The organism is Paenibacillus sp. (assembly GCF_031177825.1).
In the GTDB taxonomy this organism is placed as follows: domain Bacteria; phylum Bacillota; class Bacilli; order Paenibacillales; family YIM-B00363; genus Paenibacillus_AE.
In genome coordinates this window covers 1-57,671 of sequence record NZ_JAPSKE010000032.1, presented here as the reverse complement: position 1 = coordinate 57,671, position 57,671 = coordinate 1, and the positions used below count along the sequence as shown (strand labels likewise).

The following is a 57,671-nucleotide window of genomic DNA, read 5'->3' as shown; positions in this document are numbered from 1 at the left end:
GCGCGCGTCCCGCGGCGTAGATCGCTTCTCCGTCTTCGTACGCGAACCGGCCGCACAGACGCTTGATCGATTGTAAGGTGAACGGCTGGGCGGTCATGGAAGTCCCTCTCGGTTTCGTAAATAGATACTCCCATTATCAAGCATCCCGAACGATCGACGCAAGCTTCGGTTATGCCTCGCTTCTTCGTTTCAGCAGCGCGTCCGCGACCTGCCGGAAGATGTCCTGCAGTTCCTCGTGCACCGCGCGAACCGCGTCGGCCGTGGACGCGCCGAGACGGCTCTCGTCGACGGAAGCGCGAAGCCCGTTCACGAAATCGAACGAAGCCGCGTACAGCTTCTCCGCCGGCAGTCGGGACGGCTCCTCCTTCCCTTCTTCGAAGCGGCAGCTAGACAACCGAACGAGGCCGGCTTGGAACGTTCCGGTGCTTGGGGCGACGGCGAGCAGAAACAACAGGTCCGCGTCCGGCAGCGGGACGTACACCGGACGCCTCTCGGTTACGACGAGGTTGTAGCCGAGCCGTAATGTTTCTAGCGGTTTGGTCGAGCGGGGTCATGGGCGGAGTCTCCTTTTCGTCTCTAGCAATCTATTAAGGTTCATACTCCATCCCTATGCGAGAAAAAGAAAAACGATGCCCCTCGGGACATCGTTCCGTATGCCGCTTACCCCGCGGCCGTCTGCGCCGACGCCGCTTGTCCGCGGGGCGCCTCCTGCGTCTGCAGCGTCCCGTCGCGGGCGAGCGCCCGAAGGAACGCGTCCGCCACCGCCGAATCGAACTGCGTGCCGCTGTGGCGCCGAAGCTCCTCGGCCGCGGTCTCTACGGCAAGCTTCTGCCGGTACGAGCGGTTCGTCGTCATCGCGTCGAATGCGTCCGCCGCCGCCAAGATGCGCGCGCCGAGCGGGATGGCGTCCCCGCGCAAGCCGTGCGGATACCCCTTGCCGTCGATGCGTTCGTGATGGTGCCGCACCATATCGGCGATGCCGAGCTCCTGCAGCCGGGCGATATTTTTAATGATGTTGTAGCCGGCCTCCGGATGCAGCTTCATAATCTCGTATTCTTCCTCGGTCAATCGCGATTCCTTGCTTAAGATATGCTCCGGCGTGCCGATCTTGCCGATGTCGTGAATGAGTCCCGCCAAGTAGACGGCTTCCGTCTGCGCCGCGGGCAGCTTCAGCTCCTCGGCGATGCGCTTGGCGTAGCCCGCGACGTTGCGCGAATGGAACGCCGTATACGGGTCGCGCGTATCGATGCTCTTCGCGAACGACAGCATCGTGTCCATGAACAGCTCCTCGTACTGCCGCTTCTGGCTGTAGTGCCGGAAGGACGTCGAGGCCATCCGCCTCGCCAAGCACGAAATCGCGAGGAAGGCGGCCGCGGATACGGCGCCGCCGGCTTCCCCTTCCGCGACGAACGCGATCAACGCGCACGACAGCGCGTTGGCGGCGACGAACGCCGCGACGGGGATGCGGATCAAGCCGAGGTAGATCGCCGGGATGGCGAACAACGTCAGCAGCGCGGGATCGCGCCAGATCAAGTTCACGGCGGCGGAAGCCGCCGAGACGAGCGCGAAGGCGGTCCAAAACCAAATCGCGCGAGGAAGATTGACAGGGCAATACGCCTGACCTTGCATGCAACGCTGAATCGATTCTCGTTCCTCCAGCTCCACTCCGAACACCAGCCTCTCTTTCTATTTCATTCCATTATAAGAGAATCTAACGACCCGCGCCATCAGACCTATATCGAAAAGGAAAGGTCCAAGCCGCTCCGCCGAAACGGAACGCCTTGGACCTCGTACGAACTACCTCTTATGCCGCTTCCCCTATCGCTCGATTGACGGCCGCTCGATGCTTCCATACGAATGCGCAAGCTTCTTCCGCCGTCAGCTTCGTCTCCCCGTCGTCGCAATACGTCTCGCCCTTGCCGTGAATCGTCCAGGCGCCGTCCGGATACCGCATAAGCGTCCAGCTCCCGCCCCGCTCCCGGTCCGCGAAGACGAAATACCGCTTGCCCCCCGTATCGTCCCAAGCCGCCCACTCCTCGAACGCGTTCATAAACGATCCCGCGTCTCTCTTGCTTCGAATTTGCGCCATTCGCAGATCCTCCCCGATTTCGGTTTCCCATCCGCTTCCATTGTACCGAATCGGGGCCGAGCTGTCGTTAACGTCGTAAATCGTCGTCTTCCTTCGAGATCGTCCGCGCCGCCGTCAAGCATTCGCGAAGCGTCTTCGGGCGTCTCGTCGTAATGGCGTCGACGCCCATCGCGGCGAACCGACGCATCTCCTCCGGCTCGTTCACCGTGTACACCCAAACCGACAGTCCCGCCGCCTGCGCCGAGCGAACGACCGTCTCCGAGCACGTCGCCTTGTTCAGGTTGATCCCTCGATACCCGAGCCGGACCGCCGTCTCGCAGACCGCCTCGGCGTACGCTTGTTCTTCCCCGGCGGGAGGCGCGGCCGTCGGCGCGTTCCACAGCGCCGGCACGTCAGGGTGCCGCTCGGGCATGCCCGCGGAGCAGCCCGTGACGAACGCCAGCTCTTCCGCCCCGTACATGCGCACGAGCGCCAACGCCGGGTCGATCGCTTCCAGGCTCTTCAGATCGAGGTTCAGCCGGATCCGATGCATGGCCGCATGGCGCAGCACGTCGTCGAGCCTCGCCAGCTCATGCTCCCCGTGTCGCGGCGCGACGCGCGCGCGAAGCCCAGGCTCGTTCAGCTCCGCGAACCCATGCGACTTCAGCTCCGGCTTGTCGTCGTGCAGCAGCAGAAGCGTGCCGTCGCGCGCCGTCAGCACGTCGACTTCGACGATGTCGGCGCCGGAAGCGACGCCTTCCAAATAAGACGCCCACGTGTTGTCCGGCGCATCCCCGCAGCCGGTGTGCGCCCCGATCCACGTCCGATTCATGCCGTCTCGCTCCTTTGCCCTTGCGATTCCCGTTCGGAGCCGAGCGGCGCCTGCCCTTGCGCGTTCCCGCAATCCCGCTCCTGTTCTCGCCTCCGCTCCGTCCATTCGTGATCCTTCTTCTCGATAAAGCCCCCGACTCGGACGAGCACGAAGGCGGCGGCGACGGTAAAGCAGACGATGCCGTAGAAGCCCGCGCCGATGCCGATCCCGACGCCGCCCGCGAACAGGATCATGGCCGCCGACGTCAGCCCCTTCACCTCGAAGCCCGTCTTCATGATCAACCCGGCTCCTAGGAAGCCGAGTCCCGTGACGATCTGCGCCGCGAGCCGCATCGGATCCATCATCGTCCGATCGTGCATATGCCCGTAATAGGACACGCTCTGGATCGAAACGATCGTGATCAACGCCGACGCCACCGTCACGAACATATACGTCTTCACCCCGGCCGGTTTATGCTTATGCGTCCGGTCGAAGCCGATCAACAGTCCCAGCAGTCCGCTGACGAGGATTCGGATGTAGATCTCGTAATCGCCGAACCACGCCCCCGTCGTCATGACCGCATCATCCTTGCGTTATCGCTCATCCCGATTCCTCCCTTGATCCGGAACGGCCGCGCAGGAACTCCGTTCGACGATCCCGCAATCCACGATGCATCGCTCGTCGACGTCCCCGTCGACGATGCCCAGCATGCGCAGCAGCGTCGTCACCGCTCGCGCGCCGAGGTCAGCCGGCCGAAGATCCATGCTCGTCAGCGCAGGCGTCGACCGCGTCAGCATCGAATCGTCGCCGCAGATGACGAAGACGGAGACGTCGTTCGGGACGTCGAGGCCAAGCTCCTTCAGCGCGTGCAGGCAGCCGAACGCCGTCCGGTCGTCGTCCGCGATGAAGGCGGTCGCCCGTCCGTCCGAAGCTTCGATCACCCGCTTGGTTTCCTCGTAGCCGTAGTTGGAATACCGTTCGTCGGACAGCTCCGGCTTGTGGAACATCATCCACGGCTCGATCCGGACGCCTCGGCCCGCCATCGCTTCGAGGAAGCTCTCTCGGCGGTCGGCCGCCACCGTCGTCGAGACGCCCGCGTTCAGGAAAGAGATCCCGCGGTGGCCGAGCGCGAACAAATAATCGCATATGTCGCGCACGATCTTTCGATTGTCGTTGTCGACCGTCGGCGTTGGCGTCGGAGCGTCCGCCGCCTGAACCCGGCCGATCGTCACGAACGGAATGCCCTCCCGCTGCATCAGCTCGATGCGATCGTCCGATTCCCGCGGGTCCATGACGACCGCGCCGTCGATCGGATAGCTGGCTAGGAACGGCGTCGCGATGTCCTGCGCCGGAATCATGTCCAGCAGCACGCGATAGCCGTACCGAGCCGCCTCGAGCACGACGCTGTTAATGAATTGCGTATGGAAAGCGCTGAAGAAGAACCGGCCGTGCGGGATCGTCAGCCCGATCGCCATCGTCCGCTTCGTCACTAAGCTCCGAGCGATTTGATTGGGTACGTAGTTCAGCTCTCGGGACGCGCGCAGCACGCGTTCCGTCACTTCCTTGCTGGTCGGGCGCTTCTGGCTGAACACGTTCGATACCGTCCCCTTGGACACCCGCGCCAGCTTCGCCACTTCATCGATTTTGCTCACGGCGCCGCTCTTCCTCTCAAGACGCCGTGCTCGCGGAACTCGCTTCGGAAGCCGTCAGCGCCGCGTTCAACCGTTCGACCAGCTCCACGAATTCCATCGGGTCGGACACCGTATACATCGGCGTCTCCGACGCGTCCGCAGGCACTTTCGGATACCTCGGCGTCCAATCCAGGTGTACGCTGATCATGCCCATCGCGTTCGCGCCTTTCACGTCCCGGCTTAAGTTATTGCCGAGCATCACGATGCGGCCTACGTCCCGCTCGCTTAAATCCATTGCCCCGATCGCCGCCTTGAACATGCGCGGGCTCGGCTTCGACGCCTTGATCGGCTCCGAATAAATCATCGTCTCGAAGCAGTCGTACACGCCGTTCATCGTAAGCAGGTTCACGAACGACTGCGCCCGCCCGTCCGCGACGAGGGCGAGCCGATAGCCCCGTTCCGCCAGCGTCTTCACCATGACGTCCGCGCCGGGAATGACCTTCCCTTCGATGACGATGTCGTGCTCGTCGCGAACCTCGGTGCCTTCGTCGATGATCGTGTCGCCGCAATCCAGAAACACGATCAATCGCTTTTCATCCTTCGTTCCGGATCCGTTCATGCGTTAACCCCCCGTAATGTAAGCTGTTCCGCGTAATGGCAAGCCGCGTGATGACCTTCTCCGATCTCTTGCAGCCGCGGCGCCTCCAGCGCGCAGCGTTCCGTCTTATAAGGACATCTCGGATGGAAGTGACAGCCGCTCGGCGGATTCGCCGGATTCGGCACCTCGCCTTCCAGAATGATGCGCTCCTTCTTCCGCTCCGGATCCGGCTGCGGCACGGCGGACATGAGCGCCTCCGAATACGGATGACGCGGCCGCGCGAACAACGACGCGACCGGAGCGAGCTCTACGATTTTCCCGAGATGCATGACGGCCACGCGGTCCGAGATGTTCTGCACGACCGACAGATCGTGAGAAATAAACACGTACGTGATGCCGAACTGCTCCTGGAGATCCTTCAACAAATTGATGATCTGCGCCTGAATCGAGACGTCGAGCGCGGACACCGCCTCGTCGCAGACGACGAGCCGCGGCCGCGAGACGAGCGCGCGGGCGATGGCGATCCGCTGCCGCTGACCGCCCGAGAACGCATGCGGGTACCGGCGCAAATAATTGACGTTCAGCCCCGTCTTCGCGGCGATGTCCGTCACTTTCTCTTCGACCTCCGCGCGGCTAAGCTTCCGCGAGGCGACGAGCGGCTCGGAGATAATGTCGAACACGCTCATCCGCGGACTGAGCGAAGAATACGGATCTTGGAAAATCATCTGGATGTCCTTGCGATATTTCTTCGCGTCCTTCCCCTTCAGTTTCAAGTAGTCGACGCGCTCGCCGCCTTCCGCGACGTAAAGCGCTTCGCCTTCGCTCGCTTCGATGCCGCGCACGATGCAGCGGCCGAGCGTCGTCTTGCCGCAGCCCGATTCCCCGACGACGCTTAACGTCTCCCCCTCGTGCAGCTCGAACGAAATCTCGTCCAGCACCCGGACGTACGACGGTTTCCGAAACAGCCCTCGGGCCTTGGACTCTACCCGGTAGTCCTTGCTGAGCCGTTTCACTTCCAAGATCGGTTGGACCATGGGCGTATCACACCTCGCTTTACTCCGAATATAGGAAGCATCTGACCGTATGCCGCTCCCCGACGTGCGTCTGCGGAACGGCGCGCGCGTTGCAAACGCCTTCGATTCGATCCTTGCACCGGTCGTAGAAGCCGCACATCGGCGGCATGTCGATCGGCAGCGGTACGGAGCCTTCGATCGAATCGAGCCGCTTCTTGGTTCCCCCGAGGCGCGGCATCGACTTCAGCAGCCCCTTCGTGTACGGATGCTTCGGGTTCGCGAACAGCTCCTTCACCGGCGCTTGCTCGACGATCTTCCCGAGGTACATGACCGCCACCTCGTCGCACATCTCCGCGATAATGCCGAGGTCGTGCGTCACCAATAAGATCGCCATGCCGAATTCGGCCTGCAGCGACTTCATCAGATCGAGCACCTGCGCCTGGATCGTCACGTCGAGCGCCGTCGTCGGCTCGTCGGCGATGAGCAGCTCCGGATTGCAGGATAAGGCCATCGAGATCATCGCCCGCTGCCGCATCCCTCCGGAAAATTCGTGCGGAAATTGATCGAACCGCTTCGCCTCGTCGGAGATGCCGACCTTGCTCAGCATCTCGAGGGCGATGCGCTTCGCGATCTTCTTGTCCTTCGTCCGATGCTGCCGGATCGCCTCGACGATCTGATTGCCGATCGTGTACATCGGCGAGAACGCCGTCATGGGCTCCTGGAAGATCATCGAAATTTGTCGTCCGCGGATCGAGCGGATGCGGCGGCCGGTCGGATCGAGCGAGACGATGTCCACGCCGTCGCCTTCCTTGTCGCCGGAACTTTCGCCCGGGGAGCGGAACCGGATGCTTCCCGTCGTCTCGCACTCCTTCGGGTTCAGCCCGAGAATCGCCCGGCTCGTCAGGCTCTTGCCGCAGCCGGATTCCCCGACGAGCCCGAGCGTCTGTCCCTTCTTAATGTCGAAGTCGACGCCGTCCACCGCGTGCATGACCCCGTTATCCATCTCGATGCGGATGCGCAGATCCCTCACCGACAGCAGCGGCGCGGCCGGAGCCGCCGATTCGCGAGTTGTCGTCATGCTCTCCCTCATTTCTTATAAGGATCGGCGGCGTCCCGCATGCCGTCGCCCAAGAAGTTAAACGTCAGCACCGTCGCGACGACGACGCCGAGCGGAATCAGCTTCCAAGGATACAACGCGACGTTCTCGATCTTCTGCGCCTCTTGGAGCAGTACGCCCCAGCTCGTCGCGGGCGACCGAATGCCGAGACCGAGGAAGCTCATCGCCGTCTCCCCGAGGATCATGCCGGGAATCGCCAGCGTCGTCGCGACGACGAGATAGCTGATGAAGCCTGGAACGAGGTGACGCACGATGATCTTCGTATCGCTGACGCCGGCGATCTTCGCCGACAAGACGTAATCCTCGTTCTTCAGCGAGATGAACTTCCCGCGTACGACCCGCGCGAGATCGGTCCATCCGATGAACGCGAGGATGATGACGATGTACAGGTACATCGTGACGACCGGAATGCGCGGCGGAATCGCGGCGGACAGCGCCATCCAGAGCGGCAGCGTCGGGAACGAGCGAATGACCTCGATGACGCGCTGGATGAACGAGTCGAGTCGCCCGCCGAAGTAACCGGAGACGCCTCCGATGAACAGCCCGAGCACGAAGCTGATGCCGACGCCGACGATCGGAATGCTGAGCGAAATTTGGCTGCCGAGCACGACGCGGGAGAACAGATCGCGCCCCATCCCGTCGGTGCCGAGCAGGAACAGCCGTCCCGGCTCCTCTACGCCGAACAGATGAATCGTCGTCGGGAACAAGCCTAGGAACTTGTATTCCTCTCCTCGCGCGAACAGCTTGATCGGGTAGCGCACTTCCTCGTTCGAAACGAACTTCTTGCGCATCGTCTCGGGATCGCGCTCCGACTTCAGCTCGTAGACGAACGGCTGCAGATGAAACTTTCCCTCCGCGTCGACGAAACGAGGCATCATCGGCGGCGCGTTCACGTACTTGCTGTCGTAGCTTTCCAGCCCGTACGGGGCGATAAATCTTGCGAATACGGCGACCGCATACAGCAAGCCGAGCACGATCAGGCTGATGCGGGCCAGCTTATGCTTCTTGAAACGCAGGTACATCAGCCGCCATTGCGAGCTGTAGTTGGCGTCCTTCGTCTTCGCGGGAGCCGCGGCTTCGGCGCGTCGTTTCCCAAAAACCGGTATCATACTCATCGCTACATTCCCCTGAATTCGGTTCGAATTTTTGGATCCAGCCACGCGAGAAGGATGTCGGAGATGAGCGTCCCGACGACGGTCAGGAGCGCCATGAACAACAGCCACGAGCCGGCCAAGTACATGTCTTGCCCGAGCAGCGCCTGGTACATGACCGGACCTTGGATCGGCAGGTTCAGCACGATCGCCGTAATCGTGGAACCGGTGAAGATCGACGTGAGCGACCAACCGAACGTGCTGACGATCGGATTGAGCGCCGCGCGCGTCGGATACTTGAACAAAATTTTCGTCTCGGACAGTCCTTTCGCCCGCGCCGTGACGACGTTGGGCTTATTCAATTCGTCCAGCATCTGCCCCCGCATGACGCGGATGAGGTCCGCGGTGCTCGCAAGGCCGATGACGATGACCGGGATCACCAAGTGCTTCGCCAGATCGACCATCTTGTCGTACGACCACGGGGCGTTCGCGTATTCGCTCGAGAACAAGCCGAGCAGCGGATCGCCGAACCAAGTGTACGACAGGTACATCAAGATGATCGCCATGAGGAAGTTCGGCGTCGCCATGCCGAGGAAGCTCAGTCCGGAGAAGAAATAATCTCCCGCCGAATACTGCTTGACGGCGCAATAAATACCGACCGGAATCGCGACGAGGTACTGGAACGCCATCGTAACGAGGGACACGACGAGCGTGAGACCCATATATTGACTGATGACGGCGGTGACCGGCTTGTTGTAATTGAAGGAAAATCCGAAGTCGCCGTGCAGCAAGATATTTTTTATCCACAGGAAGTACTGCTCGTAGAGCGGGCGATCGAGACCGAGCGTCGCGCGCATCTTATCCATGTCCTCCTGCGACATGACGTCGCCGGCGACGGACATCTTCGCCGCGTAGTTGGACACGTAATCGCCGGGCGGAAGCTGGATGATATAGAACACGATAATGGATATCAAGAAGACGACGGGAATGACCAGCACGATTCTTCTCAGCATGTATTGAAGCATCTCGCACACGTTCCTCTCCGTAACGGTTCGCGGGGCTCCCCGGGAAGGAAGCCGGCGAAGCTCGTCGCTTCGCCGCGTCCTCCCGCGCCCGACGCGGGGTTAAGGCTGAATGAAAAACTGAGCCGGGTGCGCGTGACCGAGGGAGCGGAATTCGTCCGCCCAGATCATATCGGTCGGTACGTTGCGGATCTTGTTAGATGCGACGACGAGGTTCGGCGTCGGTCCCGCGTATCCGATGACCCATTGATTTTTCTGGTGAATCTTGACGATGTCGGCCGCGAGCTTGTTAATCTCGTCCGTCGTCTTCGCCGCTTTGATTTGATCCCACAGCTTCATGATTTCGGCCACGTCGCCTTCCGGCGCCATCCCTTCCTTGCCGCCGGACTCCGCGTAACGGCCGTATTCGATCGACCACGGCGTCAGCACGCGAAGCGGCACGAGCGTATCCGGACGGAACGCGACGTTCGCGACCGAAATATTTTCCGTATGCAGCGGCACTTGGTTCGAGTACTTCATCTCCTGATGGGTCGCCTGGTCCACGATCTTGATGTCGGTCTTCAGGCCCATCTCCTCGTAATATTTCTTCAGCAGCTCCAGGAACGGCGCCGTATCCGTCGTCGAATCGATGACCGTCAGCGTCAGATCCGAGCCGTCCGGATGCGTCCGGAAGCCGTCGGCGCCCTTCTTCAGACCGAGCTCGTCGAGCAACTGATTCGCGCGGTCCGGCTCGTACGCCGCCCATTGGTCTCTCCAGCCGTCCTGATAGCCGACGAGTCCTTCCGGCACGGACGCCTGGATCGGCTCCGCGATGCCGTTCGTGTAAATTTCCGTAATTTCGACGCGGTTGACGCCGACCGAAAGCGCCTCCCGGAATTTCGCGTCTTGGAACAGCTTGCGCAGCTTCGGATCCGCGACCGTCTGGTTCACCTGAACGCCGGCGCTCGACCATGCGGCCGTCGACCACGGGATGACGCGGTAGCCGGCTTTCTGCTCGTTTTCCTTCAACACCGTAAAGTCCGCCGCCCCGAACCAAGTCAGATTATAATCGCCGGCGAGCGTGCCGAGAATTTTGTGGCTAGGATCTTGGATTTTCGTCGCCACGATGCGGTCGATGTACGGCAGCTGCTTGCCTTCTTCGTCGACCTTCCAGTAATACGGGTTGCGTTCCATGATGAACTGGTCGCTGTCCGGGTCGTTCTTCGCCACCCACGCGCGCAGCGTCGGAATTTCCGGGTTGATCCAGTAGTAGTACCCTGTGGCGACGAGGAACGATTGCACGTCTTCGAAGCCCCACTCCTTCGCGATCGCGAGCGCCTTCTCTTCGCCGACGAACTCCGGCAGAATCGTACGGTGGAAGTGCTCCGGCGCGAAAAACCACTTGTTGTCGATCGCGACGCGCTCGAGGAACTGCACGCTCGGATACTTGTGCGTCACCTTGAACGTGTAATCGTCGATCTTCGTCACTTCGGCGAGCGCCTTATCGCCCGTCGCCGGGTCGACGGAGTAATACGCGTCGTAGACTTTCTTGCCGAACGTCTCTTTCTTCAACATGTGCTCCCAGTAGAAAATGACGTCGTCGGCCGTGAACGGCTCCCCGTCCGACCATTTCATGCCTTCGCGGAGGTAAATCGTGAACTCCGTGGAGTTTTCGTTGACGTCGTAGCCTTTCGCCACGTTCGGCTCCACCTTGCTGCCGTCCTTGCTAAAGCGGAACAGCGATTCCTCCGTCGGCTGTCCGACGGTCCAGCGGTCGCCGGGACCGTTCCACGGCATCTTCCATTCGCCGCCGTACTGCCCGATTTCCTCGACGACCGGCTCCACCATGATGTCGGACTCGGCGGGCAGCCGCTCCGCCAGCGGCGGCAGCGATCCGCTCGCTACGAGCTCGGACAGCATCGGCGCTTCCTGAACGACGACGGTTTCGGCGGGCGCTTTCGTCGGCTCGGCCGTATCGTCTTTCTCGTCCGTCGTCTCGGACGGTTCCGGAGCGTCGCTCGGCGCCGCCTCGTCTTTCGTGCACGCCGCGAACAGAACGGCGAACAACAACATTATCATTGCGACCAGCAGCCTTGATTTGTTCAAGAGTACCCCTCCTATAGAATATCAACATGTCTTCCACTGCTATGTTTGCCAAGCCGACAAACCCGAACCGACCGTTCACCCCCAATACTTGTAACCGCTTGCAATTCGAGATCCCATGATGTTCAAAAAAGGTATGAAGTAGCGTTTAAACCGGTTTAAAACGACTACAATATTGCGGGTAAAGCGCTTAACCTGACAGTTGATAGCGCTTTACCCTTCATATCAGCATCATACATAGGAATCGGTAGGAGTTCAATAGGTGAGGAGTAAAAATTATGTAAATCTACATTCGCACTTAACGCGGCGTTAATATCGAACCGTTCTCGACTCCCCCGCGCCGAAACGAGTCAGTCGGCATACTCTTGCGCCGAGGTCCGCGGTCACGATGTCAAAGGCGGTTTCGGTGACCGAGCCTTCCTCCCGCTTCGGCGATTCGGGGAACTCCTGCAGCGTCCACGCATTCACGGCGGAAATATTCGGGATGCCGTCCCGCACGACGACCTGGTCGTGATGCACGTGGCCGAACCAACAACCGATCACGTCTCTTGCGCCTTGCGCCGCGAAGTCCGCATCGATTCGATAAGCGAATTCGCCTTCGCCTCCTTCCCCCCGGAACCGGCCGCCGTCGCGGAACGCCTTCACGATGTCCCATAGCGCCTCTCCGTTGCGCACCGGGTGGTCGACGCCGAACACGCCGTCCTGCAAAATCGCGACATGAGACATAATGATTACGCTCCAATCCGGACGGCCGCGCAGGTCGAACGCGCGCTGCGCGAGCCACTCCATCTGGCCCTGGGAAAACACGTAATGCCACTGCCCCAAATACGCGAGCTCCCCGCTCTCCTTCAGCCGGTACGGGTGGTCCATGCAGTCGAGCACGACGACGCGGACGCGCTTCGACGGGAAATCCGCGTAGAAGTAAAGCGAGTCCGGTCGAGCGTCGTCATATCGGGCGACCGCCTCCGAGGCGGCTCCCCAGATCGCCTTCGACTGCTGCGGAAACACGACATGTTCGGCCGCTCCGGTCTTCCGCTCGTGATCGTAAATCGAGTTGTCGTCGTGATTGCCTTTCGCCGTCAACACCGGAACGCCCGTGCGCGCGAGCGCCTCGGCCATCTCCCGCTGCGCCGCGACGACGTCCTCCTTCGGCCCGTTCGCGCTCGCGTCGCCGCCGTGCAGGACGAAGTCGAGGCGAAGCCTCGCCGCCAGCTCGCGAAGCGCCGCGGCGGCGCGCAGCTGGTTCCCGGACGCGCGATGGTGCAGATCCGTAATGAACGCGAACGACAGCGCCCCTTCCGTCCGGCTCGCTTCGACGGCTTCGGCGACGGCTTGAATTTCGCTTGCATACGACGACTCGGCGGGTATGGCTTCCCCCATTTTCAACACGCTCCTTTCATGCTCCTTCCCAGCTCTATGCGATTACATGCCCCACCCGCCGATCAAGACGATGCCCGAGAAGATCATGCAGGCCGAGACGATCCGCGCCGCTTCCTTCGGCTCGCGCAGCAGATAGATGCCGAACAGCGTACCGAAGACGGTGCCGATCTCGCGAAGCGGCGCCACGTACGTCAGCGGCGACAAGCTCATCGCGAATAGAAACAATAAATACGAGCCCGGCGACAGAATCGATCCGATCGCGAGCGTTACGCCGTGCTCCTTCATGACCGTCTTCCACCGAATGCGCCGGAACGGGACGAACGGGACGAGCCCGGCCATGAACCCGATGTTGGAGGCGGCGAGCAGCGCCAGCGGCGAGAACTGGCCGAGGTTCACCTTATCGACGAGGACGTACCCCATCGTACATAACCCCACCGCGAGCGTATACGCGATAACCTTCGGAGCGATCGGGGAGCGGCGGCGCGCGAACGCCAGGCCGCTCATCGCGAGAAAGCCGGATGCGATCAGCGTCAAGCCGGCCCACCCCCATGCCGTCAGCCGTTCGTTCAGCAGCAGCACGCTCATCAGCGGCAGGAGCATCGTCCCGATGCCGCGCATCATCGGGTACACCTGCGAGATGTCCCCGTGCGTCAACGATTTCGAGAGGAAGAACGCATAGAAGCCCTGCACGACCGTCGACAGCAGCAGCAGCCAATAGCTTTGCGGCGGCACCCCGGGCCTCGTCAGCTCCTCGAGGAGCCGAGGCAGCAGCAGCGCCGTCGTCGGTACGAAGATGCACAATAGAAATAAAGCCTTGTCGTCGCTCCGCTTGGCTAACAAGTTCCACAGAGCATGCGCGATGCCGGATGCCAGCACCAGCAGAACAGGTAAGATGATCCAATCCCCCCTCCAAATCCACAATAAAACACACATAAATACATATTTTTGCACTCGAATACAAATTACCACCGGATATACTTGTCTGTCAATCGGAAATCCTTCCAAGACTCGGAGGAAGGCGCGCTCGGGAAGCCCGCTTCGGCAACGGCGCGCCCGAGCGACCGCCGGAGACCGGCAAGCGCACCGGTGGTTGGGCTCAAGGTGCCCAACGGTTGAGCTCACGGTGCCCAACGGTTGTGCACTTCGTCGATGGACATTGGGACGGTCGAGCGTTTTGGGGAGGCGTTCCTCATTTTTTGGGGTGGCATGCCCTAATCATTGCGGAGGAACGCCTCGATTTATTGCTGCCTAGGGAGACAACCCCCGTGTTATTTGCGGAGGGGCGCCACGATTTACTGCTGTAGCAACAAAAAAACCTCCCGGCAACGGGAGGTTCGCGCGGCGTGCCGCGGTTTACATGTAAATCTCTACTCCTGCGGAGCGGTACTTGTCCGCCGTCTCCGGCGGCAGCTTCGAGTCGGTGACGACGCCGTCGATCTCGCCCAAGCCGCATACCGACGTTAGCGACACGGCATCGAACTTGCTGCTATCGGCCAGTACGACAACCTTCTTGGAGCGCGCCATCATCCGTTTCTTCAACTGAATTTCCCCGACGCCGTAATCGGTGACGCCGTCGGTCAAGGAAATGCCGCTGGCGCTCATGAAGAACGCGTCCGCGTGGAATTGCTCCACGAACGCCTCCGCGAAGCCGCCGACGACGCACATCTCCTCGTTCCTGACGACGCCCCCGATGAACAAAATCGTAAAGCCGGGTTTATCCATGACGAGCGAAGCGATCGGGAACGAATTCGTTATGAGCGTCAGCCGCTCGAAGCGCTGCTTCAGCGCCTTCGCGAATTCGGTGTTCGTCGTGCTGACGTCGAGGAACAGCGACTGCCCTTCCGCGACGAGCTCCGCCGCCTTCGCGGCGAGCTCCTGCTTCTCCGGGACGCGCTTTCGCTCCCGCACCGTGAAGGGCAGCTCCTGCCGATACTCGGCAGCCGGCAGCGTCGCCCCGCCGTGGACGCGGGCGAGGGCGCCTTCCTTTTCCAAAAATTCCAAATCTCTGCGGATCGTCTCGAAGGAGACGTCGAATCTTCGGATCAATTCCGTCGTCTTCACGGACTGCAGTTCGTGCAAGACGCGTAATATTTCGGCATGTCTTTCGTGCGCAAGCATCGGAACACCTCTACCTCGGCGAATCTGTTGTGTCAAAGTGTACCACATGCGCATGCGCAATCACAAAAATACACACATCCCCTGCACGCGCGATCCGCCCCTGCGTTACTCGACTCCTCGCGAGCCCGGCGCCGTCGCCAAATAGGTGCCGCCGATTTCGTTCGCGATGTCGCGCCACCGCTGCGGATGACTTGTATCCGTAATGCGCGGAATGCAACCCAGCCTCAAGTACGTCTTAATCGCCGGCAGACGGAAATCGTCCGTATGCAGCACCGCGCGGGACTTGCCTTCGTTCGCCATGGCGCGCAGCGCCGCCAGCGACGCTGCCGAACCGAGACCTCGGCCCGCGCAATCCGCCCTGACGGCCACCATGTGCAAGTACCCTGTCCTCTCGTCCAGCTCCTCCCGATGCCAGGCGGAGGCTGTCGCTACCGGGGAACCGCCGCCGGCTTCGCACACGAACCATATCCGGTCCGCGCGGTACGCCGGATCGTTGGACAATAACGCGAACCGGAGCGAATCGTTCTCGAAGGCTTCCATGGCGATCGACTCCCAGGCCTCCTCGTCCCCCGAACGGAACGTTCGAACTTCGTACCCGTTCGGAACCGCCGGCGCGGGAACCGACGACAAGTTTCTATGAACCATCGATAATTGCGGCATACTCAAAGCTGATTCCTCCCAAGAAAAGGTCCAGTTACAGCTCTATGCGCCGTTCCCGGGACGTATGCCTTCAAGGCCTTTCTTCCGCAAGCTTCTGGATCCCCCGTTCCCCGGTCCGACCGACAGCCGGAACCGCTCATTCCCTAGTTCGATTGGAGGAACCTCTCATGAAAAATGCCGTAACGACGAACGTTGCCGACAAGGAAATTACCCTCGTCCGAACGTTCGAAGCGCCGCGCGAGCTCGTATTCGAAGCGTTCACGAACTCAGTGCACTTATCCCGTTGGTGAGCGCCGTATCCGTACACGATCCCGACCTGTCGCATCGATCTAAGACCCGGCGGCGTCCCGGAGCATATCGGCACGCTCCTCTTCGCCGAGAACGACGGACGGACGACGCTGACGGTGCGCATTCAGACGGCGACGCCGGTCGATGCGAAGACGCTGCTCGAGATGGGAATGGCCGAAGGCTTGACGATGGGGCTGAATCCATTGGAGGTCGTATTGGCGACAATGCCAGGCTAACGGCAGCTACGCCTCTCGCTCCTCGAAGGCGACGAAGTCGGACGGATTCGCCCGAATCGCAAGGCCGATCCGGCCGGCCGCGTCCGCCGAGCAGCGAAGGAATTCCTCGTACAGCGCCCCGACGAATCCGGACAGGACCTCGTCCTTGTCCAGATCCCCGGGTGCGGCGTCGCCGATCCGATCGGCCAGCGCCGCTTTCGTCCGATCCAACAGCCTCGCCAATCCCGTCGCTCCGAATACATTCAATCCCCTATGCAGCTCCGCCCAAGCGTTCGGCTGCGCCGCGTAGTGAGCGGTCCGCCAATAAAATTGCTCCGCGGAATGTTTCGCATGATCCACATACACATGATACATAAACAGCGCCCGCTGTCCGGCCGTCAGGCTGCGGTACACTTCTTGTTTTATCGAATCCGGCTTCGCTCGGATGAGCGGCAAGACCGGAGCGAAGCAAGCCGCCCCCAGCTCCTCGTCCGCAAGGGCGTCGAATTCGCTTCGGCCCATTCGTCTCTTCATCGATTCCCCTCCTCCATGTCAGCTTATAACAAATTCCCAATTGAAAGTACATCTTTCCTAGAAAACGAAGCGGCGTCGTTACGCCGGAACGCAAGAAGCCGCCGATCCCGCGAGATCGGCGGCTTCTTCGATTATATTTTCAAGAGCAGCAGGTCGATGAACTCCTCTCGAGAGACGCCGCCGAGCAGCTTCTCGACGTCGACGCCCTCGAGCGCTTCCCGCAGCGACGCTTCCTCGTATTTCGCCTCGGTCAACGCCGCTTCCGCCTCGCCGACGTCCCCCGTTCCGAAGAAGTCGCCGTAAATCGCGCAGGACGAAATGCGCCCCTCCTCGACGAACAATCGGATATCGACGATACCCGACGGAAACTTATGCGCATGCTGCACGTTCGACTTCGGCGATCGTCCGTAATTCCACTCCCAACTCCGATACCGCGCGTCTGCGAGCTTCCGCACCGCCTCCCAATCGTCCGCGGTCATGTCCACGGTCGGCACCCGGTCGGGCTCGGTTCCGAAAATTTCCCGCAGCAGCGCGGCGCGGAACTGTTCCATCGTCATCGGCTCGGGCAGAAACTCGCTGATGTTGGCGACGCGGGAGCGGACCGACTTCGTGCTCTTCGACTCGAATTTCATCGGCTTCACGCGCAGCGCGGAGGCGACCCGCTCCATGTCGGAATCGAACAGCAGCGTGCCGTGGCTGTACATGCGGCCCTTCGCGGCGAATTGCGCGTTGCCGGAAATTTTCCGTTCCCCGACCAGTATATCGTTGCGACCGCTCAGCTCGGCATCGACGCCCATCCGCCGCAAGGCGTCCGTGACGGGCTTCGTGAACTTCGCGAAGTTTCGGAACGAATCGCCCTCGTCCTTCGTGATGAAGCTGAAATTCAGGTTGCCGAGATCGTGGTATACCGCGCCGCCGCCCGACAGCCGCCGGACGACGTGGATGCCGTTCGCTTCGACGTATTCGCGGTCGATTTCCTCGATCGTGTTTTGGTTTTTCCCGATAATGATCGAGGGCTCGTTCACGTAAAACAACAATATGCCGTCCTCCAGCGGGAGGTTTCGCAAGGCGTATTCTTCAAGGGCGAGGTTCATCGCCGGGTCGTGCATCCCCTCGTTCGATAAAAATAACATCGTTCCACCGCTTTCTGTACGGACTTCGTCTCGTGATGCTTCTTACGCGGTAAGTGTATCACAAAACAGGCCCGGACGCCGAAGCGATCCGAGCCTGTCAACAATGCTACCCTCGCCGGTCCGCCCGGCTGCGATACATGAGATACAAGAAATACGGCGTGCCGAGCAAGGAGACGACGAGACCGGACGGAATCTCCTTCGGCGCGAGCATCGTTCGCCCGACCGTATCGGCGGCGACGAGCAGCAAACCTCCGAGCAGCGCCGATAGGACGGCGGATTGACGCGAATGCTGTCCGACCATCAGGCGGACCGCATGCGGCGCGATCAAGCCGAGAAACCCGATCGTGCCGACGTTCGCGACGGCGACGCCCGAGATTGCGACGGCGAGGCCGGCGGCGGCGAGGCGCACGTTGCGGACCGGCAAGCCGAGCCCTGTCGCGCTGTCGTCTTGGAAGGCTAGCAGGTCGAGCCGCCGCCCCATCCACCATACGACCGCCAGCGCGATCGCGACGCAGACGCCGATCTGCCACAGCGAGCTCCACGTACGCGCATAGGTGCTGCCCGACAGCCAGACGAGCGCGGCGCTGGCGCCGAGCTTCGACTGAATGACGAGCACCTGCACGATCGCGCTGCAGACGGCGGACATGGCGACGCCGAGCAGAATGACCACCGTCGGACGGAGCGAGCGCCGCCACGCCAAGCCGAAGATCGCGGCCGCCGCGGCGGCCGCGCCCGCCATCGCGGCGAACGGCAGCAGCTGCGCGCTCGCCTCCGGGTAGACGACGATCAGGAGCAGCGCGCCGACGGCGGCGCCTTGCGTGACGCCGATGACCGAGGCATCCGCGAGCGGGTTGCGCACGGCGGTCTGCATAAGCAGACCGCTCAGCGCGAGCGCCATGCCCGCGGCGACGGCGACCAGCGTGCGCGGCAGCCGCAGCTGCAGCACGGCGAAGCTCGACGCGCCATCGCCTTGGCCGAAGACGGCGGCGACGACGTCGCCGAGCGGAAGGCGCGTGCCGCCGAACGCGAGGCTGCCGACCGTTCCGGCGAGCAGGAGCGCGCCGAATGCCAGCGCGAGCGCGCCGAACGGCGCGCGGCGGCGGCGGAAGCCGACGCTCATCGAAGACGATGCGCCGCCGCCCTCGGCCTTCAGCCGCCGAAGCACGAGATAGATGAGCCACGGGGCGCCGACGGCCGCGGTGACCGCGCCGGCCGGGAGCTCGCCCAGCGTGCTGCGGAACGCGCGCGCGACGATGTCCGCGCCCGTCACGAGCGCGGCGCCCCACAGCGCGGCGGCGGGAAGCAGCGCCCGATGGGCGTGCATGCCCATCAGCCGGACGAGATGGGGAGCGACGAGGCCGACGAAGCCGATCGGCCCGACGACGCTGACGACCGCCGCCGCCAGCAGCACCGCGAGGCCGGCGCCCGCAAGACGCATCGTGCCGGAACGCTGGCCCAGGCTGCGGGCGGATTCTTCGTCGAGCGCCAGCACGTCGAATTGGCGCGAGAAGAGCAGCGCCGCCGCCAATCCCCCGGCAACCCAGGGCCATGCATGCGTCACGCCGGTCCAATCGAGCTGCACGAGCGAGCCGGAGCCCCACATGAACAAGCTTTGCGTCGCGTTCTCGTAAAACAGTTGAATCGCCCCGGTGAACGAGGCGAGCACCATCGAGACGATCATGCCGGAGAGCGTCATCCGGATCGGCGGCGCCGAGCGGCCGCCCGCCATCGCGAACGCGAGCAGCGCCGCGCCCGCGCCTCCCGCCGCCGCGAAGAGCAGCGGCTGCGACTTCAGCGCCGCCGGGAAGAAGACGGTGCCGGCGACGACCAGGAAGAACGCGCCGGCGTTAATGCCGAGCGTCGACGCGGACGCGAGCGGATTGCGAGTCACCGTCTGGAGCAGCGCCCCGGCGACGGCGAGTCCCGCCCCGGCGACGATGCCGATGACGGCGCGCGGCATCCGGACGCCCCAGACGATCGTGTGCTCGAGGACGCCCGCGTCGCGCGCCGTCAACGCTTCGAATACGGTTCTCGCCGACAATCGAGCTTCGCCGACGGCAAGACTTACGAGCAAGAGCGCGGCCAGCGCGGCGGCGCCGCCGACGTACGCGAGCAAGAGGCGCCGCGCGGCCTCGCCGGTCCCGGAGGCCGGCTCTTTCTTCGCCGCGATCATTTCGTTAAGACTTCGACGGTACGATCCACGAACACTTTCGCCGAAACGGGGCCGCCGAACGGCCACGTCGAGCCGCCGAGCGGGTAGGCGCGCTCTTCCTTCACGAATTGCAGACCGGTCCACACTGGATTGTCTTTCAGCTTCGTCGCGAACACGTCGTCGTTATCCTGCACGATGTAGAGAAAGTTCGCCTGCTGCACCGCCGGCAGCGCTTCGACGGACGCGGTCGAGAAGCCGTACGCTTCGAACTTATCGGAGGACCACGCGTTCTTCAGCCCGATTTTCTCCAACGTCGCGATCGCCAAGCTGTTGCTCGTGAACAGCCGCAGATCCGCTGCGTTCTGATTGCTGTACGCTTGGGTCAGCACGATCTCCGCGCCGCTCTTCCCCGCTTGCTCCAGCTTCGTCTTGGCGTCGTCGTAGTGCTTCGCCAAATCCGCGAGCACCTTATCCGCTTCCTCGGCCTTGCCGACCGCCGCGGCGATCGTGCGGAACGTCTCCTCCATCTCGCCGTACTGGTCCACGCCGCTCGCTTCGTCCGGATACGGATTGAACAAGAGGGTCGGCGCGATCGCGTTCAGCTGATCGAGAATCTTCTCGTGCCGGAACGCGACGCCGACGATCAAGTCCGGCTGGAGCGCCGCGATCGCTTCGAGGTTCGGCTCCTGACGCGTGCCCACGTCCGCGACGTCGGCGTCGAGCGCCGCTTGGTCGCTCACGTTCCGCTTATAATTTTCGTTATCCGCGTTGCCGACCGGCTGCACGCCGACCGCGATCAAATCTTCGGCGTACGTCCATTCGAGCGTAACGACCTTCGTCGCCGGCTTCGGAAGCACGACCTCGCCCTTCGAATCTTCAAGCGCGATTGCCGCCGGCTCTTCCGCAGCCGGTTCCGCGGCAGGCGCTTCCTCCCCTGCAGGCGTCTCCGCCGCGACTTCGCCCGCCCCCGTCGTCGGGTCTCCGCCTTCCGTCGCCGCGTTGCCCCCGCCGCATCCCGCGATCGCAATGACGAAAATCAATAGGAATCCCAATGCTTTCGAGTACGATTTCATCTGATTGCCCTACCCCTTTTAATGTGAATGAATGGATAAAATGAAAGGTATGAAACCCCGCTTACGCTCCCGCGCCAGCCATGACGCGCGCCGGCTCCGGCCGCGCCTCCGCGTACGATTCCTTCGCCAGCGCGAACGGCAGACAGACCGGCATGCCCGATCTCGGATCGACGACGATCTCCGCGTCGACGCCGAACACTTCGCGCAGCATCGCCTGCGTAATAACGTCCGCCGGGGCGCCTTGCAGGACGATCCGGCCGCGTTGGATGGCGACGACGTGATCGGCGTACAGCGACGCATGGTTCAGGTCGTGCACCACCATGACGATCGTCCGCCCTTCCTCGCGGTTCAATCGCCGCAGCAGCTGCAGCACCTCCAACTGATGCGCCATGTCCAGGAACGTCGTCGGTTCGTCCAGGAACAGCAGCTCGGTCTCCTGCGCGATCGCCATCGCGATCCACGTACGCTGACGTTGCCCTCCGGACAGCTGGTCGACGGAGCGGTCCGCGAACGACTCCATGCCCGTCACCGCGAGCGCTCGCCGAATCGCCTTCTTGTCCTCGGCGTTCATCGCGCCGAGCCCGCGTTGGTGCGGGAACCGGCCGAACGAGACGAGCTCTTCGACCGTCAGCCCCTCGGGAGCGACCGGCTGCTGCGGCAAGATAGCCAACTGCCTGGCCACGTCCCGGGTCGAATGGCGTTCGATCGTCTTGCCGTCGAGCAGCACCCGTCCCGCCGAGGGCTTAAGAATGCGCGACATCGCCTTTAGAATCGTGGACTTCCCGCTGCCGTTCGCCCCGACCAGGGCGGTCACCCGCCCGTCCGGAAGCAGCAAGTTCAAATCCTCGACGATCGGCACGCCGCCGTATCCGATATGTAACCCTTCCGTCTGCATTCTGCTGTTCAACGCGCCGCCCCCCTAGAATGGGAAATACCTCTACGATATTGAAAATCATTATCATCGTAGATGATAAGCATTCTCATCCGATTTGTCAACGAAAACCTGCGCGGCGGACAGATCCGATCTCTAACGGTATAACGCCGTCCCCACGAACAATTGCGAGAATCGTTTAACCTCCCATGAAATGGATACAATGATGGCAAAGCCCGACATGGGGAGATGCTGATGATCCTTCTATCGAACGCTGCGCTGCTCACCGCCGCTCTCGTTACCGGGGCCGGGAAGCGATGGCGACAATACTACGACACCATCCTGTTCGTATCGCTCAGCAACCTCTTGTATAACTTCCTTTGTCATAACCGTTTGACATGGACGTTCCAGCCGGAATCGTTGTTATCGCACAAGGTGGCGGACCTCATCAACACGTTCGTTCTGCTTCCCTGCACTGCAATCCTATACTTACATCATTTCCCTTCCGCAGCGACGACCGCGAAAAAATCTGCGTATTACGCCGTATGGGTCGGCGCCTTCTCCGCGATGGAGTGGGTATGGCAGTGGAAAGGGGTCATCGTATACGACCACGAGTGGACCTATTATTGGTCCGTCGGATTTTACGTGGTCATGTTCGCCATACTCCGCTTGCACCATACGCGCCCTGAGAGAGCGTTGTTGTACTCGGCGATCGTCGTGTTGTTCCTGATCGGCAGGTTCCAGGTTCCGTTAGTCCCCTGAACGCACGAGACATCCCCGCGCCGCCGAAATCGGCAGGCAGCCGGGGATGTCTCTTCTTCTCGTTCCCGATTAGAATGCTATCGGCACTTCGACCAAGTCCTGCACGCTGCCGTCGTTGGCGCTGCGCGTATACACCAGAAGCGTGCCCGCGCTCGTCGCCGGGCGCCGATCGAACGCGATCGCCGCGTCGAAGCGGCCGAACGCCGGCGCTCCCTCCGACGCCGTCACGGCGCGTTCCTGCGTGACGACGCCGCCCGCCGCGTCGACGATGCGATAGAGCGCGCCGGCTTCGAACGCGCGGGCGACGCCCGACAGCCGCTCTCCGGGAGCGACGCGCGCGCCCGGAAGCGGCTGGAACACGGCGATATTCGTCGACGTCGGCAGCGTCACGACGAAGCGGAAGCCGGGATACACAACGTCCGGCGAAAACCCGGGGCGGTTCCGGTTCGCACGGATCAGCTCGTTCAGCGACCTGCCGAATCGGCGAGCGATGCCGTACAGCGTATCGCCCGACTCGACCTCGTAGACGAAGGCGGGGATGTAAATCAACTGCGCGACGCGGAGAATGTCCGGCCGCTCCATTCCGTTCAGCGCGGCCAGCAGTTCGACGCCGACCCCGAATCTCTCGGCGATGCGGAACAGCGTGTCGCCCTCGATCGCTTGATATTGAACCGCGCTTTGCTCGGACATGCCGGGCAAGCGAACGAGAAGCGCTTGGCCGGGATAGAGGCGATCGGGATCGATCACCGGGGGAAACCAACTATTGATCTGAATTAACGATGGCACGTTCGTTCCGAAGGCGTTCGCGATCGAGTACAGCGAATCGCCGGCGCGGACGGTATACAGCACATGCGTGCCCGGTGAGATGGGCATTCGAGAAACAACTCCTTCGACTCGGATGCTCCATCATATGCCTACCCTCGCAAGGCGTGATAGCCGCCCGCCGTTTCGCGTCGCGGCCGGCGTTGGGCCGGAGGCGCATACGCCTCCACCGCCAGAATCGACGGCAGAAGGAACGTTCGCGGCGCCAGTCGTTCCAGGCAGAACGCCTTCACGGCGTTCCCTTCCACCCCCAGCAGCTTGATTCTCCGCTTCGTCAATCCGTTCCTCCGGTCCGCATAGATGATCGTCACGACGCGCCCGATTCGCTTCTCCAGCTCGTTCCTCATGTGTATCGACCGCCTTCCGCGAATGTATGTTCTCATATTATACACCAAACATACGTTCCGCATACATCGATATTTCCAAGGCCTGCCTCACGGCGTACCGCCCTCGCCCTTCTTCTTGCGGCCCAGCTTGACCTCGAGGATGTTCTTCGTCCACCCTTGTTTCCGCAAGTACCAATAGATGCCGCCCATCAAGGCGAAAATGACGGTTAACGCCGCGGGATACCCCCATGGCCGCTCCGTCTCGGGCATCGAGTCGAAATTCATCCCCCAGATCGCTCCTAGCGCCGTCATCGGCGTCAATAGAACGGTGAACACCGTCAGCGTCTTCATAATGTCGTTCGCCCGGTAGTTGACCGTCACGTCGTCCAGCTTGAGCAGCGAATCGATCTCGGCCATATATTCCTCCTGCAGCATCCGAACCCGCTCCATGCGAACGCGAAGAGCGGCGAAGGACTCGCTGTGCGCCAGCTGCCGAGGGAACGTCTCCTCCGCGGCGAACCGGATCTCCTTCAGCGGAATGACCTGAGCGTTCCAATGAAGCAGCTTATATCTAAGGTCCATAATGTACTCGAAGAGATGGCCGTCGTTCGTCTCCCGCATCTTGGTCTTCGCCTGCGTCAGCTCCAGCTCGAAGGCGTCCATCCAATTGAAATAATGTTCTAGGATCCAGTTCAGGAGGAACAGCAAACCCTCGACCGGACTTCCGCAGGCGAGCAGCCGGTCCGCGAACCGCCTCTCGTCGATCGTCTCGCGAAGCAGCCGGGCCAAGCCGATCGTCGCCAACGCGTCGTTCGCGACTCGGTAATGGAACAGCCGCTTCTCCTCGGGATGCTGCGGGTCGGGAACGATCGCGACCGTGCCTTGCAATTCGTTGCCTTCCGCCTCGAACCAGACCGTGCGGATCGAATTATGCTTGCGCGCTTGCGCGCCTTCGGCCCAGCTCCGCAGCTCGGGGCGAGGCATCGCCTTCGCGGCGTCCTCCTCCCGGTTCGCGCGATACCACCACCAACTGTCGTCGGCGCTTCGCAGCGGTTCGTCATGTGTCGTAAGCGTCCCTCCTCTCTCTCTCGCTCATCCTGTTACTACCATTGCCATATCCGACCTCCGATAGACGAACGGGGCCAGCCGAGCGATGTCGAAAGAACGGGAACGCTGCGGTTGCTCGGGAAATATCCGCGCGAACACCGAAGACGCAACGACTCCCTCGGCATCGTGCGCCGAGGGAGCCTGTCGTTACCTCTATGGAATTGCGTAGCCTCTGGACGCATCGTCCAGCATCAGCACCCAATCTTCGTTGCGGCCGCTCGATGGCGGCCGCGCCTCCAGCTCCCCTTCGTTCGCCGACTCCCCGGCCGGCACCGTCGCTCCCGTTCTCGGGTCGAACCACGTCGCGACGACGCGCTCGCCCGAGATCGCTCCGAGGCGCACCCGGAACGGAAGTCCGTTCGGACTGTAAACGAAGGCGTACCCGTCGCCCCTACACGCGGCCAGGCGATTGGCGCCGTCGTAATTCGCCGCCAGTAGGCTCGGGTCGGGGACGCGGCTTGCGGCCGATCTCGACTCCATCAACGTTCGGACATGGCGCATCTGCGCCGCGCCGGGGCGGAGGAGGGCCTGCTTCCAATCCATAATGAAATAGTCCGCCGGCTCTCTCGTCATCGACCAGATCGAATGATGGCCGTACGTATGGCCGAACGCGCCCGAGAACAGCGCCCAATACGCCGCTTTCCGCACGTCCGCCGCATCGAAGTAACCGTTGGACGCCTTGAACCCGACCGGGTGATCCTCGAAACACGGCTCCCCGTCCAACGTCGGCTTCGTCTTGGAGAGCGCGTAGTCCTTCGCGACCATGTCGTAATTCGCCGTATGCAGGGCGCCGTGTCCCGATTGAATCATGTTAAAGTCGAGCCATTCCTCGTCATGGACGTACATCGAAGAGGAGCGGCCGCCGGCCGGATGGAACGTCATCGGGTGAAGCCCCTCGTCCGCCTCGCGGATCGCTTCCGCCATCGCGTGGACGACTTCGAAATGGTGCCGCGTCTCGAGCGGCCGGTCCCCGCCGAGCACCCAGACGACGTTCGCCTTAGACTTGTAGCGTTCGCCGATCCACAGGCCGAAAGCCCGCGCATTGTCTTTCGTAAAGACGACCGGCCCCTTGCCCCATGCGAGATTATACTTGTCGCCCCACGTCGGCAGCAAGGCGATGTAGATGCCGTACTCCGCCGCCTTGTCGACGATGAAGTCGACGTGGTCCCAATATCCGTACGTGCCGTCCTCGACGACGTCCGGCTGCGCAGGGTCGTATTCGCCGTTCGCGCCCCGCTTAAGAGGAAACCGCCCGTACGCGTTCGGCGTCGTTAATCCTTCCAGCTCCGCGAGCGCCACCGCCTGGACGACCGTAAAACCGCGCTCGGCGCGATTGCGCAGGTACAGCTCCGCTTCCTCCCGATCGAGCTTATGAAACAGCTCCCATGCCGTGTCGCCCAACCAGAAGAACGGGGTTCCGTCCTCCTTTTCCAAAAACCGCCTGTTCTCGCTAACCCTAAGCCGCTGCAGCTTCTTCTCCGTCATCTCGATCCCTCGCCATGAATTAGATTCAATATTGTACTCACATTGTATACAATTCATCGGCGATTGAAAACCTATACTTTCGGTTCGGCACTGTTTCTTATGGGTTCCTCTTCAACAGATCGACGATTTCGTCCAGCTTTCGCTCCACTCTCTCGTCATGCTTCCTCTTCCATGCGATGTAGACGATGCCGCTGACGAGCGCGACGACCACGAGCAGTATCAAACCGAAGTAGAAGCCTTGAATAAGTGCGGTAAAGAAAGAGAAGGACATCCCCTCCACGCCTCCCGTTTATACGTATTCCGTTAATCCTAGCTCCGCTTGCGTGCAGACTCCTTCGTTCAAAGCGCTCCGGCGCAGCGTCAAATACAGCTCCGCCTTCGTCGCGTTGACGTACGGCAGGACGAACAGCGTCCGATCTATATCCTTATCCCTTCTTGTTGGATTCTTCCAATTGTACGATCCCGTCGGGAAAAAGTTGCAGCTCCAAAAGCTCGCCGTCCTTCTCTTCGTATTCGACCGTCACGGTTCCGTTCGGGAACGGCACCGCGATCCGAGTACGAGAAGCGCCTTCCGTCTTCGGCGTCGTCTCCTCCCAGACGTGGCCGTCGTATTCGCCGGCCTTGGACAAGTACGATAGCGCTTCGGCATATGCGGCCCCCTCGTACTTCGCGCGCAGGTAGGAAGTCCATTGCCGCGCGTCCCAAGCCGGCACCGACTCGCGGACCGCTTCGGGCGTCATAGCGATGAGCGTCGCGACCATCTCCCCGTCCGCCTCCTGCAGCGCATACGGAAGCAGCCGATAAGGCGCCGGCGCTCCGAGCAGCGTATCCTTGTTTTTCTCCGCGATCATCTTGAACGCCTCCTCCGCCTTCGGTTCCGTCGAGAACCAAAAGTAGCGGAAGTCGCCGGCGTTCATCCGATTCGTCAGCGGGACCAAATACCGGCCGTCCTTCGAAACCCGCCAGACGGGGTCCGCCGGGAATCGAGTCGGATGTAGCAACAGGAAGACGTTGTTACCGTCTCCGCTCACCATCATCTCCAGTTCATGGGGCTCTCTTAGGTTCCCGCCCGACGTCAAGAGATGCGCCGTTCCTTCGCGACTGGAATAATACGACTCGCCCGTAGACGTCGACGTCTTCTTCAGGCTGTAGAACAGCCGGTCCGTTCGCAGCGTCTCCTCTAAGAAGGTGTGGGAGGAATTCCCCGATCGAATGACTCTCTCCTGCGACAGCGCCCATGTCACCTCCGCCGTGCCGCGCAGCATATCGGGCCCCTCTCCGTCCCCGAACCTGGGCATGGAGATCCTCAACCGGTTCGCGCCGGCATCGTTCCAGCCGTAGGTGATGTATCGCTGGTCCGAAAGAGAGTACGCCGCCGTGAAGTCGTTCCAGAAGGATAGCCCGGCGAGTTCCTTCGCCGGACCGTTCGTCAGCGTCAACGGGGCGTACAGCTGCCCGGAGGCGGCCGCGGCTCCCGTGAGCGGAGCGACGAGCAGCAGCGCGGCCCACGCCCATCCCGCGAACCGTTTCGGCCGTTCCAGGAGCTTAAGTCTCGGGAGCGGCGTATTATTGTCTCTGAGGAAGGTATGCATCCGAAGCATCAACTCATAGATCAAATACGTCGCTGCAGGCACGTAAATGATCAGGCAAAGCAAGTAGTCGTAAGGCTCGGGCGCAACCCGCGCGCTTCCGCAGAGCGCCGTAACGATGGCCGCGACGATCGCCAAGGGAAGCAGATTCCGGAAGGCATGGCGAAACACGCCCGGGGCGCTCGCCAGTGCATCGGACAAAGGGGCGTCCCTTAGAACGATCAAATACGGCGTCAGCGAATAGGCGAACAGAACGATCATGCCGATCAGGGCTAAGGGGAAAAAGACGGCGGCGCAAAAGAAAACGATCCACCCGGCGACAAGCTGAAACATCGTCCACCCTGCCATCCGAAAGAAAAAATGCCGCCCGGCGCGCAGCATATCGGCTTTCTCCCCGTGCATCGCGTGGCTTTGCAAGCCGGCCAAATAGGCGCCTCGGGCGAAGCTCTGCGCGAGCATCGCCGCGGCGGACAGGACGAACCCGACGACGCCGAAGCCCAGCCCTTCCGGGCGAATGAAGCTGAGCGGCATCTTCAATTCCTGCAGCGTCGGCATGCCGATCGGCAGCGTGAAGTGGAGCAGCGTCGGCTCCGGCTGGGTTGTTCCAGACGTCCACGGGGACGTGTACGGAAACACGCCGACGCCATAGTAAATCCCTACGGCGACAATCGCCGTCATCAGCGCTTCGGCCGCGATGGCGACGATGATCGACTTCATGATGGAAGACATTGTCCGTTCCCCCTTGGAAAATCCGTCTCGGCGTACTTCTTTAGCGCTTACGTTTCCAAGGGTTGGAAAGTTGCGGTTCGAATGAAAAAAAAGACGCCCGAATCGTCGGGCGCCTTCCGTAACTTGTCACGCGATGGGTTTGCCCCTCCCGTCCCGAACCGCATGCACTTGTACTCTAAGCTTGCCGTCCACCGTCGCCAAGACGACACGGCGGACGTCGTGAGGACGAAGCTCCCGCTCCAGCCATTCGCGGTCCTTGCCGATCTCTCGAAGCAGCGCATGCTCGATGTGGCCGTCCGCGATGATCGGCCTCGTCAAATTGAAGGGCGGCGCGGGGAGCTTCAGATCGGTCGGCGTCACGGGCCGATACTCCGGCTTTACGAACACCGACAGCATGCCGCCGGGCTCCCAGGCCGCGTAATCGACCTTCGCGATGTCCTCCACGTTCGATTTCCTCAGTTCGGCATACAGGAATTCTATTGGAAGCTTCACCTTCGCAAGGTTCCGATAATCCAACGCCCCATTCCGAATCAGAGGAACGGCGGCCGGGTCGAAAAACTGCTTCAACTTCGGCACCTTCAAGCTGAGCCAAATCGCGAGGATATACAACATCACGAGCGACACCGTCGTAATCATCGATCCCGTCAGTCCCAGCCGCTCGTCGGAAAGCGGGTGGGCGATAATGTTGCCCAACGTGAGCGCGATAATAAAATCAAGAAATCGGAGCTGCGAGATGGAACGCTGCCCCATCATCTTGGCGGCGAAAATCAAAAATACGAATCCGACGACGCTGCGCATAATCCATTCCAGGGCCGTCAACGACTCTTGGCTTTTGAAAAAGTCCACGCGAACGCTTCCTTCCGTCCCCAGCTTCCGGCAATAGGTTCCCCTATCTTGCTCCGGGACATTCAGCGGCCCGCGCCGACGCGCATGGCGCCGGAACGATCTCATCCCGGGCGGTATAGGTTCCTGACCCAGAAAGCAAACTACGTCTGAAGAAAAACAAGGGGGACTACGGATGTATTTTTATAAAGAAGACTTAATCAACATGATCGTTCCGGACAAGCCGGATCCGGAAGCGGCGAAGGTCATCCAGGAGATCTTGGGCGGCCGGTTCGGCGAAATGCGCACGATGATGCAGTTTTTTTTCCAGAGCAACAACTTCCGCGGCAACGCGACGCAATATCGCGACTTGATCCGCGGGGTGTTCTTGGAGGAACTGAGCCACGTCGAGCTGGTGCAGCACACCATTAATCAACTGCTCGCCGGGACCGGGGAGCAAGTTCCGGGCAACGCCGGCGTGGACGGCGCTCCGCTGAACGACGCCGTCAAGACCGCTAACCCGCATCACTTCATCGTCGGCGCGCAGAGCTCCCTGCCGGTCGACGCCGCCGGGCTCCCTTGGCAAGGCACTTACGTATATAACCACGGCAACTTGATCACGGACTTGCTCGATAACCTAGTGCTTGAATCCACGGGCGTGCTGCAGAAGTCGCGCATCTATGAGATGAGCACGAACAAGACGTTCCGGGAAACGTTGGCGTTCTTGATCGTACGGGATAACGCGCATCAGAACGCGTTCGCCAAGGCGCTCGAGACGCTCGGCGTTAACTGGGGCAAGTTGTTCCCGGTGCCGAATTACGATATCAACAAGTATCCGGAATGCCGCAAGTACGTGGAGATGGGCTTTCATAACGCGCAATTTAATTTCCGATTGGACCCGACGCGAATCGGCGAAATTTACAACGGCCCGTCGCCGAGTCGGAACGGCGGCGATCTGGCGGTCGTTCCGCCGCCGCAAGGACATCCCGTGCCGATCCTGCCGGAAGCGCCGAACGAACACAGCCCGGGCTTGTACGATCTGAACGCTTAGTCGTAAAAAAACAGCAAGCCCCCGGGGAACACCCGAGGGCTTGCTTGTTTATGCGCGATTATTTCGCTTGAATGTACCCTTCCGCCTTCAGCAGCTCGGCGATCAGCACGGCGCCGCCCGCCGCGCCGCGCAGCGTATTGTGGGACAAACCGACGAATTTATAGTCGTAGATCGTATCCTCGCGAAGGCGTCCCGCCGAGACGCCCATGCCACGCTCGATGTCGCGGTCCAGCTTCGTCTGCGGTCTGTTCTCTTCTTCGAAGTACGTGATGAATTGCTTCGGCGCGCTCGGCAGACCGAGCTCCTGCGGACGGCCCTGGAATTGCGACCAGCGGGCGAGAATTTCTTCTTTCGACGGCTTCTTCTCGAACGAGACGAATACCGTGGCCAGATGGCCGTCCGTGACCGGAACGCGAATGCACTGCGTCGTGATGAGCGGCGCGCTCGCTTTGACGATCTCCCCGTTCTCGATCCCGCCCCAGATGCGCAGCGGCTCCTGCTCGCTCTTCTCTTCCTCGCCGCCGATATACGGAATGACGTTATCGATCATCTCCGGCCAATCGGCGAAGTTCTTGCCCGCTCCGGAAATCGCTTGGTACGTGGACGCTACGACTTTCGTAGGTTTGAAGTCCATCAGCGCGTGCAGCGCCGGCACGTAGCTCTGGATCGAGCAGTTGGGCTTCACCGCAATAAATCCGGTCGACGTGCCGAGGCGCTTGCGCTGCGCCGCGATGACGTCGATATGACCCGGATTGATTTCCGGAACGACCATCGGGACGTCCGGCGTCCAGCGATGCGCCGAATTGTTGGAGATGACCGGCGTGCCGGTTTTCGCGTAAGCTTCCTCTAACGCCTGAATGTCCTTCTTCGGCATGTCGACGGCGCAGAAGACGAAATCGACTCCGGAAGCGACCTCTTCCACCTTGGACGCATCCTGAACGACGATGCTCTTCACGTCTTCCGGGATGGAACTCTTCAGCTTCCATCGGCCCTGAACCGCCTCTTCGTACGTCTTGCCGGCCGAGCCGGCGCTGGCCGCAATGGCGGTGACTTGAAACCAAGGATGTTGGTCGAGCAATTCTACGAACCGTTGGCCGACCATACCCGTGCCGCCGACGATGCCCGCTTTTAGTTTTTGCGTCATGAGAGATTCATATCCTTTCGATATTAATTGAGGTTTCTGCGTTTGTTTTGGTGTACCGTATGTTCGGTACGCCATGCGGTTGCCTGTACGACAAATAAAAAAATCCCACCCCCAAGACGGCAGACGTTCGTCTTAGGGACGAGATTCGGATTCTCGTGGTACCACCCCAAATTCGCCGACATGTCGCCATATCGGCCTCTTCAAGTACGGCATTCCTACGGAATGCTTATACTCTAGCTCTGTAACAGGAGCTCCTGGCGCACCATCCCCGAATCAAGGTTCCTGTGCGCTGCTCGGAGGTTTTCTTCAATAAAGAACTCTTTACTCCTTCTCAGCGCCCGGAGCTCTCTGCGAAAGAATTCATTATTTACTCGTCTCGTCATCGCATTTGAATATTGCGATTATATTATCAAATATCGTTCCCGAGGTAAATATATTTTCGAAAAATGTTCCATGGCTCTTTCCGGAAACGCGAAAGAAACCTCTCGATCGGAGAGGTTTCTTTCGCTCGTCTTACCACATGCGCACAATCGATTTCAAAGGATTTTTCCGAGTGGACGCCGCATACGCGATCGCGCCCCCAGCGACAGAACCCGCCGCAACCCAAGACCACAAAGCTGCTTTGCTCATCGCAGAAACCTCCCGTTGGTTGATTGACGCGCATTCGTTATGATTCGCGATCGGCATCGTTTTTATGCGTCGCGGAAGAACCCATACCCACTTGATTTCTAAGAACAAGTGTTCTATTATAAGAACACATATTCGCATAAAGAGGAATGCAACCATGAAACCGAATGAACAACCGAAGAAACCCGAATTTAAACTTGTACCTTGCGAATGCTGTCAATATCCGATTTCCGTGCCCGCGGAAGCGTCTGCCGTCGTCTGCCTCGCTTGTCCGCAGTGCGGGCATCGCGGGTGCGTCTGAACGAACGAGCAGGCAGGCGCCGGTCGGCCGGCGCCTGCGTACGTCACTGCTCGATTTCGCGCACCTGAATATCGTCCAGCGTAATCGTATGCGCTTCTCCGGGCGTCGCCGTACCGTCGAACGAGACGTTCCCGAGCAGGAAATTCAGCTTCAGCGGGCTCGCGCTCGACACCGCGAACGTCTTGGCGAAGACGGTCGGCTCCGCGGTTAACGGGAACGAGGCTTGCCCGCCGCTCGTATTGGTAAATTCGACAACGATCGGCCGATCGACGGTGGAAGACGCCGTGAATTTCAATTCGTACGCCTTGCCCGCCGACATCGGAATGCCTTCCTGGTACAGCTGGTTCGCCCAACTCTGCCAGCCGGCGCTGTGGACGTCGATCTTCCCTGCGCCGGCCTCCGCGCGGAGCGTAGCCGCCCCGCCCTCGCCGGACCAAGTGCTCCAACCCGCCGTTCCGTCGTCGAAGCTCCCGTTCGCCACGAGATTTCCGTCCGCGGCCAGAACCGCTTGCTTCGCCGTCGCCTCCGCGTAGCCCTCGGCCTTCACGGAAACCGTATAGTTGCCTGCTCCCGTGAAGTTGGACGACGCGAGCTCGAGCGTTCCTTTCGCGGCGGCATAGGCCGCCGGAGCGCCGTTCACGGCGACCGATCGAATCGCGCCGCGCCATGCCGCATCGTCTCCGAACGTCAGCTCGATCGGCTGTCCGACGCGGTTGTTCGTCGAATCTTGAATCAACGTCGGCGGCCGCGCGACCGGAGCGTCTTTGACTTCTAGCGTTATATTGTCGAGAGTGACGTCATGCGGCGTCGGGACGGCCGTCGTGCTTGCGATGAGGCCGAGTAGGAACTTCAGATCGACGGTGTCGTCCTGCGGCATACGGAACTCGAAGCGGAACGACTTCGGATCCGTCCCGACGTCGATCGTTCGATCGAAGTACCGACGGTAAGACGCGTTCTCCGCGATGACCTCGACCTTCCGGGCGACCGTCGCTCTGGCGTCGAAGGAAACCACGTAATCGAGGCCGCCTTTCATCGGAAGTCCGCCTTGAATGAACATCGCGCTCCAGGGGTTGACGCCTTGCGAGACGACGGTTACGTTCGCCTCCCCGTTCGCCGCCGCCGCGGACGCCGAGCCGCCGCTGTCGACGGCGGCTCCCCAGAACTGCAGGCCGGCCCCGAAGTCGCCGTTCCGAAGCGGATAGAACGCGGTATCCGACGGGAAGTATACGCTGGTGCGGAGTAGCTTCACGTTATCCAGCCGAACCGAACCGCTCTTGCCCCCGAGGAAGAAGACGAGCTGTTGGGCGCCGGGATCGCCGAACACCGCGACGTCGTCGAACGCGACCGCGATTTCCCGCTTCCGCTTGGGAGACTTTAACGAAACCGGGGTCGATGCAATCACCCCTCCGTCCGCGTCGACGAGGGCGACGACGAGCTCCCGCGCGTTCGACGCCTCGGCGTCGAACGTCAAGGCGTAATCATGTCCGTCCAACAGCGACAGCCCGCGCTGCAGGATCCGGACGTCACGATCCGCTTGCCCGCCTTTCGAGACGTCCACGACCAGTTCGCGCGCCTCGGGATCGACCGAAGCCGTAGCCGCCGCCTTCCCGACGGTCAGCACGTGCCAGAAGCTCATGCGATTCGGCTCGCCGAGGTCGAACGTACCGTTGTACACATGGTTGCCGTCGCCCAGGGGCGCCTTCGGCGAATCGTGATCGAACGGAATCCCTTCGATCTCGACGAGCCGCGCGCGGCCGATCCAGACGGGACGATCGTTCGTGCCTAGATTGAATTCGATGCGCGCCGCGTTGTCGGATTCCTGCTTCATTTGGAACGTCATTTCGTACGTTCGCAATTCGCCGTCCAACGCGGCCGTCAGCCCTTGGGAGTATCCGGCGTAGCCGCGGGACGCCCCGCCCGTCACGCGGACGTTCATGTTCCGCGTCGTATCCGTCTTCGCGTCGAACGTCAGCTTATAGAAGCGGCCCTTCGCGAGCGACACGATCGATTGCGGCTGAATCGAGTACGAGTTGACGCCTGCGCTTTGGATTGCGATCTTCGCGAAGTTGCCCCCGTCGATCGGTTCGATCGTCACGTCGGCCGACGCGCCGGGATCCTCGTACAGCGCCCAATGCGCCGTACCCGGAATGCCCATGCCCGGATCGCCCTCTTCGTTCATCGTGAAGTCGTTGTTGTACACCAAGTTGCCGTCCGAGAGCGGCAGCTTCGCGCCCGGCAAATACGCCTCCTTCGGAATCGAAGGCGGCACCGGCTCCCGGTACGGACGGCCGGTCAATTCGTACACCCGAACGTAGTCGATGACGAACGAACTCGGGAACGGCGTCTCCGCCGTCGGATCGCCGTCGAAGTTGCCGCCGACGGCCAGATTGATCAGCAGGTGGAACTTCTCGTCGAACGGCGCCGGGTAAGCGTTATTCGCCGGTTGACCGGCCGTGACGCTGTACCAATCGTTCTGCGTGTTGAACAAGACGCCGTCGACGTACCAGCGAATTTCGCCGGGCTCCCATTCGATCGCGTAGGTATGAAAGTCTTGAATCGTCGACCCGTTCGGAAGCTCGTATTCCTTGCCGGTGTACGTATTGTTCGGCCATTGCGAGCCGTAGTGGATCGTGCCGGCGACCGTTCGCGGCCGGCTGCCCCAGCCTTCCATGATATCGATTTCGCCGGAAGCGGCCCATCCGCCGTACCGGTAATCCTCCGGCAGCATCCAGATCGCCGGCCAGAGCCCCTTGCCCGTCGGCGCGCTCGCGCGAATTTCGAACTTTCCGTACGCCTTCGAGAACAAGCCCTTCGTCTTGATCCGAGCCGACGTGTATGAGAAGCCCTCGTACGCCTCCTTGCGAGCGGTGATCACGAGCTTGCCGTTCTCTTCCTTGACGTTGTCCGCCCGGTCCGTATAATATTGCAGCTCGTTGTTGCCCCAGCCCGGATTGCCGACGGACTCGCCGTTCGTCAAGTCGAACGTCCACTTCGACCGGTCGATCGCGCCGTCGTCGAATTCATCGCCCCACACCTGCGTCCAGAGCGGCTTCTCGGTCTTCCCTTTCTCCGCCGTCGCACTTGCGGGAAGCAGCGTCGACAACGCCAATCCGGCGGCCAGCGTGCAAGCCAGTCCTTGCATAAGGAATCGTCGCTTCATGGATTGAACACCTCGCTTCGTAAGAATGAACCGTCATCGCGGCGTTCCGCCGCTGCCCTTCATCGTCGCCTCCTCCATTGTCCCACGTGGGACATTTACAACGAAATTGTATCTTGCAACCACTTTCCCGTCAATCGATATTTTTGCAAAATCAGGAAACCGGCCGACATGATTGTCTCTCGATCAGCTCCGCTTGAAATCCGCGCCGTTCGCCCCCCGACTCCCGCCCTTCCAAAACGTCGATGACGGCATCCGTCAGCTGAACCGCCATCTCCACGCGCGGGACGCGCATCGTCGTCAGCGGCGGGTGCGTATACTGTCCGAGCAGCAGATCGTCGAAGCCGACGACGGACAACGCGCCGGGCACCGACACGCCCCTGTCCGCGCATGCCTTCAATGCGCCGTACGCCATCAGGTCGTTCGAACAAAAGACGGCGCTCGGCAGACCGCCGCCGGACGTCCATCGTTCGATCGCTTCCCGGCCGCTCGCTTCGATGAAGCGGCCATAATGGATGCGGTCGTCGCGCACGTTCAAGCCTCGGCCTCGCACCGCGTCGACGAAGCCCCTCAGCCGTTCGGCGGTGCAAGGGATCGCCATATCTCCGGTCACGATGCCGATGTCCGTATGACCGAGCCCAAGCAAATATTCGCCCGCCGCGTATGCGCTCGCGTAGTCGTCCAGCCGCGGAATCGGCACCCCATCGACGGGACTTCGGACATTGTTTTGGTCGAATACGCCGATGCGAAAGCCCGCCTCCGCGATCCGCTCGACCGTCCGCTGCATCTCGGACCAACTGACGAGCAACCCGGCGTCGATGCTTTTCTGCTTGTACAAGCTTAGGAGCGGCTCCACGTCGGATGCTTCTTCGATGGAAACGAGCGTCTTATACCCGCGCTCCGCCGAGCGGCTGATCATGGCGCCGATGACGGCTCCGAAGAATAAGTCGTCGGAGTACAACGTATAGCTCCGCCGGTCCTGTACGATGAACAACCCGATCGTATTCGACTTCTTCGAGGCCAGCCCCCGCGCCGCCGCGTTCGGCTCGTAATTGTGAGCCTCCATGATCGCCCGAATTTTCGCAGCCGTCTTCTCGCTCACGTTCGGCGCATCGTTCAGCACCCGCTGCACCGTCTTGCGGGAGACGCCCGCCAACCTCGCGATATCGAAAATATCCATGCTTTCCCGTTGCCCCCGCTTCCGCCGCACCTGCCGCGCCGATGTCGTTCCTCTTAGTCTAGTGAAGTCCCGTTTCGATTGCAATCGCATGGGCGTCGAACGATGCCGGAACGCTTCAGGAAAAACATGTTCGCCTGCTCCGGCACAATGTCGGATGAACTCCGACTATCCAGGTCGGATTTCCTGTTGACAAATCACCGCCGAATCGTTACCCATTAGGGTTCCTCTTCTCTTCCACGGTAAAACCCCCTCTATAATTCGCGTAAACCTCGTTAGAGAGAAATAGAGAAAACAAGCGCCTCGGCGAAAGCCGAAGCGCTTGTTTTCCTCTTATTGACCGATTACGTAAAATTCCGCGATGCTCCACCAACCGGACTGCGAACCGGTCGGTACGATGCGCACGTATCTGGCGGTTACGCTCGAGAAGCTTGCCGTAACGCTTCCCGCCCCCGTACCGTCCGCCGTGCCGGCCGTCGACCACGTCGCGCCGTCGGTCGACGTCTCGATCGTGTAATCGACGCTGAAGTTGTCCGGGTACGTTCCTTTATGGAAGTAGAGCCCCTCAATGTCGTATTCCGCCTTCATATCCACTTGGAAGGAAGAGGACGGCGAATGGCTCGTAGCGTACCACCGCGTGCTAGCGTTCCCGTCCAACGCATTCGATCCGATCGATCCGGAAGCCGTCCAGCCGGTCCTGGACAGCGCTCCCGCGGGCGGCGTCTCGAGCGTTCTAACGTTGATCGTCGCGCTCGCCGCGGATTCGTTGTTCGACGCGTCGACCGCCTTGACGTAGATGGAATACTGCGTATCGGCGATCAACCCGGTCGCGACGTACGTCGTTCCGGTCACGAGCGCCGGGTTGACCTTCGCCCCCCCGACGTACACGTCGTAGCCCGCGACGGCCGCATTATCCGTCGAGGCGTTCCAGCTAACGCTGATCGTCGTATCCGTACGCGCCGTAAACTTGAAGTTCGTCGGCGCGCTCGGCGGCGTCGTATCCCCCGGCGTGTACGTCGCCGTCGTTACCGTGACGGCGTTGCTGTCGCTCGATTCGTTGTTCGCCGCGTCGACCGCTCTTACCGTGAAGGTGTACGACGTCGCCGCGGTCAACCCCGTGACCGTGTACGTCGTGTCCGGGATCAGACTGTCGTTCGCCTTCGTCGTACCGTTGTACACATCGTATCCGGCGACGGCTACGTTATCGACGGATGCCGTCCAACTCAGCGACGCGGTCGTTTCCGTCGCGCCCGCGCCGGACAGCGTCGGCGCGCTCGGCGGCGTCGTATCCGGCGGCGCGAGCGTCGTGACCGACACGGCGGCGCTCGCGGCGGATTCGTTGCCGAACGCGTCGACGGCCGTTACGGTGAAGCTGTAGGACGTCAACGGGGTCAGCCCCGTAACCGTATAGCTCGTCGTAGGGATGGGACTCGGATTGAGTTTCGTCGTTCCTTCATAAACGTTATACCCGGCGACCTGAACGTTGTCCGTGGACGGCGTCCAGCTTAACGATACCGTCGTGTCCGTGACGCCGGCGCTCGCGACGTCGGCGGGAACGGTCGGCGGCACGGTATCGTTCGACGGCGCGTTCGTCGTGACGGAGACGGCGTTGCTCGACGCGGAGACGTTGCCCGCGCGGTCCTTTGCCTTCACGGTGAACGAATACGCCGTTAGCGGGTTCAGGTTATAAGCGACGTAGCTCGTGCTCGTCACCGGCAGCGCGTTCAGCTTCGTCGCGCCTGCGTAAATATCGTAGCCGACGACGCCGACGTTATCTGCCGCCGACGTCCAGTACAAGGAGACGGTCGTATCCGTCTGGCCCGCCGAGGTCAAGCCGGCCGGCGCGGATGGGGCGGTCGTATCGGCCGGCGGCGTACCGGATTCCAGCGCGCCGAGGTCGTATCCGGTGCCGATCGGGCGGGCGACGCCGAGCATATCGGTCGGCACGAGCGTCGGCAACGACGCGCCTGTGTTAATGGCGCCGGCGGCCGTGCTTGCGTTCAATGCATAGTTTCCGGCTCCCGGATTGACGTACCATGCCGAAGTCGCATTGACGATGTTGTTCGACTCCGTATAATTGCCGCCGTCCCGCTTCTTGAGCGCTTTGTCGGCGAGATTGTTGCGAATTTCGCCGTTGCTACCCGCCCAACGCGATTCGATGCCTCCGACGCTCACGTTCGGCGCGATGTTGATGAGCGTATTGTTGAGCACCTTGAAATCTATCGCTTTCGCCAAATAGATGCCCGCGTCGTCGGTGTTGTGGATGACGTTGTTGCGAATGATGCCGCCGTAATGCTCGACGTCGAGAACGCCGTTGCGGAAATACTGGGACCCCGTGAGGCCGCCTCCGAACGAAATCGCGATGTCGCTGCCTTTAATCAAGTTGTTTTCGAAGATCGTATCGATCGATCCGCCCTTCGCGAACATCGCGTAAGCGACCGAGCCGGAGCTCGGGTGATACGCGTTCAGAACGGTGTTCCCGCGTACGACCCAGCCTCTTGCGGCGATGATATCGACCGCTTCGACGACGCTTCGCTTGCCCCCGTTCGTGTAGCCAAGCGTGGAATTTTCGATGAGGCCGTAATCGGCGTACATCGCTCCGCTCGTAGATACGGCCCCGGTCACCTTGAACGCGCCCTCGCCCAGATCCCATGCGTACAGGTTATCCCCATGGAAGTAGTACGAGCCCGAATTGACTTGCACGGCATGGTAATTGAAATCCCGAATCGTCAGATCGCGAATCGTGACGTAGCTGGAATCGTTCACTCGAATGCTGATATCCACGTTGCTCGTAATGCCCGGTCCGACGATGACGGTGTCCGCGACATTCGAGGTCGCGCCTCGAATCGTGATGTGGTCTTTCCCATTAATATTGATCGACGACGTCTGCGAGTACGTCCCCGCCGCCAGCGTGATGACGCGGCCCGAAGGCGGCGCCGAATGGATCGCGTCCTGCAGATCGGCTAGCGACGTAACGGTCACGCTGTCCGGCACCGGATACGCGGTCGTCGCGACCGCGACGTTCGAGATGTCCGAGACGTTATTCACGTCGTCCGTCGTGCGCACCGCGAAATAATATGTCGTATTCGGCGTTAATTCATTCGCTTGGTACTTCATCGCGGTCCCTGCGGGAAGCTGCAGCAGCTCGTCGATCGCCTCCGTCGCGGAGTTCCAATTCGCCGCCGTGATCGGCGACGTCGAGTACCGCACCTCGTACGACTTCGCATGGCCCGTCGCGCCGTCGTCGCCGGGCGCCGTCCAGCCGAGGCGAACGCTCCTCGGACCCGTACGCTGCACCGCGAGATCGGCGATCGTCCCCGGCGCCGTCGCATCCGTGTTGTTGATCGTCGCCATGACGACGTTCGACAACGCCGAAACATTGTTCGCCGTATCCACCGTCTTCAAGGCGAAGTGATACGTCTGGTTCGTCGTCAGCCCGCCGACCGTGAACTGCTCTTGCCCGCCGGCCGGCTTCGGCAGCGGCACGCCCGCCGCCGGCGTCGCCGAGTTCCACGTCGATTCCGTGATAGCGAACGGCGCGTATCGCAGCAAGTATTGCTTCGCTTGCCCGCTCGTGCCGTTATCGCCCGGAGCCGTCCATGTGAGGTCGATGCTGTTGTACGTCATCGCGGCATTCGCCAGGTTCGTCACGGCCGCCGGCGGCGTGTTGTCGCCCGGGTCCGCATACGCTTCGAATTCGATCGGCGTCAATACGGTATGCGTCGTGTTATCCGTACGCACATGTCCGCTGCCCCATACTCTGGCGTATCGCGCGTTCACCGGAGTGCCGAGCGGGATCGTCAGACCGGCGGCCGACTCTTGATACTCCGGATCCGTCCCCGTGCCGAGCCCGACGGAATTGTTGGCGTCATTATTGTAAACCGTCGTCGCGCCGGAAGCGAACGTCGCGCTGTTCGACAGCTGCACGATCACATCCTTATTCGTGCGGGCGATGCCGGATGCGCCCCAGTCGTTAACGAGTCGGAACGTATTCAGCGAATATGAGGCGCCCAAGTCGACTTGATAATACTGCGGGCCGCTCGTCGTCCGAATGCCGGCATAGGCGGAGCTGTTCGTCGAAACCCCGTCCGTAATGACGCTCAACGCGCCGCCGAACAGATCGGTCGTGCTGGCCGAGACCGACTTGTTGAGCGCGACGTTGACGCCGGCGGTCGTCGTCTGCGAGGCGACGTTCGACAGCGCGGAGACGTTGCCCGCGTCGTCCGTCGCCTTCATCGCGAAGTGATACGTCGTGTTCACGCTCAGACCGTACAGCGTGAAGCTTTGCGTCGTACCCGGCGCCGCCGGCAGCGGCTCTCCGGACACTTGCGTCGCGCTGTTCCAGTTCGCGTTCGTGATCGGCGACGTGCTGTACCGAATGTCGTAGCTCGTCGCGTTGCGAACCATGCCGTCGTCGCCGGTCGCCTTCCACGCTAGATCGATCGACTTATTCGTCGGGTTCGATGCGGCAAGGTCGGAGATCGTCGCGGGCGCCATCGTATCGGCGCCGTCGCGTACCAAGAGGAACGGCTGATTGACGGCGCTCTCCGAGCTTTCGAACGTCGCGACCCACCGGTGGTTCGAAACGTCGGCCAGTCGAAGCGTGACGACCTTGTCGCCGGCCAGCTGGCTGTTGACGAAATCCGTTACGTCCACTTCGATGACGCCGGTCTCGTTCGTAAGGAACGTGCCCAGGTTTATCTCATTGGAGATGTCCGGCTGCACCGTGCTCTTCGCCGTCGCTTCGGACCAGTTGTCGTCCAGCACGCCGAACACCGTCACCGGAATCGTCGGCTGCTGCGCGCTCCGGAGATTGATGTAGAGCTTCGCGTTCCACGTGGACGACGGTGTGAAATTCGCGAGATTGAATTTCAGGAAAGCATACAGATTTTCGTTGTTGGTGAGATGTTGTTTCACAAGCAACTGAGCCGCGTTGCCCCAGACCGAACCGCCGTAAATATACGTATCGTCGGTCGCATTGAATTCCGTCGTACTGCTGGTCGTCGTCGTCACGGCGAGCGAGTTCGACAGCGCCGATTCTTGGCTCATGTCGTCTTTCGCTTTGATGGCGAAGTGATACGTGCCGCCGGCCGGAATGCCGTAATACGTATACGTCTGGGTCGTGCCCGCGACCGCGGGGACCGGCTCGTTCTTCAGCTGGATCGCCGAGCCCCAGTTCGCGGCCGTGATCGGAGCCGTGCTGTAGCGTAGGTCGTACGAGAACGCCGTTCCCGTATTGCCGTCGTCGCCCGGGGCGGTCCACGTCAGCGTCGCCTTGCGCATCGAGACGTCTACCGCGCCGAGCGTAATCGTCGCCGGCGGAATCGTCTCGTCGGGGCGGAACTCCACCGCGCCGATGTCGAAGGCGGAACCGTACGGTCTGGCATCGCCGTAGAAGTCCGTCGGCACTTCGGTCGGCAGGGACGTTCCCGCGTTAATCGCCGCCGTCGCTTTCAACGGATTCAGACGATAGTTCCGATTTGCCGCGTCGACCATGAAGTCGATCGTCGCGTTCGTCAGGTTGGTAGCCGCCGTATGCGTGCCGCCGTCCCGGTTTTTGATACTGCCGTTCATCAAGTTGTTGTACACCAATCCGTTGCTCTGAACGTAGCGGGACTCGATCGCGCCAACGCCCGAGCCGACATTGAAAATCGTATTGTTGTATACTTTATAATCCTTGGCCGAGTTCATATAGATGGCGGCATCCGTCGTCTTGATGATGACGTTGTTGCGAACGATGCCGTCGTAATGCTCGTAGGCGCCGTTCCCGTGACGGAAGTACAGCGATCCCGTGCCGCCGCCGCCGAACGAAATCGCCGTGAAGTTGTTGCGGAATTCGTTGTTTTCGATAACCGTCCCGCGGGCGCCGCCCTTCGCGAAGACGGCGTACGCGACGCCGTTGCCGACGCTCTTGTACGTGTTTTCGAAGAAATTGTTTTGAATCTTCCAGTGCCAGCCGGCGATAATGTCGATCGCCTCGACGGCGTTGTTGTTGCCGGCCGTCGTATAACCGAGACGGGAATTTTTGATCGCGCCGTAATCCGAATACGCAGCTCCTTCCGTCCACGGCTGAGCCGTCACCTTGAAGCCGCCTTCGCCGTGATCCCACGCGACGATGTTATCCGCCGTGAAATAGTTGGAGCCGTAGTTGATTTTCACGCCGTGATATTTCGTATCCTGCATCCTCAAGTTCTTAATGGTTAAGTAGTGGGAATCGTTGACGTCGAAAATTTGCCCGAGCGAACTCGACATCCCCGGCCCCTTCAGAACGGTAGCTTCCGGGTTGGACGTCGCGCCTTGGATCGTAATATTGTCTTTCCCGTTGATAGAAATCTGGGAACTGACATTGTACACGCCTGCGGCGAGCGTAATGACGCGCCCCGATTGCGGCGCCGCATGGATCGCGCTCTGCAGCGCGGCGAGCGTGCTGACCGTGACCGCGTCCGGCGAAGGAGGCGTCGTCGTCGCGCTGGCGACGTTGGAAATCGCCGACACGTTCCCGGCCGCGTCCTTCGTCTTCACGGCGAAATAATACGTCGTGTTCGCGTTCAGCTCGTTCGCGTCGTACGTCATCGTCGTCCCGGGATCGAGCTGCAGCAGCTCTTCGATCGCCTCCGTCGCGGTGCCCCAGTCGGCCGCCGTAATCGGGGACGTGGAATATCGCACCTCGTACGACGCGGCTCGACCCGCGTTCCCGTCGTCGCCCGGCGCCGTCCACGACAGTTGGATGCTCTTGCTGTTCGCGCGAGAGGTCGCGAGGTTCGCGATCGCCGCGGGCGGGACGTTGTCCGTCGCCGGCGTCGTAATCGCGACTACGTTCGACATCGCGGAGACGTTCGCTTCATCCTTCGCCTTCATCGCGAAGTAATACGTCGTATTCGGCTGCAGTCCGCCGAAGCCGAACGTCTGCGTCGTCCCCGCGACCGCGGGCGCAGGCGCTCCGGCCATCGGCGTCGCCGCGCCGAAATTGGCGGACGTGATCTGCGACGTCGAATAGCGGAAGTCGTACTCCAGCGCCGTGCCCGTCGCGCCGTCGTTGCCCGGCGCCGTCCATTGCAGCTGGACGCTCTTCCAGCCGACGCTCGGCGCGGTCAGGTTCGTCACCGCGGACGGCGCCGCGACATCCTTCGACTTCGCGAACGCCTGAATTTCTACCGGCGTATTGACCGTGTGCGTCGTCCCGTTCATCCGCGTGTGTCCATTGCCCCAGAACCGTACGTATCGCGCCGTTACAGGCGTCGTCAACGGAATGTGCCAGCCCCCGCCGTCGACCGGTTCGACATACGTCGGATCGGCGCCGGCGCCGAGGCCGAGGGTGTTGTCCGCGTCGTTGTTGAAGATCGTCGTCACGCCGCTCGTGAACGCGGCGTCCGCCGCCAGCTGGACGACGTAATCATGCCCGTAGCGGTAAGAGTTGGTATCGGTGCCCCAGTCGTTGCGCAGGTTCAAGCCGACGATGTCGTAGCTGTCCGCCAGATCGATCTGCACGTATTTCGGTCCCCCGCTCGTCGAGATCAAGGCGTAATCGTCCCGCGTCAAGTTGCCGTTCGTGACATTGGACAGCGTACCGCCGGTTGCGGTGCCGTTCGACGTCACCGTCTTGTTCAAGGCGGCGTTCACCGAAGTAACCAGCGTCGCCTCGACCGCGTTGGACAGCGCCGACGCATCGACGAGACCGTTCACGGTCTTGATCGCGAAGTAGAGCTTTTTATTGATGGGAAGTCCTTGAAGGTTCATCTGCTGCGTCGCATGGGCCGCGGCGACCGAAGGCTCGCCGACGACCCGCTTGACGATCGAGCCGTTATTCCAGTTCGACTCGGTAATCGGCGCTTCGGCATAACGAATGTCGTATCCGGTAATGCCGCTCGGTCCCGGACTTACCCAAGACAGCTTCACGGAATGGTTGGAGATGTCGCTTACGGAGAGCGAGGAGATGGCGGGCAAAGCATGGTTCAGGCCGGGCAGCTGCGCGTACACTTCGACTTCCACCGGCGTGTTCACCGCGTTGTACGCGCTCGTCTGCGTCCGCGTATGGCCGTTCGCCCAATAGCGAACGTACTGCGCCGTCACCGGGCTGCCGAGCGTCACGGTCAGTCCCGCTCCGGACGAAGGCTCGGTGTATTCCGCGTCGGAGCCTGCGCCTTGACCGGCGCTGTTGTCCGCGTCATTGTTATACACCGTCGTCACGCCGCTCGCGAACGCGGGATCGTTCGACAATTGCACGATGATATCCTTGCCGATGCGCGGGCTGTCGGGATTGTAATCGTTCAGAAGGTTCAATTTCGTAATCGAGTGCGGTTCCCCCAGATTCAACTGGACGTACTTGGCGCCTGAGCTCGTCGAAATCAGCGCGTACTCCGATGTCGTACGGACCCCGTCCGTCAAAATCGTCAGCCGCTTCCCGTTTTGGGTCGCGAGCCCGTTCGTCGTCACGTCGACGACGCCTCGAGCTACGTTGACTTCGACCGAAGCCGCCGACGCCGTCCCCGAGGGCGGCGCGAAATAGCCGAGGCTGGCCATCATCGCGGCGACGGTCAATGTTGTAAGCGTTTTCCTAACTCTCACTAAATACACCGCCTTCATAGTAAATTAAGAAGCAATTGCCGCATTTCTAAGAAGTACGAGCAATTCCACCTCCTTCACTAGGAAAATAGGCGTTCGCGAAGCTGCGTCTGAAGTTGCACCTTAAGTATAGGGGCAAGCGCATCCGCTGTTTATGAGGCAAGAATGAATTATACTGGGACGGAATTGTCCGGGTGATCCGAGAGTTCCGACGGCTCGATTCCGCCAACAGCCTCGCCAACAGCCTCGCCAAGGGCTGGAGCGGATTTTCCCGGCACGGTACGAGTACCCAAGGAATCCTGGGAATTCGTACATATACTGCATGCAGACCCCACGTTGTCGAGAGGGAGTGATTACCAGAATGGATATGAAGAAAATGGGATTCGCCGATAAAGCGATCTTCATTCTTGGACTAACCTTATGCGGCGTTATCGCGTTCGTGCTCGTCGTCGGCGTCATCGTCGCGCTGTTGAAGCTGTTTATGGACGGGAAGTTGGACGCCATTCCGATTCGATCCTCCCCCTTGCTCGAAGCGACGGGCGACGGAGACGAACCGCCGCTGCTCGAGACGCAAGATCAAGGGAAAGACGAGGCGAGCGGGTAATTTTGTCGAAGGAAAGAGGAGGCGGTAAGCATGTCGAAGGAACGGGACGCCTTCGCGAAGCTGGTCGGCCGGATGAAGCGGGAGTTTCGGCGCTTCGCTGGCAGCTATGCTTCAGCCGTGAAGAACGGCGCGGAAGTCGCCGGCCGACGGATGCTGGAAGCGGCGGAGGAGAAAGATCAGCCGCCGGAGAAGCTCGCAGGCAAGCTGCTGGACGCCGTCAAGCTGGGCGCGCAGCACGCCGGCGAACAGCTCATCTCCGCAGGACTGGAGGCGTTCGAGCGGTCGCAGGAACGGTCGAAATCCCGAAAATAAAGCAGCGAAACAAGGCTGACCTCAAGGTCCTCTCGGACCCGAGGGCAGCCTTCTTCGCGTTATCCCCCCGTCTCCCGCCGCAATCGATGTCGGACGAGATCCGGGTTGTAATATTCCAGCATCTGAATGCCTGGCTCCCGATCGAAATAAATCAAATATTTCTTATACGGCACCTGACTCCGCAGCTCGGGCAGCTGCAGCCGAAGCGGACGGCGGAACAGATCGACGGCGTCCGCCGCATCGATCCGTCCGGCCTCGACGACCTTGCGGAACGACCGCAAGGCGTTCGAGCCGATCGTCTTTCCGATCCCCTCCTGCCGATCCGCTATCTTCTCGAACAGCGGGGCCGGCAGATGCTTCGACGAGACGAGCGCGACATTGTGCGATGCGATATATCCGCTCTTCTCCCCCGTTAGGACGGATTCGCGAATATACGTTTCTTTATCCCAACGCTCCTGGCGAAGGACGGTAACGACGAGCTTCTCGTTCAACAACGTCTCCAGCAGCTCGGTCGTCCGTCCGTCCGTCACCAGAAGCAACCCGAACAGCAGCTCGTGTAAGAGCTCCAGCGCCGTCTTCTCGGATCGAGAGTCCGAGTCGACCGAAGCGAAATCCGTCATACCCTCTCCTCCATTAGCCGATTGAATAATGTTGTCGATCCGCGGCTCGCCCGGCCAAGCTTTGACGATCCGCCTTCCCTGCGGCGTTCAACGGGATGTCGCGGATCGGATGAATGGCGGCGGGCACCTTGTAAGCGGCAAGCCGACTTTTGCAATGAGCCAATAACCGCTCCGCCGCCGCTTCGTCCTTTTCCTCCGTCGGCTCGCGGAGGCGGACGAAGGCGATCGGCTGCTCCGTTCGCGCCGGATGCGTCACGCCGACGACGACGGCTTCCTCCACGTCCGGACGTTCGAGCAGCACGTCCTCCACCTCTTCGGGAAACACGCGATAACCGCCGCAATTGATCGCGCCGTCGATTCTTCCCGTCACGTACAAATTCCCGTCCTCGTCGAAGCGGCCCGCATCCCCCGTTCTGACGAAATCGCCCTCGAACGCTTGCGCCGTCGCGTCCGGATCCTTGTAATATCCTTTCATTCGATACCGCGACTTGACCCAAATCTCGCCCGTCGTTCCGACGGGCGCTTCCGCGCCGCGTTCATCTCGAATGTTCACCTTCGTAAAGAAGAGCGGACGTCCGCAGGACCCGGCCTTCCCTTCCCATTCCTCGCGATCGATCATCGCGATCGCGCCTAATTCGCTAGTCCCATACAAATCCGTTACCCGCACGCGCGGCAATCGTTCCTCGAGCCGCCGCCTCATCGCTTCGGTCAGCGGCGCTCCCGTGGACAGCAGACGGCTCGCGCAAGCCGGGAAAGCCCCTCCGCCGGACTCGATTCGATTCAGCCAAAGATGGAGGTCGCTCGGACCGAGGCTGACGAGGCTCGCCCGATGCCGCTCGGTCAAGCGCGTCCAGACGTCCGGGTCGACGCGCCGGGACAGCACGACGGTGTTGCCTTCCTGCAGCAGATGGCAAGCCGCCGTCAGGTGGGCGCGGAAGAACAGCGGCCTGCACAGCAGATGCGCCGTCGGCGTCCGCAGCAGGTCGGGAAGCGGCGCCCCCGTGTCGAACGCCGGCATCGGGACGACCGCCCCCTTCGGCTTTCCGGTCGTGCCCGATGTGAAGAACACGATCTCGCCCGCACTCTCGCCGCGCCGCGTCGGCGTCGCTTGCGGAACCGACTCCATAGCCGGCGGGTCGTCTTCGATAAACCATACCCGCATCCGTCCCTCGAGCTCTGGCGACGCGAGCCCCGCGGTTTCGCGGGAGGTCACGAGCGCCATCGCGTCCGTCGCGGCGGCCAGAGCGGAGAACTCCCGCTTCGAGAACTCGGTATTGACGAAGAGCGGCACGACCCTCGCCCGGACCGATGCGAGCAACACTTCGACGAACTCGACGCGATTCGGAAGAGAAACGAGGATTTCCCGCCCCGGAGCCGCCCCGGCTTCCCGGAACGCCGCGGCCCAACGCTCGGCGCGTTCGTGTAGGGCGCCGTACGTCAGCGTCTTCTCCTCGTCGACGACCGCGAGTCGCGCCGGTGCCTTCGCCGCGACATAGGCGACTGCCTTGGATACGTCCTCCACGATGATGCCTCCTCCCCCGTCACGACTTGTCGTTATGCGCCATGATACAGACCCGAGTCGAGAAGCCCCTTCCAGAACGCATGAAATTCTTCGATATCGATCTGCTGCTTCGCGTCGGACAGCGCCGCCGGCGGATTCGGATGCACCTCGACCATGATGCCGTGCGCGCCGGCGGCGAGCGCGGCCTTCGCGCAGGACAGCAGGATATCCTTCCTGCCGGTAGAATGGCTGACGTCCACGAGAACAGGAAGGTGTGTCTCCTGCTTCAAGATCGGAACGGCCGAGATGTCGAGCGTATTGCGAGTCCACGTCTCGAACGTGCGAATCCCGCGCTCGATCAACATGACGCGGTCGTTGCCGCCCTTGAGAATATACTCCGCCGCCAAAATCAACTCTTCGAGCGTCGCGGACGGCCCCCGCTTCAAGAGTACAGGCACTTTCGTCTGGCCGACGGCCTTCAGCAGATCGAAGTTTTGCATGTTGCGCGCCCCGATTTGGAAAATATCGACGTAATTCGCAGCCGTCTCGATTTGCGTCGGGCTCATGATCTCGCTGATCGTGACGAGTCCGACCTCGTCCGCTACGTCCTTCATGATGCGAAGGCCCTCAAGCCCCAGCCCTTGGAAATCGTACGGAGACGTCCTCGGCTTGAACGCTCCCCCCCGCAGGATCGTCGCGCCCGACTTCTTCAATGCGTCCGCAACCGTGTGCAGCTGCTCTCTCGATTCGATCGAACAAGGTCCGGCGACCAGCACATGCGAAGAGCCCCCGACCTCAACGTCCTTGACGCGAATGACCGTGTCCTCGCTATGCCGGATGCGGCTTGCGAGGAGCTGCGACTTCGCCTTTTGCCATTTATCGCTCATGACGAGCACTCCCTTCTCTTTCCAGTTCGGACAACAGTTCGATCGCTCGTTCATGCGACTTATCGCGGGACAACGCTTCTCTGAGCGCGGCGACCGCTTGCTTCGTCTTTCCCAGCTTGACGTAACATTCCCCGAGCGACGCCCAGACGTCCGCTTCGTCCATCTTGCGGTCGATGCAGTACTGAAACTCTTCCGCGGCCGCCGCCGGGTCGCCGCCCAACGATTCCGGCGTATATAGCAACCTTGCCCCGTTCACTCGCCTAGCGATCGGCAGCGACGGATCGAGCTCGAATGCTGCGGCGATCTCCTCCTCGAGCAAGGGCAGCAGCTTCATCTTCTCCAGCATGTCGGCCGTCTCGATCGAGCGGCCGTAGGCTGCCGCCAACCAAGCGTGCGCCTCGGCGCTTCGAGGAGCGACGGCCACGGCCTTCTTCAGCCATTCGCGCGACCGGTCGTATTGCCCGTCGGCCAACGCGCGTCGGCCGCGCCGCAGCAGCTCTTGGAGCGGCTCGGCCGGCGGTCGCGCCGGCGCGGCGCCGCGATCGAGCTTCCGAATATATACCGGCTTCGTAGACGGAGCGTTGTTCGTCAGCTCGCCGCGGTTCAGCAAGGCTGCGGCCTCGACGGTGACGCTCACCTGCAGCCGCGCCGACAAGCGGGACGAAACCTCATCCAACGCCCACTCGTCGGACCGATGCGAGTCGAGCAGGAAGTGAAGCCCTTCCTCCCGTTCCGCCGCCTGCCATGCATCCGGTACCGGAGACAACGAATAGACGGCCTCCTGGACGTCCAATGCGTCTAGCACGAGGTCGCCGAAGCGGAGGCGATCCTTGCCTCTGCCGTAATGCACGAGCTTGCTCCCGGTCCGTCCGCAAGGGCAAGCGGCCGGCTCGACCGAGACGATGTCCTCGTTGAAATAACGCAGCAGCGGAGAAGCTTGGTGGGACAACGTCGTCACCGCCGCGAATCCTCTCGCCCCCGGCTCGACGGGGCCGCCGCCGTCTTCTTGCAGCGTCTCCACGTAGAAATCCCGTTCCACGACGTGCATCGTTCCGAATTCGCACATGGCGGCGATATTCCCCGTTTCCGTCGATCCGTATAGATTGAACGCGGGGACGCCCCACAGCTTCTCCAGATGCTGCTTCCGTTTGTCGCCCGTCAGCTCCCCGGCGACGCAGATCGCCCGCAGCGCGGGAAAATCGTGAATCGGGTCCATCCCGACGAGCCGGGCCGTCTCGGCCAACAGCTCCATCTCGCGCGGAAGCCCCGCCAACACCGTAACGCGAAGCCGCTTCATGAGCGCCAGCACCCTTGGGTACGGCGTTACGACCGTCCGGCCGCTTGCGGGTACGACGCCCGCTCCCGTCTGCCAAGCCGCCGCCTGCATCAGGAACGCCGGCAGCGCCATCGCGTACGGGAACCGAATCAACACCAGATCGTCGGCGGTTAAGTTCACGCCGCACTCCGTCAACTGTCTTCCTCCGACCTCCAGATCGTCTCGAGTGAACCAGGAGGCGGAAGGCTCGCCCGTCGTTCCGGTCGATTCGTGGTACTGCGCCACGTCCTTCGGATCGACCGCCAGATGGCCGAACACGCCGACGGCCCGCAATTCCTCCTTCGTCGTGAACGGCAGCGTCCCGATGCGGTCCAATCCGATGCCTTGCAGTCGGATCCCTGACAGCTTCTCCCTGTACAGCGGGGATTTCGGAAGCCGCTGCAGCAAGCTTTGGAATTTTCGCTCCCGTTCCCCGTGGTTGTCGCTCATCGGTGCACCTCCTCTCCCCTCCGTCGGAATGTCTCAGCTTTGGAAAATGCGCGTCGCCTTCCCGAACGTCCGGGGGATATCGCGTCTGACGACGACGTTGCAATTCACGCCGATCCGTTCCGCCATATGCTCGCGAATGTTGTTCGCAAGTCGTTCGTCGCTGAGCGTCGTCCGGAACGGCTCCGCTTCGATCGTCAGCTCGCCTTGATTCATCTTGAGGTGATACCACATGCCGACGTCCGGCAGCTCCATCAAGAAGTGTTCGATGAGGAACGGAGAGTACTCCATGCCGCCGAGGCGCAGCATGCTCTCCATTCGGCCGCGCAAATGAAGAACGTCCATGGTGATCCCGCACGCGCATTGGGATTTCTGCAAATAGCCGATATCTCCGCTGCGGTAACGAACCATCGGCATGCCCTCGCGAAGCAGCGTCGTCACGACGATCTCGCCGGTCTTCCCGTACGGCAGCTTCTTCCCCGTGGACGGATCGACGATCTCGACCTTGACATGTCCCTCCGCCACGTGGTAGCCCCTATGCTCGCTGCATTCGATGCCGACGACTCCGCACTCGGTCGAGCCGTAGAAGAACGACACCTCGCAGCCCCACCATTGCTCCAGCCGTTCGCGGAACGTAGACGAACAGCCTTCGCCGGTCAGCCAAATTTTTTTCAGCCGGATATCCTCGCCCAACTTGATGCCGTACCGCTCGCTTTCCTCCGCCAGCAGCGCCGCATAGGATGGCGTCGTCGCGAGCACCGTAGCCTGATATTCCTTCATGAGTTCCAACGATTTGTCGACGGGAGCCATGTACCCGCCCTTCCCGAGCGACAGCACGGCCGTTCCGAACGCGAATTGGAACAATCGCTGCCACCCGAGCCCCGGAAGCGCGAATTCGTACGGCAGCGCGATCGCCGCGACGTCTTCGTCGGACTCCTTGAACAGCTCTAAATATTTGGGCAGCAGATCGTATACATACTGATCCGCAAGCGTGTAAGACGTGTAAATCGGCTTCCCCGAGGTTCCGCTCGTTAAGTGAACTTGCCCGATCTCCTTCGGCTCGACGCATAAGATCTTCGTTTTATCCCCGCGAATGACGTCCTTCCGCAGCATCGGCACGGAGGCGAGCTGCTCCAGACTGTCGATCTTCGGTTCCGAGAAGCCTGCCTCGATCAGGCTCTGGCGGTAAAACGCGTTGTTGTTCCAGACATGCGCCAACGTAGCGTTGATCGCTTGCAGGTGATAGTCGTCGATGGTTTCCCGCGGAAGCTTCTCGATCGTAACGCCCTTGTCGTCCAATCGTTTAAAAAAATCTTTGAACGCCTCCAGATGGGAGGTATGCTCGTCGACGGAAACCGTCATCTTATGAGATTGAAGCTTCATACGAATCCTCCGTTTCGCAAATAATTGATAATGCACGCGACCGATTCTTCGATCGTTTGCCGATCCGACGCGATGACGATCTCCGGCTTATCGGGCGCTTCGTACGGTGCGGAGACGCCGGTGAAATCCGCGATTTCGCCTGCTTTCGCCTTCTGATACAGCCCCTTCGGATCGCGCCTCTCGCATTCGTCGAGCGAACACATCACGTACACTTCGATGAAGTCCCCTTCGCGGAACATCGCGCGCGCCATCTCGCGGTCCGCCCGGTAGGGCGAGATGAACGCCGTCACCGTCACGATGCCCGCATCCACGAACAGCTTGGCGACTTCCGCGATTCTGCGAATGTTTTCTTTGCGATCTTCGGGACTGAAGCCCAAGTTCTTGTTCAGCCCGTGACGGATGTTATCGCCGTCCAATACGTAAGCGCGGCAGCGCAGGCGGTAGAGCTCCTTCTCCACCTCGTAGGCCAACGTGGACTTCCCCGATCCGGACAGACCCGTGAACCATAAGACGCAGCTTCCGTGATCGTTCATACGGCGGCGTTCTTCCCTTCCGATGTCGGACGGATGCCATGTTAGATGGCGTTTCGACACAAATACCCCTCCTTGGGCTCCTCCCGCCGCAGGTCATAAAAAAACGATTGATTCTCTCAATCGTAGGAAGATTGCCTATCGTATCCTATGCTTTTACTCTAGAAGGGAACGGAGAGCGAAATCAGCGGTCCGTATGCTCCTCTTTCGACTCTTCTTTTCCGCCCTCTACTTCCCGCGCGCCGCGAGCGTTCCTTTTATTCAGTTTCTTATCCGCTCTTGCGGCTTTTTTCTCTTCCTTGCTCCGTTTTTCTTTCGCCATACGTCTCTCCCTCCTTTCCCTAATTACTCTTTAAGAGATGCATAGAGTATCCGGCTTGACTCGGACAAAGGTACAATTTTCGAAAAGTGAGTAGATCATCCAACCGCCAAGCGCTTGGAGTACATATGGTAACAACTATGAAAAGACAGAAACGCGAGGAAGGAGGAGATTCCGTGTTACTGCACGGCTTGAAGGAAGATCCCGATTTTCGACATGTCGAATCGCGGCTCCTCGTCAGCTGCCCGGCCGGCGGAACCGACGAAGGCGGGTTATTCTATCTGGATTTCGACAAGAACGAGTTGAAAAAGTTGTACGCAGGCACTTGCTCGGGGATGGCCTGGGCCGGGGAACGATTAATCGTGGCGACCGACGACAATCATATTCTCGCCTTGGACCGTCGATTCCGGCTCGTGTCCAAGACGAAGTACGGGAAGCTCGATTTTCACGGCGTCTCGGGTTGGAGCGATTCGCATGTGTTGATCGTGGAGACGGCGACGAATACAGTCGGCTGCTACGAAGTCGAGACGTTCCGGCGAACGGGAGAAATCCGGTTTCATGCGTCCGACAAGGACGTCCACCATTTGAACGACGTCTGGCTAGAGGGACATACCTTATACGTCTCTATGTTTTCGCCCTACGACCGATGGTACTTGGACCCGACCGGCAAGCACGGCGCGATCGTCGCCGTCGACCTGACCGAATTCCGGCCCGACGGAAGCCTCGTCGTCGAACCGGCGGAACATATCGTGACCGGGGGACTCTATATGCCCCACACGGTGACGGTTCGGAACGGACGTCTGGCGTATTGCGATTCGATGACGTTCCGCGCCGTCGTCGAAGGAGACGGCGAGAACGAAACGGCGATTCAGCTGCCGGGCTTTACGCGCGGTCTCGCCTTCGCGGAACGCACGATCTTTATCGGACAGAGCCGAATGAGACATGTGCTGCGCATTCCCCACGAGTTTTCGAACTGCAGCTTGGACGGCGGGATTTACGTGTACCATCCCGAATACAGAATCTCCCGTTTCGTACCGCTACCGGCGCAACAGGTGTACCAGATTCTCGTCGTCGATGCGGAACCATCCCCGGGAGGTTGATCGAATATGACGAAAGACAGCTCCGTGAAGAAGCAATTGGAGGAAGCCAAGAAGCTGCATAGCCGAGGCGTAGACGGAGACAAGAAGGCGGTGAAGCAGGCGAACGAGATCCTTCGCAAGCTCCGGGAGCTCGAACCGAACAATGCGTTGATCGAAGCGTACTACGGCAGCTCGATGGCGTTGTTGGGGCGCGACGCCGCGCACCCGCTCGAGAAAGCCGAGAAGGCGCAGGAAGGCCTGGATGCGCTGCATCGAGCCGTAGCGATGGACCCGTCCCGCAAGGAGATTCGCCTGCTGCGCGCGCATGTTTGCCTGCGGCTGCCCGAGTCGTTCTTCCGCTGCTCCGGGACGGCGATTGAAGACTTCACCTACTTGCTCGAGAAAAAAGGCGATAAATTTACGCCCAAACAAGCTGAGGAGCTAAGGCAGCACCTAGCCACGGCCTACCGGAACGCCGGGAAACCGGCTCCATCCCATTAGCCCAGAAAGGAAGGAAACCATTGACCGATCCCACGCAAGCTCACGTCAACGACGCCGGCGTAACGCTCGAGTCGATCCTCCCGCTGTATCAGGACGGCCTGGCCGGCGACGAAGCCGCCGTGCTCGAAGCGCACCGCTTATTGGAGCGGCTGCGCGCGAAGCAGCCTGGCGATCCGCTCGCGGACGCGTACCATGGCAGCATTATGATTTTGATGGCCCGGGACAAGACGAAGCCGCTGGAGAAGCTGCGGTGGTCGAAGGCGGGCTTGAAGCTGCTCGATGCCGCGGTAAGCGCCAACCCGAACGATCACATGATCCGCGTCCTCCGCGGGAAGGCGTGCAATAAGCTGCCGGAGAAGCATTTCCGCCGGACGGCAACGGCGATCGAAGACTTCGCCTTCCTCGTCAATCGTCAGGAGCGGAACGAAGCCTCTCTCGCGGATAAGGAATTCTCGCAGCTGCTCTATGATCTTGGCGATGCCTACAGCCGAATCGGACGAAACCGGGATGCGACGGCAACCTGGCGAAAGCTGGAGAGTATGTCCCTCGATCCGGAACTTCGGCGCCTCGTAACGGAACGACTTCAGTCCCTCGCCGGCAGGCCGGAGGTAGAAGTCGTCCCCCAAGAGGGCGGCGCCTCTTCGATTTTGCTCGGCGTGGCCGCGCAAGCAACCGCAAGAGCCCTCCAAACTTGGGTGGAAAATAATCAACGAAAGAAAGTGGAAGAAGCCCGTCGGAAGGAAGAGCGCCGTCGGAAAGAGGAACAACGCCGGAAGGAAGAACAACGTCGGAGGAAGAGACGGAAGCGCCGCCGTTAGCCGCCGTCCGCAGATTTTAGGAAAGGAGGTGATATGCATGGCGAAGAAAAGCTCCTTCATGAAGAAAGCCTTGAAGCAAGTCCAGAGAGAGATGAAGCCGATCGTCGAAGCCGCCGTCAGAGCCGGCGTCGAACGGACCAGCAGCGAACTGAGAACCGTGGCCGGGAACGCCAATAACCAATCTTCCGCCCTCATGCTCGGGAAGTTCTCCGACGCTCTGAAGGCCGGTGTTTTTGCCGCCGGGCAAGAGCTTATGGACGGAGGATTGCGACGCCTGCAAACCGTCGACTCCGCAGACATTACATCGGGTTTTTACGACTGACGACTCCCGCAAGAAAGCCCTAAGCCGTTATCCGGCTTAGGGCTTTCTTATTGGTTATTCTTGCGCTTTCTTCGCTTCCTCCAACCAACGGATCGCCTGCTCGTGTCCCGGCTCGCGCGCGAGCGCCTCCTGCAGCGCGACGATCGCTTGCTCCGGTTCGTCCGATTTCAAATAACTTTCCCCTAGGAACACCCAGATATCCGCATCGTCCATGCCTTGCTCGATACAGTACCGGAACTCGTCCGCCGCCGCGGCCGGATCTCCGCCGAGCATATCCGGCGTATTCAGCAGCTTAGCCCCGTACATTCGCCTCGCGAGCGGCAGCGCCGGGTCGATGTCGAGAGCGATCGCGATCTCTTCTTCCAATAACGGCAGCAGCTTGATCTTATCCTTCAAGTTCCATGCTTCTTCGATCAGACGTCCGTACGCCGCAGCCAGCCATGCGTGCGCTTCCGCGCTGCGGGGAGCCAGCTCCACCGCCTTCTCGTACATCGTCCGCGCCTGTTCGTAATCGGCATTCTTGAACAAGTCGTATCCGCGGTCGAGCAGTTCGCGTACTTCCCGCTCTCGCTCCTGCATTTCGAAATCCATCTCTCTTCACCCTTCCTTCCAACGAGCCGAACGGAACGTCCGCAATCCCTCCATCTTGACAATACAATGCAATGGTAACGGATGCGGGACCGTCGCAACAATCGGCAGAAGCCCGGACTAGAGGAAAAGAGGCTGGAGTCGCATCTTTGAAAAGACAAAAAAACCTTTCCCATCGATGGGAAAGGTTTGTACATTTTCTTATTCGTGATTCGAAAATGGCGTGCCCTGAGAGATTCGAACTCCCGACCTTTTGATTCGTAGTCAAACGCTCTATCCGGCTGAGCTAAGGGCACAAACAATGGCGGAGCCGACGGGATTCGAACCCGCGGTCTCCTGCGTGACAGGCAGGCATGTTAGGCCTCTACACCACGGCTCCGCGATGAAAGTTGGTTGCGGGGGCAGGATTTGAACCTACGACCTTCGGGTTATGAGCCCGACGAGCTACCGGACTGCTCCACCCCGCGACGATATTGGTGACCCGTAGGGGATTCGAACCCCTGTTACCTCCGTGAAAGGGAGGTGTCTTAACCCCTTGACCAACGGGCCGGTATGTAAGTAGCGGCAGAGGGGATCGAACCCCCGACCTTACGGGTATGAACCGTACGCTCTAGCCAGCTGAGCTACGCCGCCATAATGGCTCCCCGAACAGGACTCGAACCTGTGACAACTCGATTAACAGTCGAGTGCTCTACCAACTGAGCTATCAGGGAATAATGGTGGACCCAAGCGGGATCGAACCGCTGACCTCCTGCTTGCAAGGCAGGCGCTCTCCCAGCTGAGCTATGGGCCCATATGTTTGATTCAAGGAGTCTTGCCCCTTGAAAACTGGATGCGAAACGATTGCACACTCCGAATATTTGGATAAGTCCTCGACCGATTAGTATTCGTCAGCTGCACGCATTGCTGCGCTTCCACCCCGAACCT

At 60.9% G+C, this 57,671-nt stretch carries 50 protein-coding genes, 7 tRNA genes and 1 other annotated feature (1 of these 58 running past the window's edge); of the genes, 9 read left to right on the top strand and 48 right to left on the bottom strand.

Annotation, left to right across the window (positions count from 1 at the left end; genetic code table 11):
• The 17 genes from RIN49_RS24865 to RIN49_RS24785 all read right to left on the bottom strand — a co-directional run.
• Positions 1–97 carry the start of a DEAD/DEAH box helicase gene (locus RIN49_RS24865; RefSeq protein ID WP_309122841.1) on the bottom strand. The gene continues 3,176 nt to the left of window position 1, outside the view, so 97 of the gene's 3,273 nt are visible here — the first part of the coding sequence; the start codon lies at positions 95–97; the stop codon falls past the left edge of the window.
• A 72-nt stretch (positions 98–169) separates the two neighbouring features.
• On the bottom strand, positions 170–481 hold the full coding sequence (locus RIN49_RS24860) for a hypothetical protein (RefSeq protein ID WP_309122840.1): 312 nt from the start codon (positions 479–481) through the stop codon (positions 170–172).
• Between the two features lie 179 nt (positions 482–660).
• Positions 661–1,665: an HD-GYP domain-containing protein gene (locus RIN49_RS24855; protein ID WP_309122839.1), complete on the bottom strand. Its 1,005-nt coding sequence runs from the start codon at positions 1,663–1,665 to the stop codon at positions 661–663.
• A 139-nt stretch (positions 1,666–1,804) separates the two neighbouring features.
• A complete protein-coding gene (locus tag RIN49_RS24850) occupies positions 1,805–2,089 on the bottom strand; it encodes a hypothetical protein (RefSeq protein WP_309122838.1) in 285 nt (94 codons plus the stop codon).
• A 67-nt stretch (positions 2,090–2,156) separates the two neighbouring features.
• Positions 2,157–2,900: a glycerophosphodiester phosphodiesterase gene (locus RIN49_RS24845; protein WP_309122837.1), complete on the bottom strand. Its 744-nt coding sequence runs from the start codon at positions 2,898–2,900 to the stop codon at positions 2,157–2,159.
• Positions 2,897–3,454, bottom strand: a complete 558-nt coding sequence (locus tag RIN49_RS24840) for an MgtC/SapB family protein (protein WP_309122836.1) — start codon at positions 3,452–3,454, stop codon at positions 2,897–2,899. Before RIN49_RS24840 ends, RIN49_RS24845 begins: the two co-directional genes overlap by 4 nt.
• A gap of 18 nt (positions 3,455–3,472) precedes the next feature.
• The gene (locus tag RIN49_RS24835) at positions 3,473–4,531 is read right to left on the bottom strand and encodes a LacI family DNA-binding transcriptional regulator (RefSeq protein ID WP_309122835.1); all 1,059 of its coding nucleotides are present in this window, start codon (positions 4,529–4,531) and stop codon (positions 3,473–3,475) included.
• A 16-nt stretch (positions 4,532–4,547) separates the two neighbouring features.
• Positions 4,548–5,129: an HAD family hydrolase gene (locus RIN49_RS24830; protein ID WP_309122834.1), complete on the bottom strand. Its 582-nt coding sequence runs from the start codon at positions 5,127–5,129 to the stop codon at positions 4,548–4,550.
• On the bottom strand, positions 5,126–6,142 hold the full coding sequence (locus tag RIN49_RS24825; protein WP_309122833.1) for an ABC transporter ATP-binding protein: 1,017 nt from the start codon (positions 6,140–6,142) through the stop codon (positions 5,126–5,128). The genes RIN49_RS24830 and RIN49_RS24825 overlap by 4 nt, the downstream gene beginning before the upstream one ends.
• A gap of 19 nt (positions 6,143–6,161) precedes the next feature.
• Positions 6,162–7,199: an ABC transporter ATP-binding protein gene (locus tag RIN49_RS24820; RefSeq protein WP_309122832.1), complete on the bottom strand. Its 1,038-nt coding sequence runs from the start codon at positions 7,197–7,199 to the stop codon at positions 6,162–6,164.
• Between the two features lie 8 nt (positions 7,200–7,207).
• On the bottom strand, positions 7,208–8,353 hold the full coding sequence (locus tag RIN49_RS24815) for an ABC transporter permease (protein ID WP_309122831.1): 1,146 nt from the start codon (positions 8,351–8,353) through the stop codon (positions 7,208–7,210).
• Between the two features lie 2 nt (positions 8,354–8,355).
• Positions 8,356–9,342, bottom strand: coding sequence for an ABC transporter permease (locus RIN49_RS24810; RefSeq protein WP_309122830.1), 987 nt, complete (start codon positions 9,340–9,342; stop codon positions 8,356–8,358).
• Positions 9,343–9,453: 111 nt separating this feature from the next.
• Complete coding sequence (locus RIN49_RS24805; RefSeq protein WP_309122829.1) at positions 9,454–11,436, bottom strand: ABC transporter substrate-binding protein; 1,983 nt, start codon at positions 11,434–11,436, stop codon at positions 9,454–9,456.
• Between the two features lie 306 nt (positions 11,437–11,742).
• Positions 11,743–12,813: a metallophosphoesterase family protein gene (locus RIN49_RS24800; RefSeq protein WP_309122828.1), complete on the bottom strand. Its 1,071-nt coding sequence runs from the start codon at positions 12,811–12,813 to the stop codon at positions 11,743–11,745.
• A gap of 42 nt (positions 12,814–12,855) precedes the next feature.
• Positions 12,856–13,734: an SMR family transporter gene (locus RIN49_RS24795; protein ID WP_309122827.1), complete on the bottom strand. Its 879-nt coding sequence runs from the start codon at positions 13,732–13,734 to the stop codon at positions 12,856–12,858.
• Between the two features lie 432 nt (positions 13,735–14,166).
• Positions 14,167–14,931 (bottom strand): DeoR/GlpR family DNA-binding transcription regulator, encoded by a 765-nt coding sequence (locus RIN49_RS24790; protein WP_309122826.1) that lies wholly within the window; start codon positions 14,929–14,931, stop codon positions 14,167–14,169.
• Between the two features lie 105 nt (positions 14,932–15,036).
• A complete protein-coding gene (locus RIN49_RS24785) occupies positions 15,037–15,591 on the bottom strand; it encodes a GNAT family N-acetyltransferase (protein WP_309122845.1) in 555 nt (184 codons plus the stop codon).
• 167 nt (positions 15,592–15,758) lie between these two features.
• On the opposite strand from RIN49_RS24785, the gene RIN49_RS24780 reads away from it, so the two are divergent.
• Entirely contained in the window at positions 15,759–15,881 is a 123-nt protein-coding gene (locus tag RIN49_RS24780) for an SRPBCC family protein (protein ID WP_309122825.1), read from the top strand.
• A 240-nt stretch (positions 15,882–16,121) separates the two neighbouring features.
• On the opposite strand, the gene RIN49_RS24775 is transcribed toward RIN49_RS24780, so the two are convergent.
• The 5 genes from RIN49_RS24775 to RIN49_RS24755 all read right to left on the bottom strand — a co-directional run bounded on the left by RIN49_RS24775 (position 16,122) and on the right by RIN49_RS24755 (position 21,881).
• On the bottom strand, positions 16,122–16,628 hold the full coding sequence (locus RIN49_RS24775) for a hypothetical protein (protein ID WP_309122824.1): 507 nt from the start codon (positions 16,626–16,628) through the stop codon (positions 16,122–16,124).
• A gap of 131 nt (positions 16,629–16,759) precedes the next feature.
• Positions 16,760–17,761 carry a lipoate--protein ligase gene (gene lplA / locus RIN49_RS24770; RefSeq protein WP_309122823.1) on the bottom strand — a complete coding sequence of 334 codons (1,002 nt, stop codon included), beginning with the start codon at positions 17,759–17,761 and terminating at the stop codon, positions 16,760–16,762.
• Between the two features lie 106 nt (positions 17,762–17,867).
• On the bottom strand, positions 17,868–19,934 hold the full coding sequence (locus tag RIN49_RS24765) for an iron ABC transporter permease (protein WP_309122822.1): 2,067 nt from the start codon (positions 19,932–19,934) through the stop codon (positions 17,868–17,870).
• Complete coding sequence (locus RIN49_RS24760) at positions 19,931–20,986, bottom strand: ABC transporter substrate-binding protein (RefSeq protein ID WP_309122821.1); 1,056 nt, start codon at positions 20,984–20,986, stop codon at positions 19,931–19,933. Before RIN49_RS24760 ends, RIN49_RS24765 begins: the two co-directional genes overlap by 4 nt.
• Before the next feature lie 61 nt (positions 20,987–21,047).
• Positions 21,048–21,881: an ABC transporter ATP-binding protein gene (locus RIN49_RS24755; protein WP_309122844.1), complete on the bottom strand. Its 834-nt coding sequence runs from the start codon at positions 21,879–21,881 to the stop codon at positions 21,048–21,050.
• Between the two features lie 231 nt (positions 21,882–22,112).
• Between RIN49_RS24755 and RIN49_RS24750 the strand changes: the two genes are divergently transcribed.
• Positions 22,113–22,619 carry a CBO0543 family protein gene (locus RIN49_RS24750; protein WP_309122820.1) on the top strand — a complete coding sequence of 169 codons (507 nt, stop codon included), beginning with the start codon at positions 22,113–22,115 and terminating at the stop codon, positions 22,617–22,619.
• 69 nt (positions 22,620–22,688) lie between these two features.
• Here RIN49_RS24750 and RIN49_RS24745 read toward each other — a convergent pair whose 3' ends face one another.
• From RIN49_RS24745 to RIN49_RS24715, 7 genes are all read right to left on the bottom strand, one after another.
• On the bottom strand, positions 22,689–23,492 hold the full coding sequence (locus RIN49_RS24745) for a LysM peptidoglycan-binding domain-containing protein (RefSeq protein WP_309122819.1): 804 nt from the start codon (positions 23,490–23,492) through the stop codon (positions 22,689–22,691).
• Positions 23,493–23,533: 41 nt separating this feature from the next.
• A complete protein-coding gene (locus RIN49_RS24740) occupies positions 23,534–23,788 on the bottom strand; it encodes a hypothetical protein (RefSeq protein ID WP_309122818.1) in 255 nt (84 codons plus the stop codon).
• Positions 23,789–23,875: 87 nt separating this feature from the next.
• Positions 23,876–24,751: a magnesium transporter CorA family protein gene (locus RIN49_RS24735; protein ID WP_309122817.1), complete on the bottom strand. Its 876-nt coding sequence runs from the start codon at positions 24,749–24,751 to the stop codon at positions 23,876–23,878.
• A gap of 276 nt (positions 24,752–25,027) precedes the next feature.
• The gene (locus RIN49_RS24730) at positions 25,028–26,359 is read right to left on the bottom strand and encodes a glycoside hydrolase family 140 protein (RefSeq protein ID WP_309122816.1); all 1,332 of its coding nucleotides are present in this window, start codon (positions 26,357–26,359) and stop codon (positions 25,028–25,030) included.
• 97 nt (positions 26,360–26,456) lie between these two features.
• Positions 26,457–26,630, bottom strand: coding sequence for a DUF4083 family protein (locus RIN49_RS24725; protein WP_309122815.1), 174 nt, complete (start codon positions 26,628–26,630; stop codon positions 26,457–26,459).
• 154 nt (positions 26,631–26,784) lie between these two features.
• A complete protein-coding gene (locus tag RIN49_RS24720) occupies positions 26,785–28,677 on the bottom strand; it encodes a hypothetical protein (RefSeq protein WP_309122814.1) in 1,893 nt (630 codons plus the stop codon).
• Between the two features lie 126 nt (positions 28,678–28,803).
• Entirely contained in the window at positions 28,804–29,523 is a 720-nt protein-coding gene (locus RIN49_RS24715; protein ID WP_309122813.1) for a DUF421 domain-containing protein, read from the bottom strand.
• Positions 29,524–29,695: 172 nt separating this feature from the next.
• On the opposite strand from RIN49_RS24715, the gene RIN49_RS24710 reads away from it, so the two are divergent.
• Positions 29,696–30,550 carry a manganese catalase family protein gene (locus RIN49_RS24710; RefSeq protein ID WP_309122812.1) on the top strand — a complete coding sequence of 285 codons (855 nt, stop codon included), beginning with the start codon at positions 29,696–29,698 and terminating at the stop codon, positions 30,548–30,550.
• A 58-nt stretch (positions 30,551–30,608) separates the two neighbouring features.
• On the opposite strand, the gene asd is transcribed toward RIN49_RS24710, so the two are convergent.
• The 4 genes from asd to RIN49_RS24690 form a co-directional block, all read right to left on the bottom strand.
• The gene (gene asd, locus RIN49_RS24705; protein WP_309122811.1) at positions 30,609–31,694 is read right to left on the bottom strand and encodes an aspartate-semialdehyde dehydrogenase; all 1,086 of its coding nucleotides are present in this window, start codon (positions 31,692–31,694) and stop codon (positions 30,609–30,611) included.
• Positions 31,695–31,825: 131 nt separating this feature from the next.
• Positions 31,826–32,086: a binding site (T-box leader), on the bottom strand.
• 579 nt (positions 32,087–32,665) lie between these two features.
• Positions 32,666–35,782 (bottom strand): carbohydrate binding domain-containing protein, encoded by a 3,117-nt coding sequence (locus RIN49_RS24700; protein WP_309122810.1) that lies wholly within the window; start codon positions 35,780–35,782, stop codon positions 32,666–32,668.
• 151 nt (positions 35,783–35,933) lie between these two features.
• Positions 35,934–36,959, bottom strand: coding sequence for a LacI family DNA-binding transcriptional regulator (locus RIN49_RS24695; protein WP_309122809.1), 1,026 nt, complete (start codon positions 36,957–36,959; stop codon positions 35,934–35,936).
• A 330-nt stretch (positions 36,960–37,289) separates the two neighbouring features.
• Positions 37,290–45,521, bottom strand: a complete 8,232-nt coding sequence (locus RIN49_RS24690) for a fibronectin type III domain-containing protein (protein WP_309122808.1) — start codon at positions 45,519–45,521, stop codon at positions 37,290–37,292.
• Between the two features lie 358 nt (positions 45,522–45,879).
• Here RIN49_RS24690 and RIN49_RS24685 point away from each other — a divergent pair, with 358 nt between their 5' ends.
• Positions 45,880–46,122, top strand: a complete 243-nt coding sequence (locus tag RIN49_RS24685) for a hypothetical protein (protein ID WP_309122807.1) — start codon at positions 45,880–45,882, stop codon at positions 46,120–46,122.
• Positions 46,123–46,152: 30 nt separating this feature from the next.
• Positions 46,153–46,434: a hypothetical protein gene (locus RIN49_RS24680; protein ID WP_309122806.1), complete on the top strand. Its 282-nt coding sequence runs from the start codon at positions 46,153–46,155 to the stop codon at positions 46,432–46,434.
• 59 nt (positions 46,435–46,493) lie between these two features.
• On the opposite strand, the gene RIN49_RS24675 is transcribed toward RIN49_RS24680, so the two are convergent.
• The 7 genes from RIN49_RS24675 to RIN49_RS24645 all read right to left on the bottom strand — a co-directional run bounded on the left by RIN49_RS24675 (position 46,494) and on the right by RIN49_RS24645 (position 53,439).
• Positions 46,494–47,054 (bottom strand): 4-hydroxybenzoate synthetase, encoded by a 561-nt coding sequence (locus RIN49_RS24675; protein WP_309122805.1) that lies wholly within the window; start codon positions 47,052–47,054, stop codon positions 46,494–46,496.
• Between the two features lie 13 nt (positions 47,055–47,067).
• Positions 47,068–48,576 carry a class I adenylate-forming enzyme family protein gene (locus RIN49_RS24670; protein ID WP_309122804.1) on the bottom strand — a complete coding sequence of 503 codons (1,509 nt, stop codon included), beginning with the start codon at positions 48,574–48,576 and terminating at the stop codon, positions 47,068–47,070.
• Between the two features lie 32 nt (positions 48,577–48,608).
• Positions 48,609–49,442, bottom strand: a complete 834-nt coding sequence (locus RIN49_RS24665) for a bifunctional 3-deoxy-7-phosphoheptulonate synthase/chorismate mutase (RefSeq protein ID WP_309122803.1) — start codon at positions 49,440–49,442, stop codon at positions 48,609–48,611.
• Positions 49,432–51,207 (bottom strand): AMP-binding protein, encoded by a 1,776-nt coding sequence (locus RIN49_RS24660; protein ID WP_309122802.1) that lies wholly within the window; start codon positions 51,205–51,207, stop codon positions 49,432–49,434. The genes RIN49_RS24665 and RIN49_RS24660 overlap by 11 nt, the downstream gene beginning before the upstream one ends.
• A 33-nt stretch (positions 51,208–51,240) precedes the next feature.
• Entirely contained in the window at positions 51,241–52,587 is a 1,347-nt protein-coding gene (locus RIN49_RS24655) for a phenylacetate--CoA ligase family protein (RefSeq protein ID WP_309122801.1), read from the bottom strand.
• A complete protein-coding gene (gene cysC / locus RIN49_RS24650) occupies positions 52,584–53,180 on the bottom strand; it encodes an adenylyl-sulfate kinase (RefSeq protein WP_309122800.1) in 597 nt (198 codons plus the stop codon). Before cysC ends, RIN49_RS24655 begins: the two co-directional genes overlap by 4 nt.
• A 121-nt stretch (positions 53,181–53,301) precedes the next feature.
• Positions 53,302–53,439 carry a hypothetical protein gene (locus RIN49_RS24645; protein WP_309122799.1) on the bottom strand — a complete coding sequence of 46 codons (138 nt, stop codon included), beginning with the start codon at positions 53,437–53,439 and terminating at the stop codon, positions 53,302–53,304.
• Between the two features lie 173 nt (positions 53,440–53,612).
• On the opposite strand from RIN49_RS24645, the gene RIN49_RS24640 reads away from it, so the two are divergent.
• Genes RIN49_RS24640 through RIN49_RS24625 form a run of 4 tightly spaced genes read left to right on the top strand, consistent with a single transcriptional unit; the run spans position 53,613 to position 56,156 of the window.
• The gene (locus tag RIN49_RS24640; RefSeq protein ID WP_309122798.1) at positions 53,613–54,536 is read left to right on the top strand and encodes a DUF4915 domain-containing protein; all 924 of its coding nucleotides are present in this window, start codon (positions 53,613–53,615) and stop codon (positions 54,534–54,536) included.
• A 6-nt stretch (positions 54,537–54,542) separates the two neighbouring features.
• Complete coding sequence (locus RIN49_RS24635) at positions 54,543–55,016, top strand: hypothetical protein (RefSeq protein WP_309122797.1); 474 nt, start codon at positions 54,543–54,545, stop codon at positions 55,014–55,016.
• A 20-nt stretch (positions 55,017–55,036) separates the two neighbouring features.
• Entirely contained in the window at positions 55,037–55,834 is a 798-nt protein-coding gene (locus tag RIN49_RS24630) for a hypothetical protein (protein WP_309122796.1), read from the top strand.
• 37 nt (positions 55,835–55,871) lie between these two features.
• A complete protein-coding gene (locus RIN49_RS24625) occupies positions 55,872–56,156 on the top strand; it encodes a hypothetical protein (RefSeq protein ID WP_309122795.1) in 285 nt (94 codons plus the stop codon).
• A gap of 54 nt (positions 56,157–56,210) precedes the next feature.
• On the opposite strand, the gene RIN49_RS24620 is transcribed toward RIN49_RS24625, so the two are convergent.
• The 8 genes from RIN49_RS24620 to RIN49_RS24585 all read right to left on the bottom strand — a co-directional run bounded on the left by RIN49_RS24620 (position 56,211) and on the right by RIN49_RS24585 (position 57,537).
• Entirely contained in the window at positions 56,211–56,747 is a 537-nt protein-coding gene (locus RIN49_RS24620) for a tetratricopeptide repeat protein (RefSeq protein ID WP_309122794.1), read from the bottom strand.
• A 216-nt stretch (positions 56,748–56,963) separates the two neighbouring features.
• A tRNA-Arg gene (locus RIN49_RS24615) sits at positions 56,964–57,040 on the bottom strand.
• A gap of 6 nt (positions 57,041–57,046) precedes the next feature.
• Positions 57,047–57,123, bottom strand: a tRNA-Asp gene (locus RIN49_RS24610).
• 11 nt (positions 57,124–57,134) lie between these two features.
• A tRNA-Met gene (locus tag RIN49_RS24605) sits at positions 57,135–57,211 on the bottom strand.
• A gap of 7 nt (positions 57,212–57,218) precedes the next feature.
• Positions 57,219–57,293: transfer RNA gene (locus RIN49_RS24600), tRNA-Glu, on the bottom strand.
• A gap of 10 nt (positions 57,294–57,303) precedes the next feature.
• Positions 57,304–57,377: transfer RNA gene (locus tag RIN49_RS24595), tRNA-Met, on the bottom strand.
• A 4-nt stretch (positions 57,378–57,381) separates the two neighbouring features.
• Positions 57,382–57,457: transfer RNA gene (locus tag RIN49_RS24590), tRNA-Asn, on the bottom strand.
• 4 nt (positions 57,458–57,461) lie between these two features.
• Positions 57,462–57,537: transfer RNA gene (locus tag RIN49_RS24585), tRNA-Ala, on the bottom strand.
• Positions 57,538–57,671: the final 134 nt, after the last annotated feature.

Coding starts and splice junctions, on each gene's coding strand:
- RIN49_RS24850 (WP_309122838.1), bottom strand. CDS start 2,089: ATGGCGCAAATTCGAAGCAAGAGAGACGCGGGATCGTTTATGAACGCG.
- RIN49_RS24845 (WP_309122837.1), bottom strand. CDS start 2,900: ATGAATCGGACGTGGATCGGGGCGCACACCGGCTGCGGGGATGCGCCG.
- RIN49_RS24840 (WP_309122836.1), bottom strand. CDS start 3,454: ATGACGACGGGGGCGTGGTTCGGCGATTACGAGATCTACATCCGAATC.
- RIN49_RS24830 (WP_309122834.1), bottom strand. CDS start 5,129: ATGAACGGATCCGGAACGAAGGATGAAAAGCGATTGATCGTGTTTCTG.
- RIN49_RS24825 (WP_309122833.1), bottom strand. CDS start 6,142: ATGGTCCAACCGATCTTGGAAGTGAAACGGCTCAGCAAGGACTACCGG.
- RIN49_RS24820 (WP_309122832.1), bottom strand. CDS start 7,199: ATGACGACAACTCGCGAATCGGCGGCTCCGGCCGCGCCGCTGCTGTCG.
- RIN49_RS24815 (WP_309122831.1), bottom strand. CDS start 8,353: ATGAGTATGATACCGGTTTTTGGGAAACGACGCGCCGAAGCCGCGGCT.
- RIN49_RS24810 (WP_309122830.1), bottom strand. CDS start 9,342: ATGCTGAGAAGAATCGTGCTGGTCATTCCCGTCGTCTTCTTGATATCC.
- RIN49_RS24800 (WP_309122828.1), bottom strand. CDS start 12,813: ATGGGGGAAGCCATACCCGCCGAGTCGTCGTATGCAAGCGAAATTCAA.
- RIN49_RS24790 (WP_309122826.1), bottom strand. CDS start 14,931: ATGCTTGCGCACGAAAGACATGCCGAAATATTACGCGTCTTGCACGAA.
- RIN49_RS24785 (WP_309122845.1), bottom strand. CDS start 15,591: ATGCCGCAATTATCGATGGTTCATAGAAACTTGTCGTCGGTTCCCGCG.
- RIN49_RS24780 (WP_309122825.1), top strand. CDS start 15,759: ATGAAAAATGCCGTAACGACGAACGTTGCCGACAAGGAAATTACCCTC.
- RIN49_RS24775 (WP_309122824.1), bottom strand. CDS start 16,628: ATGAAGAGACGAATGGGCCGAAGCGAATTCGACGCCCTTGCGGACGAG.
- lplA (WP_309122823.1), bottom strand. CDS start 17,761: ATGTTATTTTTATCGAACGAGGGGATGCACGACCCGGCGATGAACCTC.
- RIN49_RS24765 (WP_309122822.1), bottom strand. CDS start 19,934: ATGATCGCGGCGAAGAAAGAGCCGGCCTCCGGGACCGGCGAGGCCGCG.
- RIN49_RS24760 (WP_309122821.1), bottom strand. CDS start 20,986: ATGAAATCGTACTCGAAAGCATTGGGATTCCTATTGATTTTCGTCATT.
- RIN49_RS24755 (WP_309122844.1), bottom strand. CDS start 21,881: ATGCAGACGGAAGGGTTACATATCGGATACGGCGGCGTGCCGATCGTC.
- RIN49_RS24750 (WP_309122820.1), top strand. CDS start 22,113: ATGATCCTTCTATCGAACGCTGCGCTGCTCACCGCCGCTCTCGTTACC.
- RIN49_RS24745 (WP_309122819.1), bottom strand. CDS start 23,492: ATGCCCATCTCACCGGGCACGCATGTGCTGTATACCGTCCGCGCCGGC.
- RIN49_RS24740 (WP_309122818.1), bottom strand. CDS start 23,788: ATGAGGAACGAGCTGGAGAAGCGAATCGGGCGCGTCGTGACGATCATC.
- RIN49_RS24735 (WP_309122817.1), bottom strand. CDS start 24,751: ATGCCTCGCCCCGAGCTGCGGAGCTGGGCCGAAGGCGCGCAAGCGCGC.
- RIN49_RS24730 (WP_309122816.1), bottom strand. CDS start 26,359: ATGACGGAGAAGAAGCTGCAGCGGCTTAGGGTTAGCGAGAACAGGCGG.
- RIN49_RS24725 (WP_309122815.1), bottom strand. CDS start 26,630: ATGTCCTTCTCTTTCTTTACCGCACTTATTCAAGGCTTCTACTTCGGT.
- RIN49_RS24720 (WP_309122814.1), bottom strand. CDS start 28,677: ATGTCTTCCATCATGAAGTCGATCATCGTCGCCATCGCGGCCGAAGCG.
- RIN49_RS24710 (WP_309122812.1), top strand. CDS start 29,696: ATGTATTTTTATAAAGAAGACTTAATCAACATGATCGTTCCGGACAAG.
- asd (WP_309122811.1), bottom strand. CDS start 31,694: ATGACGCAAAAACTAAAAGCGGGCATCGTCGGCGGCACGGGTATGGTC.
- RIN49_RS24700 (WP_309122810.1), bottom strand. CDS start 35,782: ATGAAGCGACGATTCCTTATGCAAGGACTGGCTTGCACGCTGGCCGCC.
- RIN49_RS24695 (WP_309122809.1), bottom strand. CDS start 36,959: ATGGATATTTTCGATATCGCGAGGTTGGCGGGCGTCTCCCGCAAGACG.
- RIN49_RS24685 (WP_309122807.1), top strand. CDS start 45,880: ATGGATATGAAGAAAATGGGATTCGCCGATAAAGCGATCTTCATTCTT.
- RIN49_RS24680 (WP_309122806.1), top strand. CDS start 46,153: ATGTCGAAGGAACGGGACGCCTTCGCGAAGCTGGTCGGCCGGATGAAG.
- RIN49_RS24675 (WP_309122805.1), bottom strand. CDS start 47,054: ATGACGGATTTCGCTTCGGTCGACTCGGACTCTCGATCCGAGAAGACG.
- RIN49_RS24665 (WP_309122803.1), bottom strand. CDS start 49,442: ATGAGCGATAAATGGCAAAAGGCGAAGTCGCAGCTCCTCGCAAGCCGC.
- RIN49_RS24660 (WP_309122802.1), bottom strand. CDS start 51,207: ATGAGCGACAACCACGGGGAACGGGAGCGAAAATTCCAAAGCTTGCTG.
- RIN49_RS24655 (WP_309122801.1), bottom strand. CDS start 52,587: ATGAAGCTTCAATCTCATAAGATGACGGTTTCCGTCGACGAGCATACC.
- RIN49_RS24645 (WP_309122799.1), bottom strand. CDS start 53,439: ATGGCGAAAGAAAAACGGAGCAAGGAAGAGAAAAAAGCCGCAAGAGCG.
- RIN49_RS24635 (WP_309122797.1), top strand. CDS start 54,543: ATGACGAAAGACAGCTCCGTGAAGAAGCAATTGGAGGAAGCCAAGAAG.
- RIN49_RS24625 (WP_309122795.1), top strand. CDS start 55,872: ATGGCGAAGAAAAGCTCCTTCATGAAGAAAGCCTTGAAGCAAGTCCAG.
- RIN49_RS24620 (WP_309122794.1), bottom strand. CDS start 56,747: ATGGATTTCGAAATGCAGGAGCGAGAGCGGGAAGTACGCGAACTGCTC.